47 protein-coding genes and 2 tRNA genes (2 of these 49 running past the window's edge) are annotated in these 57,671 nt (G+C 44.2%); 14 read left to right on the forward strand and 35 right to left on the reverse strand.

Translation table 11 applies throughout. The features are described from left to right. The 8 genes from MWL85_RS06050 to MWL85_RS06085 all read right to left on the reverse strand — a co-directional run. Window positions 1–1,178: the 5' portion of a glycoside hydrolase family 57 protein gene (locus tag MWL85_RS06050; protein ID WP_244400065.1), read on the reverse strand. Its footprint begins 121 nt before the window's first position; only the first 1,178 of its 1,299 coding nucleotides appear in the window; its start codon is at window positions 1,176–1,178; its stop codon lies beyond the left edge, outside the window. A 34-nt stretch (window positions 1,179–1,212) separates the two neighbouring features. Then, on the reverse strand, window positions 1,213–2,472 hold the full coding sequence (locus tag MWL85_RS06055) for a glycosyltransferase family 4 protein (protein ID WP_244401860.1): 1,260 nt from the start codon (window positions 2,470–2,472) through the stop codon (window positions 1,213–1,215). A 10-nt stretch (window positions 2,473–2,482) separates the two neighbouring features. Next, on the reverse strand, window positions 2,483–4,528 hold the full coding sequence (locus MWL85_RS06060; protein ID WP_244400066.1) for a glycogen debranching enzyme N-terminal domain-containing protein: 2,046 nt from the start codon (window positions 4,526–4,528) through the stop codon (window positions 2,483–2,485). A 206-nt stretch (window positions 4,529–4,734) separates the two neighbouring features. Next, window positions 4,735–6,549 (reverse strand): DUF6850 family outer membrane beta-barrel protein, encoded by a 1,815-nt coding sequence (locus MWL85_RS06065; RefSeq protein ID WP_244400067.1) that lies wholly within the window; start codon window positions 6,547–6,549, stop codon window positions 4,735–4,737. Window positions 6,550–6,629: 80 nt separating this feature from the next. Beyond that, complete coding sequence (locus tag MWL85_RS06070; RefSeq protein ID WP_244400068.1) at window positions 6,630–9,413, reverse strand: TonB-dependent receptor domain-containing protein; 2,784 nt, start codon at window positions 9,411–9,413, stop codon at window positions 6,630–6,632. Between the two features lie 10 nt (window positions 9,414–9,423). Continuing rightward, on the reverse strand, window positions 9,424–9,870 hold the full coding sequence (locus tag MWL85_RS06075; RefSeq protein ID WP_244400069.1) for a hypothetical protein: 447 nt from the start codon (window positions 9,868–9,870) through the stop codon (window positions 9,424–9,426). Between the two features lie 101 nt (window positions 9,871–9,971). After that, on the reverse strand, window positions 9,972–10,937 hold the full coding sequence (locus MWL85_RS06080) for a lamin tail domain-containing protein (RefSeq protein WP_244400070.1): 966 nt from the start codon (window positions 10,935–10,937) through the stop codon (window positions 9,972–9,974). Window positions 10,938–10,953: 16 nt separating this feature from the next. Next, the gene (locus MWL85_RS06085; RefSeq protein ID WP_244400071.1) at window positions 10,954–12,456 is read right to left on the reverse strand and encodes a leucine-rich repeat protein; all 1,503 of its coding nucleotides are present in this window, start codon (window positions 12,454–12,456) and stop codon (window positions 10,954–10,956) included. A gap of 171 nt (window positions 12,457–12,627) precedes the next feature. Here MWL85_RS06085 and MWL85_RS06090 point away from each other — a divergent pair, with 171 nt between their 5' ends. Further along, the gene (locus tag MWL85_RS06090; protein WP_244400072.1) at window positions 12,628–14,262 is read left to right on the forward strand and encodes a leucine-rich repeat protein; all 1,635 of its coding nucleotides are present in this window, start codon (window positions 12,628–12,630) and stop codon (window positions 14,260–14,262) included. Window positions 14,263–14,958: 696 nt separating this feature from the next. Beyond that, window positions 14,959–15,885 (forward strand): YitT family protein, encoded by a 927-nt coding sequence (locus MWL85_RS06095; RefSeq protein ID WP_244400073.1) that lies wholly within the window; start codon window positions 14,959–14,961, stop codon window positions 15,883–15,885. A gap of 180 nt (window positions 15,886–16,065) precedes the next feature. Here MWL85_RS06095 and MWL85_RS06100 read toward each other — a convergent pair whose 3' ends face one another. From MWL85_RS06100 to MWL85_RS06130, 7 genes are all read right to left on the reverse strand, one after another. Then, entirely contained in the window at window positions 16,066–17,223 is a 1,158-nt protein-coding gene (locus tag MWL85_RS06100) for a DUF4876 domain-containing protein (RefSeq protein WP_018028101.1), read from the reverse strand. Window positions 17,224–17,244: 21 nt separating this feature from the next. Next, window positions 17,245–18,849: a DUF6850 family outer membrane beta-barrel protein gene (locus MWL85_RS06105; RefSeq protein ID WP_021903630.1), complete on the reverse strand. Its 1,605-nt coding sequence runs from the start codon at window positions 18,847–18,849 to the stop codon at window positions 17,245–17,247. A 12-nt stretch (window positions 18,850–18,861) separates the two neighbouring features. After that, window positions 18,862–19,173 (reverse strand): hypothetical protein, encoded by a 312-nt coding sequence (locus MWL85_RS06110; RefSeq protein WP_155799424.1) that lies wholly within the window; start codon window positions 19,171–19,173, stop codon window positions 18,862–18,864. 103 nt (window positions 19,174–19,276) lie between these two features. Beyond that, entirely contained in the window at window positions 19,277–22,120 is a 2,844-nt protein-coding gene (locus MWL85_RS06115) for a carboxypeptidase regulatory-like domain-containing protein (protein WP_021903629.1), read from the reverse strand. Window positions 22,121–22,811: 691 nt separating this feature from the next. After that, window positions 22,812–23,567, reverse strand: a complete 756-nt coding sequence (locus tag MWL85_RS06120) for a succinate dehydrogenase/fumarate reductase iron-sulfur subunit (RefSeq protein ID WP_018028097.1) — start codon at window positions 23,565–23,567, stop codon at window positions 22,812–22,814. 30 nt (window positions 23,568–23,597) lie between these two features. Further along, complete coding sequence (locus MWL85_RS06125; RefSeq protein ID WP_244400074.1) at window positions 23,598–25,538, reverse strand: fumarate reductase/succinate dehydrogenase flavoprotein subunit; 1,941 nt, start codon at window positions 25,536–25,538, stop codon at window positions 23,598–23,600. A 23-nt stretch (window positions 25,539–25,561) separates the two neighbouring features. Then, on the reverse strand, window positions 25,562–26,266 hold the full coding sequence (locus tag MWL85_RS06130) for a succinate dehydrogenase cytochrome b subunit (protein WP_244400075.1): 705 nt from the start codon (window positions 26,264–26,266) through the stop codon (window positions 25,562–25,564). A 273-nt stretch (window positions 26,267–26,539) separates the two neighbouring features. Here MWL85_RS06130 and MWL85_RS06135 point away from each other — a divergent pair, with 273 nt between their 5' ends. From MWL85_RS06135 to MWL85_RS06155, 5 genes are all read left to right on the forward strand, one after another. Continuing rightward, a complete protein-coding gene (locus tag MWL85_RS06135) occupies window positions 26,540–27,595 on the forward strand; it encodes an aminotransferase class I/II-fold pyridoxal phosphate-dependent enzyme (protein ID WP_244400076.1) in 1,056 nt (351 codons plus the stop codon). Further along, entirely contained in the window at window positions 27,592–29,883 is a 2,292-nt protein-coding gene (locus tag MWL85_RS06140; RefSeq protein WP_244400077.1) for a family 20 glycosylhydrolase, read from the forward strand. Before MWL85_RS06135 ends, MWL85_RS06140 begins: the two co-directional genes overlap by 4 nt. A gap of 187 nt (window positions 29,884–30,070) precedes the next feature. Then, on the forward strand, window positions 30,071–32,659 hold the full coding sequence (gene clpB / locus MWL85_RS06145) for an ATP-dependent chaperone ClpB (RefSeq protein WP_244400078.1): 2,589 nt from the start codon (window positions 30,071–30,073) through the stop codon (window positions 32,657–32,659). Between the two features lie 64 nt (window positions 32,660–32,723). Further along, window positions 32,724–32,794 (forward strand) — tRNA-Gln (locus tag MWL85_RS06150). 256 nt (window positions 32,795–33,050) lie between these two features. Next, a complete protein-coding gene (locus MWL85_RS06155; protein ID WP_244400079.1) occupies window positions 33,051–33,563 on the forward strand; it encodes a hypothetical protein in 513 nt (170 codons plus the stop codon). Window positions 33,564–33,566: 3 nt separating this feature from the next. On the opposite strand, the gene MWL85_RS06160 is transcribed toward MWL85_RS06155, so the two are convergent. After that, window positions 33,567–33,650 (reverse strand) — tRNA-OTHER (locus tag MWL85_RS06160). A gap of 226 nt (window positions 33,651–33,876) precedes the next feature. Between MWL85_RS06160 and MWL85_RS06165 the strand changes: the two genes are divergently transcribed. Then, window positions 33,877–34,200, forward strand: coding sequence for a phage virion morphogenesis family protein (locus MWL85_RS06165; protein WP_244400080.1), 324 nt, complete (start codon window positions 33,877–33,879; stop codon window positions 34,198–34,200). Between the two features lie 299 nt (window positions 34,201–34,499). Here MWL85_RS06165 and MWL85_RS06170 read toward each other — a convergent pair whose 3' ends face one another. Continuing rightward, window positions 34,500–35,333, reverse strand: a complete 834-nt coding sequence (locus MWL85_RS06170) for a uroporphyrinogen-III synthase (protein ID WP_244400081.1) — start codon at window positions 35,331–35,333, stop codon at window positions 34,500–34,502. Window positions 35,334–36,206: 873 nt separating this feature from the next. On the opposite strand from MWL85_RS06170, the gene MWL85_RS06175 reads away from it, so the two are divergent. From MWL85_RS06175 to MWL85_RS06185, 3 genes are read left to right on the forward strand one after another with little or no spacing between them, the layout of a single operon-like run. Further along, on the forward strand, window positions 36,207–36,818 hold the full coding sequence (locus MWL85_RS06175) for a MarC family protein (protein WP_018028912.1): 612 nt from the start codon (window positions 36,207–36,209) through the stop codon (window positions 36,816–36,818). Next, complete coding sequence (gene recF, locus MWL85_RS06180; RefSeq protein WP_018028913.1) at window positions 36,815–37,945, forward strand: DNA replication/repair protein RecF; 1,131 nt, start codon at window positions 36,815–36,817, stop codon at window positions 37,943–37,945. Before MWL85_RS06175 ends, recF begins: the two co-directional genes overlap by 4 nt. Then, complete coding sequence (locus tag MWL85_RS06185) at window positions 37,942–38,247, forward strand: hypothetical protein (protein ID WP_018028914.1); 306 nt, start codon at window positions 37,942–37,944, stop codon at window positions 38,245–38,247. Before recF ends, MWL85_RS06185 begins: the two co-directional genes overlap by 4 nt. A 5-nt stretch (window positions 38,248–38,252) precedes the next feature. Here MWL85_RS06185 and MWL85_RS06190 read toward each other — a convergent pair whose 3' ends face one another. The 8 genes from MWL85_RS06190 to MWL85_RS06225 form a co-directional block, all read right to left on the reverse strand. Then, on the reverse strand, window positions 38,253–38,816 hold the full coding sequence (locus MWL85_RS06190) for a 5-formyltetrahydrofolate cyclo-ligase (protein WP_040576071.1): 564 nt from the start codon (window positions 38,814–38,816) through the stop codon (window positions 38,253–38,255). Beyond that, entirely contained in the window at window positions 38,785–40,473 is a 1,689-nt protein-coding gene (locus MWL85_RS06195) for a S41 family peptidase (RefSeq protein ID WP_018028916.1), read from the reverse strand. The genes MWL85_RS06190 and MWL85_RS06195 overlap by 32 nt, the downstream gene beginning before the upstream one ends. Before the next feature lie 4 nt (window positions 40,474–40,477). Beyond that, window positions 40,478–40,912: a deoxycytidylate deaminase gene (locus MWL85_RS06200; RefSeq protein WP_018028917.1), complete on the reverse strand. Its 435-nt coding sequence runs from the start codon at window positions 40,910–40,912 to the stop codon at window positions 40,478–40,480. A gap of 8 nt (window positions 40,913–40,920) precedes the next feature. Continuing rightward, a complete protein-coding gene (gene argS / locus MWL85_RS06205) occupies window positions 40,921–42,711 on the reverse strand; it encodes an arginine--tRNA ligase (RefSeq protein ID WP_018028918.1) in 1,791 nt (596 codons plus the stop codon). A gap of 4 nt (window positions 42,712–42,715) precedes the next feature. Continuing rightward, window positions 42,716–43,066 (reverse strand): aspartate 1-decarboxylase, encoded by a 351-nt coding sequence (panD, locus tag MWL85_RS06210; protein ID WP_018028919.1) that lies wholly within the window; start codon window positions 43,064–43,066, stop codon window positions 42,716–42,718. A 200-nt stretch (window positions 43,067–43,266) separates the two neighbouring features. Beyond that, window positions 43,267–44,835 carry a ribonuclease Y gene (gene rny, locus MWL85_RS06215; RefSeq protein WP_026161803.1) on the reverse strand — a complete coding sequence of 523 codons (1,569 nt, stop codon included), beginning with the start codon at window positions 44,833–44,835 and terminating at the stop codon, window positions 43,267–43,269. Between the two features lie 95 nt (window positions 44,836–44,930). Beyond that, window positions 44,931–45,242, reverse strand: coding sequence for a cell division protein ZapA (locus MWL85_RS06220; RefSeq protein ID WP_018028921.1), 312 nt, complete (start codon window positions 45,240–45,242; stop codon window positions 44,931–44,933). Window positions 45,243–45,289: 47 nt separating this feature from the next. Then, window positions 45,290–45,592 (reverse strand): hypothetical protein, encoded by a 303-nt coding sequence (locus MWL85_RS06225; protein ID WP_018028922.1) that lies wholly within the window; start codon window positions 45,590–45,592, stop codon window positions 45,290–45,292. A gap of 238 nt (window positions 45,593–45,830) precedes the next feature. Between MWL85_RS06225 and MWL85_RS06230 the strand changes: the two genes are divergently transcribed. From MWL85_RS06230 to obgE, 3 genes are read left to right on the forward strand one after another with little or no spacing between them, the layout of a single operon-like run. After that, complete coding sequence (locus tag MWL85_RS06230; RefSeq protein WP_244400082.1) at window positions 45,831–46,373, forward strand: phosphoribosyltransferase; 543 nt, start codon at window positions 45,831–45,833, stop codon at window positions 46,371–46,373. A 34-nt stretch (window positions 46,374–46,407) separates the two neighbouring features. Beyond that, entirely contained in the window at window positions 46,408–46,998 is a 591-nt protein-coding gene (locus tag MWL85_RS06235) for an adenylate kinase (protein WP_018028924.1), read from the forward strand. Window positions 46,999–47,010: 12 nt separating this feature from the next. Then, a complete protein-coding gene (obgE, locus tag MWL85_RS06240; RefSeq protein WP_018028925.1) occupies window positions 47,011–48,162 on the forward strand; it encodes a GTPase ObgE in 1,152 nt (383 codons plus the stop codon). A 69-nt stretch (window positions 48,163–48,231) separates the two neighbouring features. On the opposite strand, the gene MWL85_RS06245 is transcribed toward obgE, so the two are convergent. The 10 genes from MWL85_RS06245 to MWL85_RS06290 form a co-directional block, all read right to left on the reverse strand. Then, window positions 48,232–49,167 (reverse strand): hypothetical protein, encoded by a 936-nt coding sequence (locus MWL85_RS06245; protein ID WP_021902746.1) that lies wholly within the window; start codon window positions 49,165–49,167, stop codon window positions 48,232–48,234. Window positions 49,168–49,174: 7 nt separating this feature from the next. Then, window positions 49,175–49,771 carry a hypothetical protein gene (locus MWL85_RS06250; RefSeq protein ID WP_021902747.1) on the reverse strand — a complete coding sequence of 199 codons (597 nt, stop codon included), beginning with the start codon at window positions 49,769–49,771 and terminating at the stop codon, window positions 49,175–49,177. 3 nt (window positions 49,772–49,774) lie between these two features. After that, the gene (locus tag MWL85_RS06255) at window positions 49,775–51,256 is read right to left on the reverse strand and encodes a thiol-activated cytolysin family protein (protein ID WP_394802115.1); all 1,482 of its coding nucleotides are present in this window, start codon (window positions 51,254–51,256) and stop codon (window positions 49,775–49,777) included. Window positions 51,257–51,344: 88 nt separating this feature from the next. Then, on the reverse strand, window positions 51,345–52,391 hold the full coding sequence (locus MWL85_RS06260; protein ID WP_244400084.1) for a thiol-activated cytolysin family protein: 1,047 nt from the start codon (window positions 52,389–52,391) through the stop codon (window positions 51,345–51,347). A 156-nt stretch (window positions 52,392–52,547) separates the two neighbouring features. Then, window positions 52,548–53,306 (reverse strand): ABC transporter ATP-binding protein, encoded by a 759-nt coding sequence (locus tag MWL85_RS06265; protein WP_244400085.1) that lies wholly within the window; start codon window positions 53,304–53,306, stop codon window positions 52,548–52,550. Further along, the gene (locus tag MWL85_RS06270) at window positions 53,303–54,301 is read right to left on the reverse strand and encodes a FecCD family ABC transporter permease (protein WP_244400086.1); all 999 of its coding nucleotides are present in this window, start codon (window positions 54,299–54,301) and stop codon (window positions 53,303–53,305) included. The genes MWL85_RS06265 and MWL85_RS06270 overlap by 4 nt, the downstream gene beginning before the upstream one ends. Then, window positions 54,301–55,443, reverse strand: a complete 1,143-nt coding sequence (locus tag MWL85_RS06275) for an ABC transporter substrate-binding protein (protein WP_244400087.1) — start codon at window positions 55,441–55,443, stop codon at window positions 54,301–54,303. The genes MWL85_RS06270 and MWL85_RS06275 overlap by 1 nt, the downstream gene beginning before the upstream one ends. Before the next feature lie 56 nt (window positions 55,444–55,499). Next, on the reverse strand, window positions 55,500–56,216 hold the full coding sequence (pssA, locus tag MWL85_RS06280) for a CDP-diacylglycerol--serine O-phosphatidyltransferase (protein WP_244400088.1): 717 nt from the start codon (window positions 56,214–56,216) through the stop codon (window positions 55,500–55,502). A gap of 18 nt (window positions 56,217–56,234) precedes the next feature. Then, entirely contained in the window at window positions 56,235–56,915 is a 681-nt protein-coding gene (locus MWL85_RS06285; protein ID WP_026161804.1) for a phosphatidylserine decarboxylase family protein, read from the reverse strand. 60 nt (window positions 56,916–56,975) lie between these two features. Then, window positions 56,976–57,671 carry the 3' portion of a DUF5020 family protein gene (locus tag MWL85_RS06290; protein WP_244400089.1) on the reverse strand. It continues 45 nt past the right edge of the window, so only the last 696 of its 741 coding nucleotides appear in the window; its start codon lies beyond the right edge, outside the window — the gene reads right to left on this strand; it ends in the stop codon at window positions 56,976–56,978.

Genomic DNA, 57,671 nt, shown 5'->3' on the forward strand with positions numbered 1-57,671 from the left:
GGATACTCGGCCTCCACACGTAGCAAGAAGTCACTAAGGACATTCATATAGTTACTAAATGCACTATAGGCACTCTCATAGGGAGTATACCTCCAAGCATCTTCATTTTGAGTAGACATATAAAGGAAGTGGTCAGAGCTTTGGAGGTAGTGCCAATCTTGTATCAGTCGGCGATCGCGTGACAAGCGAGTGCGCTCTGCCCACTTCTCTAGTTTGCTAAACGCCTCCTTTTGTAGGTCATTGCCCAACCAGCTAAGCGTATTCTTCTCCTCTTCTGACCAGGAAATTGGCTCTGGTATATCAAGAAGATCCTTTGAATTGAGCTGCTCCATAGCTGCTGATGGAGTAGTAAACTCCATTCCAGCCTTAACAATATACTTAGGAAGTGCTCTGAAGAAGTCAAAGATACCCGTCTGTGCAGGCTGCCCTACACCAAGGACATCCAAACTCATATCAATAGTGATTAGCTGGTCATCCTCAGGAGTTTCAGAAAGCCACTTAGCATACTTATCTGCCGTTAGTGGAAACTCACTCCAATCATAACGGTTGAAGTTTTTAGCGATATCATCGGTAAAACGAGCATTGCGAAGCTGTAGCTTAAGGTGTGGCTCAAGGCTACTAGCATAGAGATGATTGGGACTCTTCCAACCTAATACATGCTTCGCACCCTCAGTAATCACCCCTTTGAAGCCTAACTCCTTGAGAGAAATAGCGATGCTATCATCAAATATGAGGTCACTATTTCTAAATACCTTCGGCTTCACTCCAAACATACTATTGAGCTTATTGGCATGAGCTTTCACCTGTGTCTTAAACTCCGCCTTCTCCTCATAAAGTGACGCAATACTATGGGCATAAGTCTCGCCAAGAAGTTCCACACTTCCCGTACCAACCAACTCCACAAGCACATCGATCAGCTCTGGTGCATAGAGCTCAATCTGCTCTAATACCACGCCTGAAATAGCTAAAGCAAAGCGGTACTCCCCTTTCGTTTCCCTCACTAAGTCAAGGAACAACTTCAAAGCTGGGAGATAGGACTCCCTAGCACACTTCGTAAAGATCTCCTCGTTTTGGAAATCATCAAAGTAGTAATGATCATTACCAATGTCAAAGAAACGATAGCGCTTTAGCCTAAATGGCTGATGCAATTGAAAGACAAAACAAACCTTTTTCTTCATAATGAGTCTTTTTCCTTATTCCTTCGTCAATCCTCTATGACAATAGCTGATCATAGATCGCACGAATCTTTATTCCTACATCTTCCCACTTGATACTATTCACCTCCTTCAGCCCCTCCTCGGATAGGAAGTGATGCATTGCGGGGTACGATACTAAGGCATACATAGCATCTGCCAAAGCATCCACATCCCAGTAATCTACCTTTACAGCATAGTCGAGGATTTCAGCACACCCCGACTGCTTGCTAATGATACTTGGCACACCACACTGCATCGCCTCCAATGGAGAGATTCCAAAGGGCTCCGATACAGAAGGCATCACATAGACATCACTCGCCTTATAGATTTCATATACCTCCTTACCCTTCATAAATCCAGTGAAGTGAAAACGGTCACTGATACCACGCTTGGCCACCAAACGTATCATCTGATCCATCATATCCCCACTTCCAGCCATTATAAAGCGTACATTCTTCGTGTGCTGAAGTACCTTACAAGCAGCCTCCACAAAAAACTCAGGCCCCTTCTGCATAGTGATACGACCGAGGAAGGTAATCACCTTATCCTTTACTCCACGTTTATCAGGGATCGCCAATATCTCGGGATCAAGAGGAGTAACCGCATTATGCACCGCAGTCACCTTATTAGGGTTCTGATGGTATTTCTCAATCACTGTGCGTCGAGTCGCTTCACTCACACACATAATATGATCAGCATGGTCAAAGCCATTTTTCTCCGTACTATAAACTTGAGGATTGACATTGCCCCTACTCCTATCAAAGTCCGTTGCATGCACATGTACCACTAGTGGCTTTCCTGATACCTGCTTGGCATGAATACCAGCAGAGTAAGTTAGCCAATCATGAGCGTGAATAATATCGAAGCTTTCAGTCCGAGCAATCACCCCAGCAACAATAGAGTAGTTATTGATCTCCTCAAAAAGGTTATCGGGATACTTCCCGGAAAACTCAATACAGCCTAAGTCATTAGTTAGCATATAGGAGAAGTCGGCGTAAATGTGGTCTCTCAGCCGATAATACTCTTCCGGATCCATCACATTTCCGATGCGATCCTTGACATAGTCGTAATTCACATCACGATAGACAATAGGCACTTGAGAAGCCCCTATAATCTTCATAAACGACTTATCCTCATCACCCCAAGGTTTAGGGATAACAAAAGTTACCTCCATATCCTGTTGCTTACACAGTCCCTTGGTAAGGCCATAGCTTGCCGTACCAAGTCCTCCTAAGATATGAGGTGGAAACTCCCACCCAAACATCAATGCTTTCATACTCTTCACATTAATTTTGGTCGTGATTATTTTCAATCGGCTCATCACCCTCTTCAGGTGATCCTTTGTGGTGTGAAGTCATACTCAGTCGTAAGTCAAATATATCATCTGACTTGTACTCTTCAAACTCTTTCAACCTATTTTGGATTCTCAGAATGGCCGTTGCACTCAGCATAAAGGAAATACCACTTCTAGCGGTATAAGGTGGCGTACCGTCATAAACCTCAGAGATACTGCCTATGCCGTGTAGCTTCATCTCATCTTCAAAAGGAATCAAAAGGCGATCCACAAAAGAGATGCCCACACGCCTAAAGAGCTTGAGATATCCACTCAAATAATAGTAGATCAACCAACTCCATACACCCCCCTGAAGGTAAGAATAGGCACGCTCCGCAAGATTACCAGCACAGTAGCCTCGGTAAAAACCGCTCATTGGAGATAGTGTACGTAGCCCTTTGGAAGTCAAAAGTTCTTTCGTAACAATATCCAGAATACTTCTCTGTAGCTTGCGAGATAAAGGCGAATAACTCAACCCCACAGCCAATATCTGGTTTGGACGCACACTCCAATCTTTTTCACGACCTTCTACAACATAGTCAAATAGATAGTCATGCTCATTGACAAAGACGCGGATAAAGCTTTCTGCCACCCTATCTATATAATCGTCCTCCTTATAATCGTCAATGCCAAATAGAGCTCTATTAAAACATAGAGCATTGTACCATAGGGCATTAAACTCCACAATATATCCCTGCCGATCCACCACTGGATAACCATCAATGGTAGCATCCATCCAAGTGATTGGTTTATCGCCACTCTCAGGCATCGCATAGAGTAGACCATTATCCATCACCTTAATAAGTGGATGCTTATTCGCCCGAATAAAGCCAAGTGCTTTCTTCACCACAGCTCCGTACTCTTCACGCGTCTTCTCCATGCCCACCCAGCGAGAGTAGTCCTGCACGCAATTGATAAGCCATAATAAGGCATCCGGCTGGTCTAGGCCCTTGATTACTTGATCCTTCTCCCCCTTCTGATAATAATTATCAAGAGCAGCCAGCGTATTGTCCATCACCGCTTTATATCGCTCCGGTTTTCCTATACCAAAGCTTGCCGCTGTAAGTCCTATCATCTGGTCTCTATGTCGCACATCAAACCAAGGTAGGCCGGCAAGTAGATAGCTTTTGCCCGGTTCAGGCTCATAGTAGTATTGATCCACCGTCTTCTTGAGACAATTGAGGAAACTATCCCTTGGTATAAGTGTCGCTTCACACTGCTCAAACTCCTCTTTCAATCTATCTGGGTCACAAACCTGATCAGAAATTGAAAGATAAATCGCCTCTCCCTTTTTTATTTCACATTCAAAGAGGCCAGGAACCGGCAAGTCCTCAATACAATTATGAGCTCGCTCAGCCTCTTTATCATAATAATGATGCTTATTCCAATGCGGAGTATGAGTATATTGAGTGGGCTTTGAAAACTGCAGATATAGTCTTGGACACCCTTCATAGAGACATAGAGAGATACCATTGGGCTCCTCATCATAGTCCCAGCAGATATGATTATTCTCGTAAGTCAGCTCCTTAACCTTACGGAATGCCAATAGGGGCTTAAAGCGAAGGGTCGTTTTTGAGTGTGCGTCCAGTAGCTGATACCTCACGATCAACTGATTCTTTTCTTCAGAGAGCAAAAAGGTTTTGGAAAGTATCACACCCCCTACCCTATAAATAGTTGTGACGGCTCTCTCCACATCATACTCCCTAATATACTTATGTCCATTGGGGCTAAAGACCCCTCCGGCATACTTATGGACGGCAAGATTAAACTCCGCACCATGCTGAATCACAGTCTCATCCATGGATGATAATAAGACCCAACGGTTGGCAACAGAATCTTCATGAGAGGGTACCACAAGCATACCATGATACTTACGGGTATTGCAGCCCAAGATAGAAGAGCAGTAGTAGGCTCCCCCTTTATTGGCACATAGGATTTCCCTCTGCAATGACTCGTCTAGATTGGTAAGACTTGAACGGTCAAACTTTAGGTAACTCATTATTATTACTTTGCTTCTATATGGTTATTCTTAAGCTTCTGAACTATTCCCAAATTTACACTTTTATTTTGATAACAACAAACCAAAGTTTAGGAGACAGATTCAACTTCCAAGGCAAGGCTGGTTACTACCAAGCAACTACGGAACACAAACTTGAATTACATACTAATTTACTAACGACTAATTATTAGCTACCTAGTGAGGAACTAGAAATTGAGGTAGCAAGATAGTTGTAATGATTGATAGCGATTGTGTTGCTCTGGATTGGGGTGGATAATGGACTCTTTTGCCCGGACTTCCGCCTCCGTTATTTCGTTTTTCCGAAGAGGTGTTTCGTAGTCGGGATAAAGTACAGGTGGTTCATAACCATAGATAACATCGCTTACTCTTTTGCCCCACTGCAGACGATACTCAGCAAGCAGACCTATTGAGAGTGAATTCTTAAAAGCGATCTCCCCTTGGTAACGTAATGAGAACCCTCTTTCAAACCGACTCCTAAATGCGTATGGACTGAAGGCAAACTGATAGTCATAAATCGTATGCGGCACATTGTAGATATTTCCTACTGGTCCTCGGTCATGGTAAGTGAGGTTACACTGACTTCGCCACTTACCTAGACACCCTCTATACTCAACTCCTGCATGATATATAAGGTTGTCGTTAAAAACTATCATACGGCTACTACGTATCATCTCCTCACTTAACGGGACTCTCTCCATATCTGGGTAGCGTGTCACAACTCCCTTAGGTGGATGAATATGAAAAAGCTCCTCATAGTAATCGTCTTCAAATCCAGTATAGAGGGCGACAAAGTGATGTGACGCTATAGGGTATCCTATTTTGAGGGAAGCTACAAGCTTCTGTCTCATATCAGAGTATCTATTTCGCCTATTAACCTCATAGTAATGCTGTGCTGGTTGATCATTTACTACCTCAGGGAAAGCATAGATAACCTCTTGACCGTACCGCTTCTCTAGGTCTGCGATAAAAGCAAGGGAGAACTGTATCTTCTGCCACAAGCTACCTTGTACCTCAGCCACCACTTGTCCCATATGGGTATAGAGGTGAAAGTATTCTGCAAGGTTATCCATTGCTACCATCAACCCCTCCTTATCCTCCTCCGTGTGCATATGCCGGTAGCTATGAGAGAGACCGAAGTAATAGGTCCAATCTCCGAGAGAGTGATTGAGTCGCTTGAGGTGGAAGGCACTAGAGAGTGTATTAGCGATATACCTACGACTGTACTTAAGCTGTGAAGTCCTGAGCGTCCATTGCCCCAGACCATAGTGGGTACCACTAGAGAATCCTCCAAGCTGATCATAGTCCAGCTGTTTGACAAATTGTGTCGTACGCCCTACTCCAATGCTCACGCCCCACAAGTGCTGAAGAGCTAGACCGATCAGTCCGAGAGAGGCGTTGATATCTCCTTCGTTTGCCTTGAGACGCGGGTCAGTTTTCTCAAAGACATTGGTGCCATCAAAGTCTACTGCCACACCCAGATTAACCTTTCCAAGTGGGAGCGAATAGGCTCCATGAAAGGAGTAATTATCACTATGACGAGTGTCTGCCTTAGGCATATTGGCAAAGAGATAAGGGTAGTAGTCCTCTGTATTGATAAGACTGGTCCAGCGAATACCATTACGCTGTGAGCGTAAGTACCGAAAACCAAGAGCTAAAGTTCCCGACTCGCCGAGTGCAATCTGCTGATGGACAGAGCCACACCAAGTCTTATCATTTGTCCCCTCGTAAAATAAAAAGTCACCTTCCCTGTCAGCCATAGAATAACTGACACGTGCCATCCCTCTGGGCAGTGTGATGGTCTCGCCAGCGTAGGCAAATGGGTGAAAGAGGGATACAGAGTCGCCATACACTGTGCCGAATGACGGATTGGTGGCTAGGAGGTGGTAAAGGGAGGTATACTCAATGTCGCTACTCATATAAGTGGAGCTCAGCCCTCTCTCTCTCATAGTAAAGCGATTGAGCCGAAAGGAGAGATTCTCTTGTGCTACGCCTTCAGTCATAAAAGCGAACACGATACATATATATAAGGTACCAGTATAAAGCAGTCTCATATTTTATTATTGTAGAAGTAAAACAAGTTTTAGAATTTCACCCTTACCTCTGCACCAAATACGGGTGCTTCCGTACGACGGTGCCAAAACTTATGCTCATCCAGAAATCTTTGTGTAAGACTGACCATCGCATTGGCATAAAATGAGATGGTAAGGTGCTGGTCAAAAAGTTCTTTGGACACCTTGGTGTTAAACATAAATGCCAGTGGCTCCTTGGTCGTGAGGACGTACTTGGTCCAGACCTTCTCTGCCATCAGCATCTTAAGAAGGGGTTCAGTCTCCTCTTTTTGCTTTACAATCTCCTCACTATAAGGGTGGATGTCTCCATTGATATCCATATACTGGCTTGGGATATGTGAAAAGGTGTTGTCGTACCACTGGTTTTGTAGCCACACAATCTGCAGCATGTTGGTCATCAAGAAGCCATGCTTAGGTATCCGAGTGTGTATGTAGATATTGGTATTAAGGCGGTCGTATATCTGCCACTGGACACCCTTGTCATAAAGCCCGACATAAGGAATCATACTACCTCCTATCATCATTTTAGGACGCAACCACACGGGAGCCCCATATCCGTAGTGGGTGCGGTAATAGGCTCCATTGATCTCTATATCACTTTTGAGCCAAGTGACATTGGGAAAACGCAACTGATACTCTATGCCATACTTTTGAAACCCAGCCGCATTGACGGGGATACTCTTTGAGGTAAAGGCTCGCACCGTCTTGGTGGTCTCGGGACTCTGAGGTGTGGCTACTTTCCCTATATCATAGCTGATAGGTGCGTAGTGCTCAAAGACCTGCACCGCATCTAGCATCCGCTCAGTAAATATCGACAGCGTAAGGGTGAAGGCATTTTCACTATGATTCCAGCCAGCCTCAAACTTATTGTTACGGTCGGGACGCAACTCGGGATTACGGTTATTAACGATGATGGTATGATACATAGGGGGCGAGCCCTTACCTATAGGGTATTCACGATAAATCGGTGCGGGGTAGAGGTAGTCTAGCGTAGGCAGTTTAGACTGACGGCCATAGCTTACCCAGAAAACATCTTGGATAAAGCCCCGGTGGCTATGCTCTGACGAAAGCGAAAAAGAAAGATTTACCCTAGGATCCACCAAAAAGAGCTTATCAAGGAGGTAAGAGCGAGGGATATTGAGAGGCTTTGTACCCCGTATACCAGCCGTAAGGGTCACTTCAGCCTTGGGAGTCAGTGTATAACTAATGCGATCCTCTATATAGCAACCAAGGCTTGAGAGGTAAGGTATAAGGTTATTGGGGAATGGGCGAATCGTATTTTGCGAATCGGGGAATGGAGGGCGGTAGGGGTCCTTCAGCACTAGACCACGCCCCTTATTCTTGTTGTACTCATAGTCTAGTCCATAACTGAGATTGTGCGTTCCACCGAGTAGGCTAATGTCTGACGTTTCACCATCTAGTCGGAAGAATAATCGGTGCGGTAAGTTTTCATTGATATACTCCGACATATAAATCCTATCCTTTAGGATTACTGCTGGGTGAGGACCAGGCGCATAGTGTGGCTGAATCATACCAGTCCTCATAGCTATAGCACGCTTATAGTGCCAGAACGAGTCTTCTATACGCTCCAAAGAGAGAGCCAGCGTAAGCTTCGTGATAAAGGGATTGCTCCCAAATACTATCCCAGTCCGTCCCATGAGAGCGTGTCGGTCGTAAGTACTCTTGTACTGCTCGATTACTGACTCATCGTTATGCCCTATTCGCTCCTCCTTATTCCCGTTAAGACTATGGGTATAATCGTACTTTGCAAATAAGTCCATATCTGCCCCTAGAAGCTTAAACTTATTACTGTACGTAAGCATACTCGTCACGCGGTCATAAGCACTAAAGAAGGTATAGACGGGATCTGCTTGGTAGCGGGTAAAGTCCATACCAGCGTAGAGAGTACCCCCTTTCTTCCCTAGCGAAAAGCCCTTACCGACATAAATCATCTTGGTGGAGAGATTAATAAGCCCTCGAGCCGTTATCGGAGAGCGCCCACGCTTGGAGGTTACCTCAATAACGCCACTACTTAGATTACCATACTTTGCCGAAGCTATGCCTCTTATTATCTTGACTGTCTCTATATGGTCTGTAGAGAAGTTACGCAGGTCCACGCCTACATTAGCGGGTAAAAAAGCATACTTGCCATTGACATACTCGTCCTTAATGTGAGCGACTTGAAAGCGACTGGCATCATTGGAGAGCGTAATACCATCTGATACGATGACAGTCCCTAGTGAAGTTGCCTTATCTCCTCCTCCCACCTGTCGGTTTTGTTTAAGACTTACTCTTTGCATATTTACATTTGCTACGGTCAGCTCACCTGGGAGGAGGGTCATAACGTTTTGTAGCGAGATGGGTTGAAGGTACTCGATCGCCTTCTGATCTATCACTATGTTACTTGTCCCCTTTGCCACCCTTCCGTAAATCGTTACTTCTGGCAACTCGTGGGAGCTTCTATAAAGGCGAATGGTGACCTTGCTAGGGTGTCCTGCTGCGACAGACACCGTGGTACTTCTTGTCTCATAACCCATATAACGGGCGGTTAGGGTATATTTACCCTTATGCAAATGAGGCGTACAGAAGTAACCATCGGCATCTGTCATCATTGAGAGCCCAAGCTCCTCAATGCGAATAACACTAAATGGCAAAGTAGCGTGGTCAGCAGCATCAACTACCGTCCCGCACACTTGCACCCTCTCAGACTTTCCCTGAGCAAAGATAAAAGTAGACAGGAATAGGTTGAAGACTAATCCTAAAAATATATTGAAGAGGATTCTATGATAAGTCATACCAGCAGCTTTATTTGAGATTCACAATCAGTTCATATTTATAAACTCCTTGAGAGATGGTCCAAGATGAAATTCTTGCATAATCGCTAGAAAAATCGCTGCCGAAACTGAATGTTACAAGTCCTAAGCCATCAATATATTTCGTGAGATCTTGCATCATTGGAGAATACATACGGGCTATGGGGAGTCTGAAGTGAGCATCAAGATTTTCATCTACCTGAGCAGTATAGATTTCAGATGTCTCATATTCTTGGATAATTATCTCCATTCCCACAAAGTTGCTTTTGTTGATATACTCCAAACTTTCATGAAGCTTGAGAGATACAGTGACATCGGCATATAAATCAAACTGTTTACTTGTACAGGCTATCGTGAAAGTAGAGAGTAGGTATATACCTATTATGCTTAATAAATATTTATATGACATTTGATTATCCCGAAGTCTTATATCAGACATACAAAATATAGTATCCTATTGGTGGTTCCTCATTGTGATTAGAGCAAACCACCGATAGTAATCATCTAGATATAGTCATAGGTGAATTATAGTTCGCCGTATCAGTATACAGCCTTAAAATCATCTTTAGGGCTTTGAGTATTCTTTAAGTTCACTCCAGATCCTATCCTCTTTACCTTTATTCCCTTACAGAGTATAGCGTCATTAAACTCATCGTACTTTAATGGCATAACAAAATAAGCATAATTAGGGACGACCGTAGTTGGGAATAGGTTATGTACTTGTGGAGCACCTGTCTTGGGGCGTGCTTGGAAAGCATCAATGATCCATTTGGCTGGTATCTTCACACCAGACAGGTTAAGACGAGGCTCGTTGGGGGCTTTGGGGTGAGGTAGTCCGTACTCAACACGCCGACTAATATATTCTTTAATGTTGCTCTCACTTGCACTTCCGTCACGGTTGTACTGAATAAGGAAGATACCTGCAGAGCCATCAAGCTGAGTATGCCATGCTTGGAAGTGGCTGAAGTAATCCATATCAGGTTTCCCTGTATCTTCTGTGACAGAAGGAGAGCCATCATTAGGCTGGATAAACACCTCAAAGCGTGCATCTCTATTGTCATAACGCCCACGTCTATTCCTGAAATCCTCCGCCCAGCGAGCCACCTTGAGACTCTCACCTGGCTTTATCTTAGTGTTTCCCCTTCCACTAGGGAATGTATAAACTTGAGAGGCATACACATACTCAAAATTTTGATACTTATAATAGCGACGTGCAGTAGTGAAGTCGGTTGTGATACCAATAGATAACCCAGCGACATCAATGGTTTGATCGGAGACGTTAGTTATCGTGATGTACTCCTCTGGTGCCATTGGATGAGAGATGTTGAATAACAACTCGTCCAAGAGAATCAGACCCTTAAGATCTCCTGAAAGGCTACGCAACTCAGCCAAGTCAGTTTGGCTTGTTTGGTCAGACACGTTGTCTGGCATTAAGTTGCTTTGGCAAGAAGTTGCCAGTGTCAAGGCTCCTATGAGCCACATTGCGAGTTTAAAAATACTCTTCATGTTGCAGAAAATTAAATTAAACATTAGTTAATGAAGATGGGGACCTCCCATCATATAGTTCTGTATTTTGAAACGCATCGGGAGCTATAGTCACGCCATACTCCTTTTTTGTTTCTTCAATTGATTGTATATTCCATTTTCTTAACTGTCCACCTATGTATAGGGCACCAGTTATATCAGCAAATGCTTTTGATGCGATTGTCTTCAAACTGAAGCGTTCCCTATAACCGTAACCCGTTGGGTCAGTTTCATCAGCTTTTGAGTCAACAGAAAAAAATAGTGAATACAAGAGGTACATGTTTACTGACGTGTTATGTGAAATAAAGGTTGCATTCTGGAAAGCACCCTCATCTATTATTTTAAGAGAGGGGGGAAAATCCAGAGAAGAGGGGTCATGGCCTCTCTCGTCTATCACTGGTTCAAACACCACTCTGCTAAATGCATACTTTCCTATCCTTTGGAGTTGTAGCGGAGAAAACCAAAAATTATAAAACTGCCCTTTACTAAGCTTATTTTCTGCCGTGATTGAATAGCACCCATAATTTAGTACCAAACCACGGAGTCCCGATTTATAGAAGGCATAGTCCGAAATCTCCAGCACTCCGTGAGGAATACTATCTAAGAGAGCAAGAGATGAAGTCTCAGCAAAACCACCTAAGTACTTAAGTTTCTGCCCTTCCTTAAAGTCTATTTTCGTCAACTTCTGACAGCGACGAAATGCGTGTAACCCTATACGCTCATTATCTCGTGCTAAGCGTACCTTGGTAACATCGTTATCAGCAAATGCATAAGTATCTATAAGGGTGACACTTTGGGGCAAAAAGAGTTCTCCCGAGAAAAGTGCAGGCTCGGCAAGTGCGGAGCGACAAAACATATAAGGCCCTATGACCTTGTCCTCAACATTGTACTCATAACTCTTTCCTTCATAACTCCCCTTAATAGGGCTACCTCCCGATACAATATTGGCACCACGTAGATTCAATCCCTTAGGCAGAGCTACCTTTAGCTGGCGTAGTGTATTGATATCATCACCATTAAGGTTACCCAGTAACTCAAGCCCTTCATACGGTTTGTCTGCCTTAGCTAGATATTCAGCAAGCATACCAGCCTTCGGCACACCCACTTTGAGGATACCCTCATCTGTTAGGGTGACTCCCTCAAAAGGACGCACCTCTATCTCTACTGTATCAGAGAGCTTAGAGGCCCTGTCCGTAACCGTTACTGTGACCTTGCCAGCTCCCTCAGCAACAACCTCCCCCGTATACTTATCTATAGGTAGTACTTCGGGATTGCTACTTGTCCACTCAAGTAGGTAGTACATATCTCTATCTGGGGTTACCGTCACTTCTAGCTTGTGCCTTTCACCTACTATTATCGTATGTGGTGGCTCAGAAAGACTAAGCTGAGTAATATTTGTTCCCACTTCATACAGCTCTGCATCACGTGAGCATGCCACTAGCACCAAGGCTAATATGAGAGATAATCTAGAGAGGGATTTCAAAGGTAAATATGAGCACATATTATTGAACTAATACTTTCTTTTATAGTAATTCTTCACTTCTTATTCTTGACCACAAAGTTAATCAGATAAATTATTTAATAAATACCCATCATTGGGTATTTATTATTCAAAAAAAGTAACGATAATTGTCCAACCATAAATACATATAATTTAAAAGTAATCATAAGTATGAAGATGACATCATTCAAGACGCACTTATTAGTGCTTGTAATGCTACTAGTCATAGTAGCTGGCTGTCGCAAAAACCATGACAATCGCACCCCTGAGGTGGCGGTTACCTCTATTAAGATAACTAAGCCTCAAAGCGAAGCTATCAAAATAGGTGAGACTCTCCAGCTCACAGCCGAGATACTACCTACTACCGCTACCAACAAAGAAATAACTTGGAGCAGTAGCAAGCCTGATGTAGCTACTGTAACATCTGCTGGGGTAGTGAAAGGAATTAAAGTCGGAGCAACTGAAATCATCGCTACTGCAGGGAGCAAGAGCGACAAAGTCACGTTACAGATTCTCTACCCTAATAAAGTTGAGAATGGAGTTGTGGATTTCTTTAATGCTAACCCTGGGGCACTCGGCTCAGACCTCAAAGCTCTTGTAGGGGACAAGACATTTAACACCATAAGAGTACACGGTGATATTACAGGTAGAGATGTGGCTGCCATATCCTGCCTTGAAGGTCTTATAGAGGTAGACCTCGGAGATACCAATGTGGTTCCAGATATGGGGATAGATAATACAAAACTTCAAACTGAGCATCGGATTAGGGGGTGGGACAAAGATGTATTCGGAGAAATTCACAACGGAGATAAGAAAGGAGCTTGGTATAACGAGAGTGCCGATCCAACAACTTTTCCATCTGCATTTATTCGTGACAAGATACAAGAGAAGGGGATGGGCGGTGAGAAAGACAAGTCCTCCCTCAAGCGATTTGTATTTCCTCGTACCGTTAAGGAGATTAAGAGTCACTCCTTATTCTCATTTAGAAGTTCGGAGCTTAGCAATCTTGAGGAGGTCGTCCTGCCAGATAATCTTGAGCGACTTTCTGGAGAGTACATATTTAAGAACTGTGGCAAACTCTCCAAGATTACGTTTCCGAAAACACTTACCATCATCGGCTCTGGTCCATATACAACAGAACTATTTATGAATCAAGAGACGTGGCAGATGGAGCCAAGACCCGTTCCTGAATATTATAGGTCAGAAGCATTTTATGGTTGTGAGCAATTGTCAGACATCCTCACAAGGCTACCTGCAGACATAAAGGTTATTGGTAGGGGAGCCTTTCTTGATATAGTGCCAAGCACTTTGGACTTCAGCCGCTTTAACAACCTGAAAGTCATCTCCGAATCCTTATTCTTGAGTACTGAGGATTATGACATAGACATAAAGACCCCTATAGTACTTACACTTCCTAAAGGAGTTAAAGAAATTAGACATACAGCTTTTAAGGGGCATCATATAAAGAAGGTTGTTTTACCTGAAACAGTAACATATATCAGCGGTGGAGCATTTACTGCCCCAGAAACGACTGGCATGACTATCGAATTCACCAGCAAACAACCACCTAAATTTGCTGTATTAAACTTCATTGACGAACCTGTATGGGATTACTATTTCGGGAGTATTTCCAATAAAGATAACGTAACGTTGATTGTGCCTAAAGGTCAGAAGAGCTTGTACGAAGCAATACAGATAGGCATAGCTCAGGACTGGGATTACGAGAAAAACAAAGAGGTTACTGTCAAGAAGTACCTCCCTGATGTAGTTGGTAAGATAGTGGAGAAAGGCTCAGAAGGGGAATAATAATGTTGTGATTGAATAACGCCCTATTTCTCCAAAAACATCTCATATTTAAGTTTAGGATTTAGATTTTAGGACAATTACCTGAAATCTAAATCCTATTTTTTCAACTTTTCCCTCCCCTACTTATAGCACGAGTTAGACAAACTCTAAAAGAAATACCCCGACATAGTCTTCTCAACTCTGTTTTTCTTCTGGATTATATAAAGAAAAGAGAATCTAATCAGTTAAATCATCCTAATAAGCTACTCCTCAAAAAAGGGTCTACAAACTAGCTTTTGGAAATATGCATATTAGCCGCCAGAAATATGCATATTAGCGATCGGAAATATGCATATTTCCGGCGGCTAATATGCATATTTACTTTCTAACATTTTATACCTCTGTTAATCAATAAGTTACCAACGGCACTTCCAGAGTATCAGGAAATTTACCCCCGAAAATGCATTAACATATATTCACCACACTATACAGAATATATAAAACCGAAACTTGAGTAAAGAAAGATACTAGAAACTTTTTTTCTTTCTTACTAGAAAACGTTTTTTTTCTTACTAGAAAATATCTCCCCTACTTATGTTTCGGACTTAGAGATTCAGAGACAGAGCTATCCAGCACATTAGGCAAAATCACCTAAAATAGGTATTTTTGTAGCATCTATAATTAAGCACCAAACTGCACTGAACAGAGATAGACAACATGGGAAAAATCGCTCCAAAGCCATACGTCCAGCAGCGATGGCACGCAAGATTGCAAAAGAGCAAGCCACTCACCGATGCACTCTACATCTTGATTGGCTCCCTCCTCCAAGCAATAGCATACTCCGTATTTATTGCCCCTGCCAATATTATTCCAGGCGGGGTTTATGGCATCACCATTGCCCTCAATCATCTTACCAAGGGACTATTTTCATTTGCCCCTGATGGATTACCTATTGGTACCACAGCACTTTTCTTCAATGTGCCCTTACTCCTCCTTGCTCTTAAAAAGCTTGGGCTCTCATCTGCTGGCAAAACAGTTGCCACCTTTCTCCTCATCTCCTCCTTCACTGACCTGATTGGTCAGATGGTCAAAAATGTTGGATTGATAGGAGATGATAGAATACTCTCTGCCTTTTATGGCGGAGCCATTCTGGGCGTGGGGGTTTATCTGATATTCAAAGCCGAAAGCACTAGTGCTGGCACAGATGTCCTGAGTAGAGTGATTGCGAAAGGGAGCAATTACAAGCTCAGTGATACCATCATCGTAATAGATTCAATAGTAGTGATATTTGGACTTATCGCATTTGGTGACCTCACAGTACCTCTCTACTCTTGGTTAACCATTATCATATATGGTCAGATCGTTAACTTCCTTCAGCCTGAAAACCCCAAGAAAGCAGTGTTTATCGTCTCCTCTAAAACCGAAGAGATTAGAGATCTATTACTCAACGATCTAGAGATTAGAGGCACTATCATTCAGGGCAAAGGAATGTACAAAGGCGAGGCTCGAGAAATGATATTCACAATTGTGGAGCGTAAGAAGCTACCTAAGCTCAAAGATAGCGTCAAGGGCATTGATATCTCAGCTTTCATCTCCACAATGGATGCCAGTCACGACACCGTTAACGCTCCCTCCAAACCTTAATCAACAGACCATTTGAGAAAGCCCGAAAAGCACGTGAGCTATCTAGCGGAAAAGAGACAGCAACGGAATAGTAATCATCGGCGGGACACACCGCGAGCAGACTAAATAAAAATAGTTTCGGATCCAGGCAAAACCATATCCGAAACTATTTTATCTCTTCCAAAAGTATTTCAAATGTTGTTACTTTGCAAGCTCAAAATCCAGAGTTGAATTATTGGAATCCTGATAAACTTTTTCATCTTTTACGCCCTGTCGCATCTTTCGTTTTAGGATAGTTCCCGCCTTAGGCATCTCATCTATAGCAGAAGACCAACCTGTATAACCCTTGTCAAGGTCAGAACTAATAGCATTCTTAACATCGCCGTCACCATCCTGAGGAAGACTTAATACAACAGCATCAAAAATGCAGTTATTGGGCAACGTAAAGAAAGTCTTAGGTGTCTTATCTGTCGGAGATGGATTGGTGTGGGTAAACTTCTTACCAAATGCCTCTTTAGTCAATTTGGTGCGTGCTAGAGCCAATACTCTCGTACCATTATCTGAGAAAAAACCACGCTCATTAGCAACCTCCTCACTATCCACAAACTTTACCAGCTTGTCCGTATTCAAAACCATAACACTTCCTGGCTCGATTGGGTATTGCTTTCCACTACCCGGAAGTAAGTATGCTCTATGAATAGGGAGCGAAGACCTTACAACGCTAGAAAAAGAAGGGGCATAGCCTTTGAGCGTTTGGTAAGCTCCCTCTACCACAAGCAAACTATCAGCATAGAGAGTTTCATGTGAATTGTTGGCAACGATCAAGTATTGTCCCACCCCATTATTTTCAGTGGCCTTAAATCCAATCTCTGCAATCACAAAAGAGGAGGTACTGCGGGTATTCTTGATGCTCGGTTCATAACTTAGAGAGCATTGATTCTTAAACTTACTCTCTTTGTAGTATCTAACTGCCACCCCACGCTGCTCATACAGTCTGGTGGAAATGCGTCTAAGCCCTTGCTCTCCCTTATCCTTAAATGAAAATGAGGCTTTGCAAGAAATATCATAAATTCCCTCTTGCACATTGGGTACAACTATAGGCTCTGACCCGTCATACTGCTCTACAGTAACCTCATATGAAAGGTGCGGAAGCATTACATGCTGTAGCTTTACAGTAACAGCAACCGGCATAAATTCAGCTTCTTCAACCTCATATTTTGCAGGTAATTTCAAGCTGACCTCTACAGATGTCTCCTTGATTTCCTTCACTCCCAACTCCTTCTTGCAACCGGATGCAAGGCAGAGAAGCATGATGAAAAAAGGAAGAAGCATCGCTTTATAATCTTGTTTTAACTTCATGGCATTAAATAATTATAGCGTTCAAAAAGACAACCCAAAAGACACAACTGCCGTATGGGCTTTATACCTTACTTGATTCGTCGTATAAAGATAGTTGGCGCTAATGGTAAAGACAAGTGGGGAAGTATCATCCTGCCCAAACTCAACAGCATAGGTTGGCGTTACGTTCAATTTAAGTTTATTGGATTGGAGGAATGCAAAGGTATGATCAAGATACTCACTAATGTATTCATCAGGATTTGGTTTTTGCAAATCTTTTCGTTTGGTGTACCGATCTCTATCGTAGTCAAATGAACCGTCAATATTGGCATTATAGTCAGCACCCACATTAATGGTCAGTAGAGACTTGTCCCAACGCTTACTGATAGTGCCGGATACAATGCCACCAATGCGTGCCAAGTGGACCTTATCATCCGGGTAAATATTAGCAATATACTCCTCTGAAGCATAGGCGGATAGGTCGGTCTGAAACTTAATGCCATGGTTCCAATACTGCTCTTGGCTCACCGTCACCTTATCCTCCCACTTCTGTTGATAAAAAATGGGCTGTGTCTCGAGGACTAAGAGCTCTCCGGAGCCATCATCGCCAATGATATTATCAAATCCCTTCTTATGTGAGTAAGCGTAGTGGTTGGCCACTCCCCATGAGAATTGCCGGCTACGCTCCTGAAGGTATCCGATGGAAGCGGTAATTGTTTTTTGAATATAGCTATTCGTTGGAGCATGGTTATTCTCAGTGATTACCCGCTCTAGCTGATGCTTCATATACCCAAGTGAGCCATAAATACCTGACCTGCCTTTGGGAACAAACTCGATGGTAGCACCATAGCCACTCTTGCGATAATACAAAGAGCCATTAGCCCCACTAAAGCGTTTCGTAATTTCACCAAGCCCTTTCATACTCATCTCATGCACACCGCCCAATTCGTTGGCGAACTCAACTTTATAGCTGCGTTGCTTATAGACATCATACCGCCCACTTACAGAGACAAAATACTCATCTGAAATAAGCTGAGATAAGCCCACCGTACTCCGAAAGTCTGAAACGACATTACGGGGACGGGGGTCAGTGTCTCTAAACTCATGTAGAGCTCTGTAAGAGGCTTGCACACCTATAGACCCACCCCTCCAGGTATTTTGGTTAAGACCTCCGGAAAAAAAGTAGACTTCAGACTTCACATTTCCTCCTACTGTATCAGCAGTAAAGTAAGGATAAATCTCCGGTAAGTCCGAACTGGACATCCACTTGATACTTTTATTAACTCCTTTTTGATAGTAGGCACGACCCCACAGCTGTTGAGAGGAATTCCTTTGAAAGCTGGTTGCATCTATACGTACATGGTTATATCCTCTTCCATATTGATACAGGCCTGAGTCATCATTATTGTGGGCATTGTAAGAGACCACAATGGATGATAATGAACTGTCGCAACGCTTGACGGCTAATGAAGGGTTGAGGTCAAAAGGAGAGATAAAACGGAATGGGAGCATCTGCCGCTCTTCGTAATGGTCAATCACTTTGTGGGCAGAATGATTCTGTGCACTAACTGAGTATGGGCTCATTAGAAAAGCAACTATAACAAAGGCATATCCAACTATCCTTGATATATATTTTTTTGTATTCATAAGTGTATCTCTTTATCTCATGTAGAAGAAAGTAAGTTGTACCTTCTGCTTATCTTGTAGCAAGTATAGATCGTTTTTGGAACCACGAATCCACCGCACTCGCTTTTCACCGGTAACGGTATTCTCTTCTGTCACACTTTGGCTATCCATGTATATTCTTTGGTAATAACCTTTTTGTAGCGTTATTGTGAAAGGAAATTCCGTAACCTTTTGCTTAATCACTTCTTTAGTGTTAAGGTTAGTAGTTTCTAAGACCAGGTCCTTGAGATCTACCAGTTTACAATCCGGATTAGGTAGGCTGGCCTCTATCGTTAACTCACACATAATGTTAACGTCATCGGTCTTCAGTTCACAACCACTCAATAGGACTGTGTATAATGGAAACAACAATAACGCAAAAATTGCTCTTTTATTTTTCATAAACTGATCAAAACTTAATGTTCAACTCCATTCCAAAATAGGGATACCTATTTCTCCGGTGGAGATACCCTTCATGATAGTAGTCCGGACTATAGTCAAAGAGACGATTCACAAAGAGTGCCACCCTTAGCTTTTCATCAAAAAAGTACTTGGTTGCTTTCACATTAAAGTGTGTGCATATCGGCACCGTATACTTTTCAAATAAAGGCTTCAACTCTCCACGGAAGAGGTGTTGCAAATAAGTATCTTTCTTTGACTCTTCGGTATAGGGGTGCTCTACCAAGTCGAGGTCTACATAGTAGTCAGGCCGATCAGACTTAGGGAGAAATTCAGAGGAGGCATACCAGTTAGTTTGTATCGAGAGAGAAAGGTTAAACTTATACTTCCTCAGATACGTATCAAAGCGGAAATCGGTATTGAGCATCTCACTTGTCAAGCCCTCCTCGTCCTTATATAGACCATAGTACGGGAATACCAATTGCTTACCCAGCTGCACATCGGGCTGGACATACAGCGGTGCACTATTTCTATATATAGTCTTAAACCATGCTCCAGAGAATGTCAGACGAGTATGGATCTTGTCGTACCTTGGAGTACTGAACACCCATTCTACTCCCTCCTTTTTGGTCTGGCTACCATTCCTAGTATATGGGATAAGTGCAAAGTCCTTATACTCCTTATACTTCATCTTGGAGAGATCAGGTGGTGCCGTTAGGTTTCTCCAGTCGATACTGTATATATCATACCTTTTGAAAGAGAGGGTTGTCAGCTCACCCACTCGTCTGAAGCCATTAGGCATATCTTCCCGGAAATAGGTAGCGGTGAAGTAATATTGATCATAGTCCAGATCCATTCTCACCTCCCATTTCTTGTTTATCGCCGGCTCAAGTTGTGTAGAATTAGGTTGGAAGATATAAGTCTTAGCATTGACTATCCAGCTATCTCTATTAGGAAATCCACCGGTATTGAGTTGAATAAAGTCCCAATAGAGTTTCTCCGGATTCAGTTGTTGCATGACGGGGAAAACACGAAGTGTTCCATACCCTCCGACAAAGTGAATCCCCAGCTTTTTATCTCCTATCTGTATAGGAGCCACATCGTACTTTGCATTGACACGCAAGTCTGTGTAGAAGTGACCGCTCATTGTAAAAGACTTGTCAAGCCCAAGTAATGTAGATGTAGTCACCCCGGCCTGCAAGGAAAGCACATGGTCGTTGACGTTAATGCTCATGTTGTCTTCCAAAAAGAAAGTGAGCCTATTCAGTGCCGGTATGTCACTAAACCTCCTGGGGCGTTGGGAAGGGTCTCTAAATACAGGGCGCTCGGGGTCAAAGATCGTTCCTTCCCCAAAGTTCTTACTGTAGTTCCATTCCGAGCCCCAAATAGCCCGATTATGTACCTTTCCTAACCAGAATAGGCTTTCTCCCTTCAGCTTAGTGTAGGCATAAAAAGGCTGATCATCTACACGGTGCTTAGCGATAAAGAACCCACCGGGGTAAAATCCCCAATTGTACTCACCCTCTTTCATGGAGTAGACAAAAGGCTTATTATCATGTTGCACCCCTCGCACTATCTTCATGACATCATTGACATAGCTGACTGCCATATCTAAGCTCATCCCTGCAAATAATCCCTTCTTATTCGGCGTAAACCTTAAGGAGTGATTCGTAGAGAGACGATGATAATTCACGCGATAGGAGTCCTGCTGGCTGTAGGATTGATCCGGATCCACCTTCTCGCCATCTAATGAACCGGTATAGTCCAAGTTTGCAAGCCAACTAAGGCTTCCGGAATCAAAGTGCCAAAGCTTCGTAGAGCGTATAGATCCTGTGATCCTCTGATAGGAGGTCTGACGGAACCTTGGATCAGCACTAGAAGCAAGAATGCTGAGGCCCATACTCAGATTATAATCCTTGCCAATATCATTGGTGCCTTTACCGATATAGGTAAGGTAGCTCCTCATATCACCCTTAAATCTCGCCTCCAAGTCATTCAGCGTACGCTTGCGCTTGATATTGATAAGCCCCGTACTTAGGTTAGCATGCTCCACAGAGGGAATGCCTCTGATGATTTCCACACTCTCAATCTCATCTGTACCTATGGTACGCAGGTCAACCCCTTCTGTATTAAAGATACTATTGACAGCACCATTATTACTAGAGCCAAGACCGGAGAGGGTCATCATATTGGCATTATTAGCAATTGGCATACCATCGACAATAAATGCAGTACCAAGCGAGGCCGTAGCATAGTTGAGCTGGTTCACCCGAGGCATCATACGCCCTCCGGTGTCGAATGGGAAGTGAGCCTCTCTCAAGCGTATAGGCTGCGGCGTCATCACATACGGATCCACAGCTACACCTCCAGGGAGCAGTTCCAAAACATCTGCAAAGCTAGAAGCCTGAATGTGCTTCATTGCCTCCTGATCAATCTTCGAGCCACTCGTCATACCCTTCGTCTCCTTAGCGGTCACAACAACCAACTCACTCAGTTGCTCATCCGAAGGTGCCAAACCAACCACCAGCCCATTGCTCTTAGCTGGTAGCTTCACACGGTTTTGCTCAAAGGGGGTATAGCCAATAAAGGTCACTCGCATCCTATAGACACCTTCAGGCAATTTTCCGAAGTAAATATTCCCCTGAGAGTCTGCCACATTGCGGTATATTTTACCATTCTCAAGGGTCAGCGTAGCCAGTGCTCCTTGCAGAGGAGACTGCGTACTTCTGTCCGTGACAGTAATTGTAAATAACTTAACGACAGATTGTGCTTGTACCGCACTCACGGTCAGTAGTAGACCACTGAGTATTGCCGATATCGTTAAGTACAACTTTTTAGTAATAAAGTTCTTCATTTCTCACCTTTTCATATACGTATTGCTTCATGTGTAACTCTGTTTGCAAAGTTATGAAAGTATATATTGCACCTCAATACCTATTTTTGATTAAAATAAATATATTTTCATACCTAAAAATAGGGATTAAATTTAATAAACCTCTTCAATGAGTATGTTGCACGAAGTGTTATTCTCGCACATTTGCTAAAAATGCCTCATCCGATATTCTGCTTGATAGAGTCGACTGTGACACCTTGAGACTACTGCGTCAGCCTGTATACACCAATCATCTTGCGGGATGAAATCCGCAAGATATGGGCGACGGAGTCTTTTTCCTCTTTGAAAATTTGAAAGAGAACTGGAAATCCATTATAATTGAGCGAATTATTCACTAAACGCTTAATTACACAATGTGGTTTCCTGAAAAAGGTTGACTCGGTTAATAGATTATTAGAAAATGAAGAAGCCTCTATAAGAGGAGCACTTGTTATGAGATAAGTACTAGAAATCCTCTGTAAAAGCTCATATTTGGAGCTTTTACAGAGGAGAATAATCAAACAACAAGGCAGTTTCTCAAGCCAGATAAGACAAAAATCAGCAAAAAGTCAATCCAAAATGTCTAAACTTGAATGTGCAACAGCCTCAACGTTGAAAGCCCCTCCAAGAGATTCTCGGAGGGGCTTTCATATCATAAAGGCTATATCAAGGATCAATCCTTAAACTTAGCCTTGATAAACTCTCTATTGAGGCGAGCAATGTTGGATACCGAAACACCCTTTGGACACTCCAGCTCACACGCACGGGTATTGGTACAGTTACCAAAGCCCAGCTCATCCATCTTTGCCACCATAGCCTTGGCACGCCTAGCTGCCTCAGGACGACCCTGTGGCAACAATGCGAACTGGCTCACCTTAGCACTCACGAAGAGCATAGCCGAACCATTCTTACATGCAGCTACACAAGCTCCACAACCAATACAAGAAGCGGCATCAATCGCCATCTCTGCTACGTCGTGAGAGATTGGAATAGAATTGGCATCTGGGGCACTACCTGTATTGACGCTGACAAATCCTCCAGCTTGTTGGATCTTATCAAATGAAGTTCTATCCACCATCAAGTCGCGAATCACTGGGAATCCAGCAGAACGCCATGGCTCAATAGTAATGGTATCACCATCATTGAACTTACGCATGTGCAGCTGGCAAGTAGTCACAAGAGAGTCAGGTCCGTGTGGGTGCCCATCAATATATAGTGAGCACATACCACAAATACCCTCACGACAGTCGTGATCAAATACCACTGGCTCCTCACCCTTGTGAATCAGCTGGTTATTCAATATATCAAGCATCTCCAAGAAGGAGCTACCCTGAGATACATTATTTAGTTCGTAGGTCTCAAAGTGCCCTTTCTCCTTAGCACTCCTCTGTCTCCAGACTCTGACCTTTATATTAATGTCTTTATCCATAGTTTTGTGTCTAATCTTACGAAAGGGTTATTAAGACTTATAGTTTCTCTGCGCTCTCACTACGAACTCATAGTCAAGAGGTTCCTTATACATCACTGGTGCTTTGTCCTCACCTTGGTACTCCCAGCAAGAAACGTAAGCGAAGTTCTCATCGTCACGAAGAGCTTCACCCTCCTCAGTCTGGTACTCTAGGCGGAAGTGACCACCACAAGACTCCTTACGGTCAAGAGCGTCATGAGCCATTAGCTCACCGATCTCAATGAAGTCAGCAAGGCGAAGTGCCTTCTCCAACTCTACATTGAGGTCAATAGCCTGACCAGGGATAAATAGATCGGACCAGAACTCCTTTTTCACTTCAGCAATCAGCTCTAGGCCCTTCTTTAGCCCAGCCTCATCACGACCCATACCTACATAATCCCACATGATGTGACCCAGCTTCTTGTGAAGGTCATCCACAGATTGCTTACCCTTAATATTCATCAACTTGTGGATTCGGTCAGTTACCTCCTTCTCAGCAGCATCGAACTCTGGTAGGTCTGTGCTGAAACGTGGCACTTGAATCTGATCCGATAGGTAATTTTGGATCGTATAAGGAAGTACAAAGTAACCATCAGCTAGCCCCTGCATCAATGCAGAAGCACCCAGACGATTGGCACCGTGGTCTGAAAAGTTGGCCTCTCCAATCGCAAATAGGCCTGGGATAGTTGTCTGTAGCTCATAATCTACCCATAGGCCACCCATTGTATAGTGGATAGCTGGGAAGATCATCATAGGGGTCTTGTATGGATCATCATTAGTGATCTTCTCATACATCTGGAATAGGTTACCATACCTCTCCTCAACTACCTTTAGCCCAAGACGCTGGATAGGCTCAGCAAAGTCTAGGTAAACTGCATTACCAGTCCCTACGCCATAGCCAGCATCACAACGCTCCTTAGCCGCACGCGATGCCACATCACGAGGCACCAAGTTACCAAAGGCTGGATACCTACGCTCCAGGTAGTAGTCTCTATCCTCTTCCTTTATCTCAGTTGGTCGTAGCTTACCTGCACGGATAGCCTCGGCGTCCTCCTTCTTCTTAGGCACCCAAATACGTCCATCATTACGTAGCGACTCCGACATCAGCGTTAGCTTACTTTGGAAGTCACCATGCTGTGGGATACAGGTTGGGTGAATTTGAGCCATACAAGGGTTACCAAATGCGGCTCCCTTCTTGTAGCACTGCCAAGCGGCCGAACCATTACACTCCATAGCATTGGAGCTAAGGAAGAAGGTATTGCCATAACCACCAGTTGCAATCACCACAGCGTGTGCAGAGAAACGCTCTAGCTTTCCAGTAACCAAGTCACGAACGATGATACCTCTTGCACGACCATCCACCATTACTAGATTAACCATCTCATGGCGAGTATGGAGGTTGACCTTACCTAGGCCCACCATACGGGAAAGTGCTGAGTAAGCTCCTAGCAATAGTTGCTGACCCGTAATACCTCTTGAATAGAAAGTACGTGATACCTGAGCACCACCAAAGGAACGGTTGGCCAATGTACCACCATACTCACGAGCGAAAGGCACACCCTGCGCTACACATTGGTCAATAATTGCATTGGACACCTCTGCTAGACGATATACATTGGCCTCTCTTGCACGGTAGTCACCACCTTTAATTGTATCATAGAATAGACGGTACACAGAGTCACCATCATTCTGATAGTTCTTCGCTGCATTGATACCACCTTGAGCTGCGATAGAGTGTGCACGGCGAGGGGAGTCTTGAATACAGAAGTTCTCCACATGGAAGCCCATCTCAGCCAACGAAGCAGCTGCCGACGCACCTGCCAGCCCAGTACCTACAACTATGATATCCAATCTACGCTTATTGGCCGGATTCACCAGCTTCTGATTAGCCTTATAAGTATTCCATTTTTCCGCTAAAGGACCCTTTGGAATTTTGGCATCTAACTTTATCATATTAATATTAATGTCTAAAGATTTTACAATGCGGCATGCTGCCCAAGCGTCCAAATATTGCCTACGCTAGGCCATACGCCAATAGACTGTAGGTAAAAAGCGATTGCTGTGAATGCAAACATAAGACAGATGATGGTAGCGAAAACGACACCTATCACATGAAGCCTCTTGTACCAAATAGCATTGCTCCAGCCTAGGGTTTGGAACGAACTCCAGAAACCGTGAGTGAGGTGGAACCAAATAGCCACAAACCAAACAAGGTACATTACCACATACCAAATGTTAGAGAAGTAATACTGGATCAGCTCAAAGCCATTCGCTGGCTCATGACCCATCCACTCCTGCAGCTGCATCTTATTCCAAAAGTGAGTTAGGTGTAAAGCAATGCCGATAACGATGATCAGACCAAGCACGAACATATTCTTCGCTGCCCATTGGACATCGCTCCTGCCAGTCTTATCATATCGGTCATTACCACGTGCCTTACGATTTTGAAGTGTCAGAATACAAGCATACACAATATGGATAATGACACCTAGTGCCAGCACTGGCACCATAAACTGCACGACAGCATTCGTGCCTAGAAACTCAGTGATAAGGTCATAGCCCGATTTTGAAAATACTGCCACCAAGTTCATCGTTCCATGAAATAGGAGGAAGAAGATCAAAAATAGACCCGACACACTCATCACCACCTTTCTACCAATAGATGATTTTGTTAACCACATAATCAGAGTTAATTAAAAGTAGGTATTAGTTGTGAAAATTACTAGGTACAAAGATAAACTTAAAAAAGTAGACTACCAAGGAAAACCGCTATCAATTACGATTTATTTCCACAATACATTAATTATCCCCTTTTTTTCGCCTACTTTGGTGCCTTGGATAAGGGGCAGTAACTCTTAATATGGTGGAAAATGATTAAGTTTGTAAAGTAATTGGATAGTCAGGTTCCAAGTTATTTTATTGATAGATCGTTATAAGTACATATAATAAGGATTATGCAGAAGAAAGATAAGGAAGTACAGAAGAGAGATAGTCAGGTATACGACTTTGGCTCTATTTCATGGAAAGGTGCCGAGCTGGGCAATCTCAAGGAACATTTAGTAGAGAATATCCATCTTGTGGAGGAGTATCCCGAGCGCGAGGCGGAGTCGATCGTGCGATTGCTCTCTCGCCGCCTTGAGGTAAAAGAGGACCAAGTAATTGTCACCGATGGCGCTACCGGAGCACTTCACTTAGTGGCGAGTATCTCAAAAGGTGCTACCTCACTTATCTTACCTCCTACCAATCAGGAGTTCCGCCATGCACTTGAGCGTGCCGAGCACATCATCAAGGAAGCACACGACGTCAAAGATCTTGGCAAGCTAGACCTCGCGGGCATTGATTACCTTTGGATATGCAACCCCAACAACCCCGATGGGCGCTTTTTTAGCCGCAGAGCCATACTTTCACTACTCCGTGAACACCCTGAGGTCAATGTAGTTATAGACCTCTCAATGGCTAGCTACGTGGTGGAGGATAATATCAAAGCTAGCGATATAAAGAAATACCCCAACCTCATTGTGGTGAGCTCCTTTTCAAGAGCTTATAATATCCCAGGCATGCGGGTAGGATATGCAGTCTCAACTGCAGATAAGATGAAGCACTTCAAGCAGAATTACACCCCACGCTGTGTAGGCTCCTTGGCACTTGAAGCAACTCGTTTTATACTACTTCACCCTGCGCAGTTTACCATCCCTATCCGCAAGTGGTTAAGGGACTCAATGCAACTTGCCGAAAAGCTGGATAGCATCTACGGTATTGAAGTTATTTATGGCTCCACTCCCTACTTTATGATTAGACTAAATGTTGGCACCGTGAGCGAATTATCCGCATTCCTTTGGGAGAAGTACGATATTAAAATAGCTACCAGGGAAGATGACCTCGACCTTCAGGAAAACGAAGTGAGACTCTGTGGCTACATTGGAGATAGAAATAACGAACCTCTCATCGAGGGCATTCAAGAGTATGTCACTAGATTTACTGAGACAGAGGGAGAGGAGGTAGAAAGATGAATACACCCTTTAGGTTCCTTTACCTTGGACTATTGATTTCTCTTCTAAGCCTCACCGCTTGTAATCAAGCAACTACCCATGAGCTAGAAGAGCAGCCTGCGCTGATCCCCCTACCCAACCAGATAGAGTGGCTCAGCAATAAAGCTTACACATTTGGCAACCATAACACCCTATCCATACCTAAGGAGGTGGAAAATAGGGACTTACTAGCTGAGCAACTCAATGCAACTCTTCAAGAGCATGGTCTCCCCACCCTAGCCTTAACCATCAATGATGAGGGGGCATCGGTTGCTATTTCAATAGACAACCAACTAGAGGACAACACCTATCGATTGGAGAGCAACTTCACCTATGGCGTTACCATTACAGCAGGGAGCCCTGAGGCGGTAGGCTATGCCATCCAAACGCTCCGACAGCTAGTGACAGATGAGGGAATTGCCGAGGTGGAAATCCAAGACGCTCCTCGATTGGACTACCGAGGCGTAATGCTTGATGTCAGCCGCCATTATATGAGTATAGACTTCATCAAGCAACTACTTGATGAGATGCAATACTACAAATTCAATCGCTTTCACTGGCACCTTGTAGATGCCGGCGGTTGGAGAATAGAGATCAAGAATTACCCCGAACTTACCGAGAAAACAGCCTATCGCACTGAGAGTGATTGGCAGAAGTGGTGGATTGAGAAGGATCGCCGCTACTGCAGTAAGGATACCCCTGGAGCCTATGGTGGCTATTACACTCAAGAGGAGGCAAGAGAGATTGTGGCCTACGCGGCAGAGCGTGGTATCACAGTGATCCCTGAAATCGAGATCCCTGGACACAGCGAAGAGGTACTTGCTGCTTTTCCACAGCTTAGCTGTAGTGGTAAAGCCCTACCCTACGAGAGCGACTTCTGCATAGGTAATGAGGAGAGCTACACCTTCTTGGAAGTAGTTCTGAGTGAGATCATGGATATATTCCCCTCTGAATACATCCATATAGGTGGTGACGAAGCAGGCAAACAGGCATGGGGCACTTGTAGCCGTTGCAAGAAGATGATGCGTGAGATGGGCTATAAGCATATTGACCAGCTCCAAAGCCATATAATACATGCCATGGAAGAGTATCTGAATGACAATGGTCGGCAGATCATTGGCTGGGATGAAATTCTAGAAGGTGGCTTGGCACCTAATGCCACTGTGATGAGCTGGAGAGGTGAAGCAGGTGGCATCGAGGCAACCAAAGCAAAGCACAAAGTGATTATGACCCCTAATTCACATCTCTACCTAGATTACTATCAGGAAGACCCAACGCAATCGGAGAAGAAGCAGATTGGAGGATATCTCCCATTGGAGAAGGTATATAGCTACGACCCACTCCCCAAGGAGCTCACAACGGAAGAACAGTCCTATATATATGGAGTGCAAGCCAATCTTTGGACTGAGTATGTGATGGATGAAAACCATGCTGCCTATATGCTATTCCCGAGAATACTAGCACTCTCGGAGGTGGCGTGGACAGATCCTGAGTACAAGAGCTGGGAAAGCTTCCGAAAAAGGGTCAATACCCATGTTCCGCAACTAATAAAGAGAGGAATTAATAGCTACCCACTCTCTACCTACCTCAATATCTCACATACCATAGACTATGACAAGAGAGCCTTTGAGGTGCAGATGACTACGGAGCTATATCCCTACGAGATTCACTACCGGACGGATGGTCAAGTACCTACTACTGAAGACCCTACTTACACAGAAGGTGAGACCATCACACTCCGTGATAGTGCCACACTGGTTGCAGGCGTGTTCAGAGATGGCAAGCTACTTGGCAAGCATACTACACAGCGATTTGACTACCATAAGGGTATTGGGCACACAGTGAAATGGCTTACCCCACTCGGCGGTGGCTATCCCGCGGGTGGTGTAGAGACCGCCCTACTCGATGGACTTCGTGGCAGTATCACCTATATGGATGGCAGATGGCTAGGCAATGTTGCTTCTCAGAGTACCATAGGTGTCATTGACCTTGGCGAGCCAACCGAGATCAATTCTGTCAGCACTAAGTGTATGCACGATATTGACCCGTGGGTACACATGCCAGAGTGGGTGGAGCTCTCTACCTCTATGGATGGCAAGCAGTACGAAGTGGTGGATAGGGTTATGTCACAGACCGACCCAAAAGATACTCGCCTGCGCTTTGAGACCTTTAGATTTACCCCAAATACCACAGCACGCTACCTCAAGATAGAGTACCACTTGCCTATCAAAGATAAGTTCTTATTCACCGATGAGATTGTCATTTGGTAACGATACTGACTTACATCTCTGACAAATTTTGAGCGAGAGTGGTAGGAATTGACCTACCACTCTCTTTTTTGTCACAGCCTACAGACAATAGTATCATTGGTCTATTACAAATTGTCCGCCAGCCACCATTGGCTGGCATTTTGTATAATACTATATATAAAAACGATAACAAATAGCATAAGAATATATGAATTGGGAAAAATATACAATTAAATCGCAAGAGATAATTCAAGCGGCAGTACAGAGTGCCAAAGAACTAGGTCAGCAGGCGATTGAGCCACTACACCTACTACAGGCACTGCTCAATGGCGGTGGTCATTTGATAGAGAAGAGTATCCCCGAGGCTAGTGGTGATATACGCCAGTTGCATGCCTCTACTGAGGAAGCCGTGAAAAAGCTTCCACGTGTTGAGGGTGGCGAGCCTTATCTATCTAACGATACCGTCAAACTACTACAGAGTGCTGAAAAGATATCTGGTGAGATGGGCGATAAGTTTGTCGCTATAGAGCACCTACTTTTGGCACTATTACAAGAGGAGAATACCGCTAGCCGATTACTAAAAGCTAGTGGGGTAAATGAAAAGAGATTAAAGGAAAGCATTATGAATATAAGAAACGGAGCAAAAGCAGATAACCCTAGTGCCGACAATACCTACGACGCACTTGGTCAGTATGCCATCAACCTTTGCGAACAAGCGAGGAGTGGCAAGCTTGACCCAGTTATAGGGCGTGATGATGAGATCCGCCGTGTGTTGCAGATATTGAGTAGGCGAACTAAAAACAATCCTATCCTGATAGGTGAACCAGGAGTAGGAAAGACCGCTATTGCCGAAGGGTTGGCAAGGCGTATCGTGCGTGGTGACGTACCAGAGAACCTTAAGAGCAAGCAGATATTTTCACTCGATATGGGTGCTCTAGTGGCAGGAGCTAAGTACAAGGGTGAGTTTGAGGAGCGCTTGAAGAGCGTCGTGAATGAAGTTAAAAAGTCGGAGGGCGAGGTGATCTTATTCATCGATGAGATCCACACCCTAGTAGGTGCCGGTGGTGGTGAAGGAGCTATGGATGCTGCCAATATCCTGAAGCCTGCACTGTCGAGAGGTGAGATCCGCACGATCGGTGCAACCACCCTTGATGAATATCGTAAGTATTTTGAAAAGGATAAGGCACTAGAGCGACGTTTCCAGATAGTCACTGTGGACGAACCAGATGAGCTCTCTACCATCAGCATATTACGTGGATTAAAGGAGCGGTACGAAAATCACCACAAGGTACGTATTCTTGATGATGCTATCATCGCAGCTGTGAGACTTTCGAGTAGATACATTACAGATCGATTCTTACCCGATAAGGCAATTGACCTTATGGATGAAGCTGCAGCTCGATTAAGGATGCAAGTGGATTCACTCCCCGAGGAGCTCGATGAGTGCCTTCGTAAGATCAAACAGTTAGAGATTGAGCGTGAGGCGATCAAGATGGAGGGCAATACCGACAAAGTGTCGCAGCTTGATAAGGAGATAGCCACTCTCAAGGAGGAGCAATCGACCCTTACCAGTAAGTGGGAGCGTGAAAAGAGCCAAATGGATACTATCCAGCAGAATAAAGCGAAGATAGAGGACCTCAAATTTGAGGCAGAGCAAGCTGAACGTGATGGAAATTACGAGCGCGTGGCGATGATCAGATATGGTGAGATTCAAGAGCTCCAAAAGGGCATTGATACAGCAGAGCAAAAACTCCACGAGATTCAAGGTGATTCAGCCCTCATCAAGGAGGTCGTTGATGCCGAGGATATCGCAGAGGTAGTCTCTAAGTGGACCAATATCCCGGTCTCCAAGATGATGACTTCGGAGCGTACCAAGCTACTACACCTAGAGGAGGAGATGCACAAGAGAGTAGTAGGACAGGATGAAGCGATTGAAGCAATTGCTAATGCGGTAAGACGAAGCCGTGCAGGATTGCAAGATGCGCAGAAGCCTATCGGTTCTTTCCTATTCCTCGGTACCACAGGTGTAGGTAAAACGGAGGTAGCAAGGGCACTGGCAGAGTTTCTATTCGATGATCAGGATATGATGACGCGCATTGATATGAGTGAGTACCAAGAGAAGCACTCCGCCTCACGTCTGGTAGGAGCACCTCCAGGATACGTAGGCTATGAAGAGGGTGGACAGCTCACCGAAGCTATTAGGCGTAAGCCCTACTCAGTAGTGCTTTTTGATGAGATTGAAAAGGCTCACCCCGATGTCTTCAATGTGCTATTGCAGGTACTCGATGATGGACGACTTACGGACAATAAAGGCCGTACCGTCAACTTTAAGAATACCATCATCATCATGACCTCTAATATGGGTTCGGATATTATCCAGCACAACTTTGAAAAGTTGACCGCAGATAATGCCCACGAAATAGAAGAGACGACGGAGAAGCAGGTATTGTCACTCCTAAAGGAGCGAATAAGACCAGAGTTTCTCAATCGTATTGATGAGACCATTGTATTCCACCCATTGAATAAGGAGCAGATAGCCGAGGTAGTACGTATACAGCTGGATAGGGTGATTATGTCACTTGCCGATAATGGCATCACGCTCACCTATACCGATAGGGCGGTAGAGCACATTGCAGAGCTTGGTTTTGACCCACAATACGGTGCTCGACCAGTAAAGAGAGTGATCCAAAAAGAGGTGATGAACCCACTATCTATCGCAGTCTTAGAGGAGAAAATCCAAAAGGATAAGGCGATACAACTTGATTATGTAGACAATGAGATGAAATTCATAAATTAATCATTGGCTAATTAATATTTTTGTGGTATCTTTGCCACCGAAAGGGTAGAGATACCACAGACACTGTCGCGTGGTGTAATGGTAACACAAAAGATTCTGGTCCTTTAATTCGGGGTTCGAGTCCCTGCGCGACAGCAAAGGCGAGAAGTCAATTGACTTCTCGCCTTTTTCATTTACGGCATATACCACTCCGCTTGATTGGAATTGCAAGTGCCGTGTCAGCCCTACCGACAAAGCCCCAACCGCTCTGCCTGATGGTTCACTCAAGGATGAGCCTAAGGATGGGCTGGCGAATAACCCTGGTAAGAGTGGCAGTCTCTTTGACCTCCACAAGCACCCCTACACAAAGGGACAAGGGCTACCCACCTGCCCCGAATGTCGCAGGCAAGGCTTGGTAATTGGAGCTAAGCTGGCAGACGACACTAGCAAGCTATGCCCTATGCACCAGCTGGCGAGGACAGTCAGTAGAGATAAAGAGAAAAAAGTAACCTATAAGGAGCTTTGCAAACGGCTATTGGTAACTCGTAGAGCTGAAAACTTTGAGACGTATTTGAATATCAATCAACCTCTCAAGATTGAAGGGAAAACTTATAGTGAAGTAAGAACCGTAGACAAGCAACTACTGCACGCCACTAGAGACACCAAAGTAGCTTTGGGCAAAACGTTACCACTAGAGGAACTACTACAGAGATATAAACAAGACCTCCTCTCTTTTGATGAATGGCGAATAGATAAAACCAACTCCTCAATTGTGACTGGAGTCAAATATAGAGATGGTGCAAAAGCCCTAAAATACGTGTTTAGACTACAAAGGGATAGAGAGAGCAAGGAATACTTCCTTGATTTTATCACGATCGGAGTTGTGTTAGAAAAGGAAGTGTTGCAGTACAAGAAAATAAAATGAGACTTAAGCAGGAGGGACTCGAACCCGTCGATATAGGCGGGGAATTAATCCCCTAACCTATCGCTACCAACTGCGATCATCTGCTTAGGTCTCACTGCAAAGATAACTAACAAATAAGATATAACCAAATAAGATATAACCAAATGGATATCACTCAATTTGCCAAAATGTTTCCTCAAAAGATGGCGGAGGTAAGGAAGTACGTGGAGGGAGAGGGCGTCAAGATAGATATGGGCGGATAGCCCTTGATCACTTTGATGAGAACTTTGAGAAGGGGGGCTTCGTGGATAGTGTCCTCAACCCTTGGAAAGAGGTGGAGCGTCGCAAACCCGATTCGCCATGGTTTGGTCACTCGGGGCAGACGGGAAAGCGAAGCCCAGAGCGTATGAATGCACCCATCCTGCACGGAGAGACTCGTGAGCTACGCCGTGCCACTCGTATGGAGATACTATCCAATGGTGTCCACATCATCAATAGCACCCCCTATGCAGCAGTGCATCAATTTGGCGGTAAGGCTAAGATCTACGGCAAGAAGCCTTTCACCATGCCCAAACGTCCTTTTATCGGTCGCTCCAAGGCACTGACCCAAAAGATACAGAACAAGATTTTACAACGACTTAAGGAGCTAGTAAAGTGATAAAATATTTGGTACACAAAACATTTCTGTTTGGTACGTAAAGTATTTCTATTTGATACGTAAAACATTTCTGTTTGGTACACAAAGTTTTTCACCCCCTTATTTCATATACAAAACAACTCATTAGCAACCGAAAATGAAAGCTATCTATGAGAATGTTGCACGAAGTACCATTCTCTATCTAAAAAAGACCAACAACTGGTTAGACTTTCTTAATACCAGCAAGTCAAGTCTTTTTCAATAACAAGCAGCTTCAGAAGTATAGTCTGACAACGATTAAGGGCAATACGAACAAGAGATTACTTAGCTGCAACGATGAGAGACAAGGCACGCAATATGGTTGCGACTAAATCCTCCTCGTGAGGTGTGGGTGACTCACAGATCACATCAAACCCATTTTCCTTGAGCACTTTAGAGGTGACAGGACCTATACTTGCTGCAGCAGGTAGCAACTCTGAGGACTCTTTCCAAGCACGTACTCCGCTAGGGCTGTAGAATAGAACCAATCGGGGAGCCTCAGTTAACTGAGAGAGCTCCCCTCTAAGCTGGGGATGAGGAATCACACGATAGCTCTCCACGCGTGTAAAGATCGCGCCTAGGGATTCAAGTCGCTTTTGAATTCCTCGACCAGCGATGTCACAGGTGGGCTGGATAAAGTGAAAGTCGGTGATGGGTCTATCTAAGCTTCCAAAATAGTTGGCTAGCTCCTCAGCCATCCCCTTGGTGGTCTCTATACTACTTACTAGGTGGCACTCGGCACCATGAGCCTCTATTGTCCGCTGAGTCCCTATACCAAGAGCCACTACAAAGGCATCTTGGGGCAATGACTGCTTAGCAAAGAAATACTCTACTCCCCGAGGAGAGGTAAATAGAAATACTGGTTTCCTATCTCCAACAGAGGGGATGACAAAGTCCTCGGCTTCGGTTTCAATCACTGGTAAGGATTGAAAGTCAACAGCATCAGTCGCAGCACGCAGCTGTTCTAAAAGCGTCTCACAACGCTCCGCCTCACGCCCTAAGATGACCAAAGGTCTTTGCCCATTCTTTTGGTTGGTTTCTTGTGCAAATAGGGTAAATGATGATGCCAATACAATGGCCAATAGTAGGGATAAGGGAAAAGTAGATTGTCTCATGTTTCTTATATCTAAATAATAAATATCTGTCAGGCTATATGCCCTCAAATTGCGAATAATAATTTCTCCAGACGATACTACTAGAGCATCGCCGTGCAATGTACTAAAACTTTAAGACTTACAAGCAAGTTCCATATCTCTAATCAAGGGTTACGCATTAGGTGTATATTTATAAGTTAATGACTCTATAAAATAGGAGAAAGTAGTGACTCAAAAAGTCAATTATAACAAACTGATAATCAATACCATATAAAAGCAAAAACTGAGATGCAACTAAGCGATCGGCGAGTTGCAACTAAGCAAATGCCGAGATGCAACAAAGCAAATGCTTAGTTGCAACTAAACTTTTGACCACTTAGCTGTTGTCTTTTTTAGGCTGTTGCACGAAGACCAACTACCCTTTATTTGTGGTATGGATTTGTGCGCGGATGATAATTATGCACTCCATGTAATAGTCTGCTTATCCATTGATACCTTGATGAGACTGTTGCACGAAGGCGATCTGCGGCATTGCCTTCGGGATTCGGGCTCGGTCACGTACGTGAGTACGCTCCCAGCGCCCTAGTTGGGCCTTGGTGTCTTACGGCACCTTGCCCTCACCCTCAGCCCTTGCATCTCATCCTTCGTGCAAAGTCTCAGCGCATTTGATTCAAATGTGCGAGAATGGCAATTTGTGCAACATTCTCTTGATAGATACCAATCACGAGACTATTCTAATGCGTAACCTCTATATCTCTAATCTGCTATTAACTCCTTTAGGAACTAAAGAGGTGCTCTACCACGACTTTCTGAATACATTATGATAGATATGTGGGTAGAAATGGGTAAATTTGTACTTTGATTAGGTATCTTAAATAATTGAGTAGTAAACGTATGAACTGGATAAGCGAAACTTTTCAAGCCATTGACTTGAATCAAATTGGTAGTGTATTTATAGCTCTGTTTGCAGTGATAGATATTATTGGGGCTATCCCTATCATTATGAATCTCAAGCAAGCAGGGCAGAAGATTGAGCCTTTTAAGACGGTTCTATTCTCTGCGATCATCCTGATTGGTTTTCTATTTTTTGGAGAGTGGTTGCTTAGTTTCTTGAGTATCAATATTCAGAGCTTTGCCGCTGCGGGAGCTATTATCCTATTTTTACTCGCCTTCGAGATGATATTTGGGTATGAGATATTTCGCAATGATGCCCCAGGGGGATCCAACACACTTGTGCCGCTGGTATTTCCGCTCATTGCTGGAGCGGCCTCTTTTACCACACTGCTATCATTTAGAGCCTCGTATGCTCTAGTGAATATCATCATTGCTACACTCCTCAACCTTGTTGTGGTTTATTTCGTTCTTAAGCGTCTTGACGTGGTAGAGCGACTGATCGGGCAAGGTGGTATATTCGTACTCCGCAAGTTCTTTGGCGTGATACTGATGGCGATGTCGGTTAAGTTTTTCACAGAGAACATCTCTTATTTGGTAGGAGTGATTAAATGATTATCAAAAGGCTTTCCCTTACCAATTACAAGAATATCAAAGCAGCTACCTTACAGTTTTCTGACAAGCTCAACTGTATTGTAGGAGGCAATGGTATGGGGAAAACCAATCTACTTGATAGCATCTATATCCTCTCCTTTACCCGCTCGTATCAGTACCTTCCCGACTCCCTAATCATTCACCACGACGAGGAGATGGCGATCGTTTCGGGGGAATACCATCGGGAAGATGGACAGGAGGAGAGTCTCGTTTTGGGGCTCAGCCGTGGGAAGAGTAAAAAACTCAGGCGTAATAAAAAGGAGTACAGCCAGATGTCGGACCATATTGGGCTATTTCCTGCGGTGATGATAGCACCAGGTGATATGGATCTGATAAGAGGTGGCAGTGCCGAACGAAGGAGTTTTATGGACCAAATACTTTGCCAGGAATCTAGGGTCTATCTCTCGGCAGCCAAAGGGTATAAAAACCTATTAGAGCAGAGAAACAGTTTGCTCAAACAACAAATGGGCTTAGATCTATCTCTGATTGAGGTGCTCAACCAACAGATGGCACCTCTTGCTGAGAAGATAACCGCTTTTCGCAATGAATGGATTGGTAGAATCTCACCATTATTTCACAACTATTACAGCACCATCACTAAGGACAAGGAGTGTGTAAAGCTGACGTATGCCACCTCAATAGGAGTGCAAGAGCCTAAGGCAGAGGACTTTCTAACGGCATGGCAAAGCAATCTCCAAGAGGATCTCGCCTGTGGCTATACTAGAGTAGGGCCTCACCGTGATGATTTAATTATGTTGATAGATGACTTTTTGATTCGCAAGATAGGGTCACAAGGTCAGAATAAGAGTTATATGGTGGCTCTCAAGTTGGCTCAGTACAGTCTACTCTGCCAGCTACATCCAGATAACCTACCTATTCTACTCCTAGATGATATCTTTGACAAACTTGATAAGGATCGTGTTGAAAAAATAGTGGAGTTGGTGAGTGACACACGCTTTGGCCAAATTTTTCTGAGCGATACCAACCGTAAGTACTTAGACCAGATACTAGAGAATCTACCTATAGAAGCCTACACGATATTCCAAGCGAACGGTGGCAATTTTCTAGACATCACTCCAAAGCGATGAGGTTTTATAAGACAAAATCTATCCGTGATATTATAGAGGGGTATCGGGAGAAGGAAAGCGGGTTACTGGCTACGATTGAGCTACAAAAGGAGCTTTATGAGCTGTGGAGGGGTCTGTCGGACAAAAGGCTTAATAGCATTAAGGTGACTTTTAAGGTACAAAAAGGGGAGAGGCTAAGTATCATCTGCCCCTCCCCTACTACGCTTAGTTATGTCCGTCAACGTCGCTCTTATATAGTGCAATCACTGATGGATTTTATGTCTGAAAACAATATCCCCCACCTAGAGATTAGGCTCAAATAGCCCGCTTAAAACCAATAGGTCTTTTCCTCAGTCACCAGAGCATCCATACGCTCATCAAAAGGCTCCATCGGAAGTGGCTCTTCCATCACTTGTAGCTGATAAGCGATTGCAATCTTCTTTCTAATCACCTCGTGATGTAGCTCAAAGTAGCGATCATAATAACCTTTGCCACGACCTACTCTACCGCCACAAGCATCAAATGCCACGCCAGGTACTATCATCACCTCAGGTACTAACGCTTTAGAGATGTCATCTTTAGGCTCTAGTATACCATAACCCGACAACTGGTAGTCTTGAGTATTTTGGAGCTTGTAAAAACGGATGGTCTGCTCATCTTCCACACGAGGTACCAGGAGCGTATGCCGACCTTGCTTACCGAGCATTTGGATCAGATAAGAGGTCTCTACTTCATCTGGCATACTGAGGAACAAGGCCACATTAGTTGCCTTTTCCTCTTTGAGCAATTCGAATGCTCGCTCAGCTATCTTCATAGAGATAGTAGTTCGTTCCTCAGGCGAGAGTTGTTTTTTCCTTTGTCTAATTATCGTCCGAATCTCCTTCTTCTCCATCTGTACTGTCGCTCATTTCGATTAAACTTGTAGTTGGTGAAGGTAGAGCAAGTGGGGAATAAATCCCCTGTGAGAATAGCTCTGACGCTTGCTTCACCATTGAGTCACTATAGCACCTCACTCGCCAGGCCTCTTTCTGACCATAAAGATAGTCTACAATAAGAGGATACAATATGTTATTGAGTGGTGTCTCTGCCTGAGAGATAAGGAAACTCCTCCGAGGTAACCCCTTGGACTGTGCAAAGGTAGCTAACTGCCAAACTAGTCCTTGATTATCCAAAAAACTATAGATATTCTGCGTATCCTCAAGACGCTTTAGTAGGTCGCGATGACGATCGGCATAGATAAAGGCAAACTGATGGAGATACCCTCTATTGAGCACCTCAGCATAGTAGCTATTCATACCGATGGTATCTCGCGCCACAAATCTATCTGGCATAATACCTCCACCGCCATACACCTCACGGCCGGCCTTAGTATGATAAACTAAATCACGCTTTATCTTGATGCTATCGGCAGAGAACATCTCACCCCCCAGCACTCTATCAATCCAGTCATGAGCATACTCCTCATCTCCACCGAGCTGGTACTCTCTTTGAATAGAACGTCCAGAGGCAGTATGATATCTAGCAATAGTAAGGTGAACGGAACTGCCATCGTAATACTCAAAAGGCTTCTGCACGAGCCCCTTACCAAAGCTACGACGACCTATTATGATCCCTGCATCATTATCTTGGATAGATCCACTGACAATCTCTGAGGACGAGGCAGACAACTCATTAATAAGCACATAGATTGGGAAGTCTATCAAAGTACCTGTCCCATCGCTATATATATCACTTCGCTTTTGATGAGCTCCATCGGTATAGATAATTAAACTATTACGCGGTAGAACTTCATTGGCCATTCTAAGAGCAGCTTGCATCAAGCCACCGGGATTATCTCTAAGATCTAGAATCAACCCCTTGGCACCCTCATTTCGCAACTTAGCAACTGCCTGCATAAAGTCATCGTAAGTCGACATACCAAACGTACTTACACGGACAAAGCCAAGAGAGTCATTAACCATAAGAGCAGCGTCAACCGTATTGGTATTGACCACTCCCCTCTTCACCTTTACCTCAGAAAGCACGTCGGTATTATATGGGCGTATACCAAGGGTTACGATACTTCCATCACGCCCTTTCAATAGAGAGCGTACTGAGTCAGGAGTAAGCGATTGACCAGTAATATCTCGGCCATCTACCGTGACAATTCTATCCCCAGCCTTCAAACCCGCGATATCTGACGGTCCATTGGGAATGGTCTGTATTACTACAGCGGTATCAATGATGGTATTGAAAGTGATGCCGATACCATAAAAGTAGCCATCAAGAGATTCCTGCTCGGCCTCTCTTTGCTCCGCGGTAAGATAGGTAGAGTGCGGATCTAGCTGACCAATGAGCATCGGGATAAGATCCGAGACCAACTCATCAGGATCTACGCTATCCACGTAGTTTTCAGTAATCATCTGCAGCGTCGCCTTGAGCTTATCCATAGGCGTCACGGCACGTATTAAGGGGTTATTTGACCTTACCTTTAGGCCAATAAAAAAACCTCCTACTAAGAATAGTAAAAGCGATAGGCACACCAATGCCACCTTGACCCACTTCTTCATACAATCACTTCTTTTTGAGAGGCAAACACTCCACCTCTATACCTGCTTTTCGTAAAAGGTCTACACCCTCAGTAAGTCGATACTCCTCTGAATAAACCACCCGCTTAATACCAGCTTGGATAATGAGCTTGGAGCACTCCAAGCAAGGAGCGTGTGTCACATAAACCGTGGCACCGCGGCTATTATTATTGCTTGCCGCGACCTTAGTAATCGCATTGGCCTCGGCATGCAGGACATATGGGTAGGTTTTATTATCCTCATCCTCACAGCAGTTTTCAAAACCCGAAGGTGTCCCATTATACCCATCAGAGATAATCATCTTATCCTTAACCACAAGGGCACCTACCTGTAAGCGCTTACAATACGAGTTTTCTGCCCATATCTCCGCCATTCTTAGATAGCGAAGGTCTACTTCACGCTCCTTTTCACTTCCCGACATAGCTCTTATTACATCTTTTCAGGCATCTCTATACCTAGTAGCCCTACGGCATTCTTCAATACTTCACTTGTAAGATAGGAGAGCAACAACCTTTGATGCCTAATAGCATCATCAGGCTCATTGAGAATGGAGTGATCGTGATAAAACTGGTTGAATTGCTTACCCAGGTCATAAGCATAGCTGGCAATTAGACTTGGGTTAAGCTCCGCACCCGCCTGCTTTACTACCTCACCAAATTCATTGAGTCGCTTCACCAGCTCCACCTCTTTAGGCAAGAGCTCTGCCACCTGTTGTGTAGCATGAAAATCCATACCCTCTGCCTTACGCATGATGCTCTGAATACGAGCATAAGTATACTGTATGAATGGACCAGTATTACCATTGAAGTCAATGGACTCCTTAGGATCGAAGAGCATATTCTTACGTGGCTCTACCTTCAGCAAGAAATACTTCAAAGCACCAAGGCCCACCTTGCGAGCCATCTCCTGTCGCTCCTCCTCCGACATATCAACTGCCCGTCCTTGACCTTCAGATGCCTCTAAAGCGGTATCAATCATCCGATCCATTAGGTCATCTGCATCCACTACAGTACCTTCACGGCTTTTCATCTTGCCATCTGGAAGCTCCACCATTCCATAGGAGAAGTGCTTCAAGTCCTTTCCAAAGGAATAGCCTAACTTATCAAGAATGATAGAAAGCACCTGGAAGTGATAGTCCTGCTCGTTACCTACCACGTAGATCATTTGGTCAATAGGATAGTCTTGATACCTTAGCTTGGCAGTTCCAATGTCTTGAGTGATGTAGACAGAGGTACCATCCGCACGCAAGAGTATCTTCCGGTCGTAGCCCTCTGGTGTAAGGTCAGCCCAAACCGATCCATCAGGATCTTTCACAAAAAGCCCCTCATCGAGACCCCTTAGCACCTCCCGCTTACCGACTAGATAGGTATCACTCTCATAATAGATCTTATCAAAGTCTACCCCTAGCCTGCGATAGGTTTCATCAAAGCCGTCATACACCCAGGTATTCATACTCTTCCAAAGGGTACGCACCTTCTCATCACCTGCCTCCCATTTCTTGAGCATTGCTCTAGCCTCCTGCATAAGGGTGCTCTCTCGCTCCGCTTCTTCAGGGGTAAGCCCCTTTGCTTCAAGCTCCTTTAGCTCTGCTTTATAGTGCTTATCAAATAGCACATAGTAATTACCTACTAGGTGGTCGCCCTTCAAATGAGAGCTTTCTGGCGTCTCACCATTGCCCCACTTCTGCCATGCCAACATAGACTTGCAGATATGGATTCCCCGGTCATTGACAATATTTGTCTTCACCACCCGCTTGCCATTGGCCTCCAATATCTTTGAGATGCTATAACCAAGCAGATTATTTCGGATATGCCCAAGATGAAGTGGCTTATTGGTGTTTGGCGATGAATACTCCACCATGTAAAGAGGTGAATCATTAGTGACCTCCTCAAAGCCATAGTTCTTCACCTTTTTCATCTCCTCTATCTGGCTAGCGAAGAGAGCGGGTTGAAGCTCAATATTCAAAAAACCTTTCACAACGTTATATCCCTTGCAGATAGTGCCGAACTTCTCCACAAGTGCATTGCCCACTTCAGTAGCAGTTGCCTCAGGAGCTTTCTTACTCTGACGCAGGTAAGGAAATACTACAAAGGTATAATCACCCTCAAACTCCTTTCTTGTCGGAGCTACCGACACAGAGCTCTCAGATACCCCATAAAGGGAATTAAGTACGTCGCAAAGTGCATTACTCAGCTTTGTTTCTATACTTGTATACTTCATCTTATTATATCAGTTTATTCGTTTCTGTATCAGGGAAAATTACCACAGGCTTATACGAGGCTGCCTCTTCCTCCGTCATCAATGCATAAGATATTATCAGTGCAATATCTCCAGGCTGAAAATGGCGAGCAGCAGCTCCATTAAGGCATATCACGCCGCTTCCTCTTTCGCCTTCTATTACATAAGTCTCTATTCGAGCCCCATTATTGTTGTTGACCACCTGTACCTTTTCATTAGGCAAAAGGTGGGCCGCCTCCATCAGGTCAAGATCTACCGTAATGCTACCAACGTAATTGAGATTGGCATCCGTCACTCTCACACGGTGGATCTTGGATTTCATCATATTTAATAGCATATTGTTTCTGCGTCTAAATGTAGTTGTCGCTATATTCACACAAAGATAACCAAATATAGCTATATATTGACTAGCAATTGCACTGAAAGTTTTGCCTGTCCAATATAATGGGTCATTAAATCAAGTAATCAAAGAAAAGGGCTGTGTCAATAAGCTTTGACACAGCCCTAAGTATATAGGAAAACTAGTTTTTACTAGTATCACTTTGCAAAGGCAACTGCCCTTGTCTCGCGTATCACAGTAATCTTCACTTGTCCTGGATAGGTCATCTCATCTTGAATTCTCTGAGCGATCTCTCCCGATAGCTGCTGTACCTGCCCATCATCCATCTTATCCGCTCCTACAATCACACGAAGCTCACGACCAGCTTGGATAGCATAAGTCTTTATTACACCTGGATAAGATAGCGCCAATTTCTCAAGGTCATTGAGACGCTTTACATACGCTTCGGCAATCTCACGCCTTGCTCCTGGTCTTGCACCACTAATAGCATCACAAGCCTGCACAATAGGAGCAATCAGTGTCTCCATCTCAACCTCTTCGTGGTGCGAACCGACGGCATTACATACATCAGGCTTCTCCTTGTACTTCTCACAAAGCTTCATACCCAAGATAGCGTGAGGTAGCTCAGGCTCCTCATCGCTCACCTTGCCAATATCATGCAACAGGCCAGCACGCATTGCCTTCTTCGGATTCAGTCCAATTTCACTAGCCATCACGGCACAAAGATTGGCAGTCTCTCTAGCGTGCTGAAGTAGATTCTGGCCATAGCTAGAGCGATACTTCATCTTACCAACAAGACGAACCAACTCGGGGTGCATACCATGGATGCCGAGGTCAATCATCGTACGCTTACCAGTCTCGATAATCTCATCCTCAATCTGGCTCTTTACCTTGGCAGCCACCTCTTCAATACGTGCTGGGTGGATACGCCCGTCCTGAACAAGCTGATAAAGAGTCAAGCGAGCAATCTCTCGACGAACAGGGTCAAAGCAACTCAATACAATCGCCTCAGGAGTATCATCTACAATTACCTCCACCCCTGTGGCGGCTTCAAGAGCACGTATATTACGCCCCTCTCTCCCGATGATACGGCCCTTCATCTCATCATTTTCGATATGGAAAACCGTCACGGCATTCTCAATCGCAGTCTCAGTGGCAATACGCTGAATACTCTTTACCACCAGCTTTTTAGCCTCCTGATTAGCAGTCATCCGAGCCTCCTCTACAATCTCATTGACATAGGCAGCGGCACTTGCACGAGCTTCATCACGAATACTCTCTACCAACTGAGCCTTGGCATCCTCTGCGGAAAGACCACAGATCTGCTCCAGCTTCTTTTCCGCCTCTAGCTTCATCTTGGAGAGCTCCTCTTGCTGCTGCTCTGTGGCTAGTATCTGTTGTTGCAACTGTGTCTCTAGCTTCGCCACCTCAGATGCTTTCGCATTCAGATCACTCTGCTGCTTATTGAGTTGTTGCTCTCTATTTTTTAGTTTAGTATCTTGGCTTTGAATACGAGCATCAGCGCTCTGCACCTTGCTCTTCCACGCCGATATCTCCTGCTCTAGCTCAGTGCGTTTCTGTAGAGCCTGCTCCTTCACCTCCAAGAGCCGATCCTTACGGAGTATCTCTATATCTTCCTTAGCCTGTTCAATATAGCTATTCTTCTCCTCCTTAGCTCGTTCTGTGAGCGTCTTCCAAATGTTTTTCCAAAGGATTACACCGCCAATAGCCAATACGGCAAGTGCAATCACCACTGCGATGATTATCTGCATTTTATTCCACTACTAATATATCCACAAAACCTGCTTTTATGCCTTTCGAATTGTGGCAGTAGGTAACAACACTTATCGCTCCGCACAAGCTAGATAGACTCCTCTAGGGAGCTATTGAGACGATTCAGACGCTCCTCAAGCTTTAGCTCACTTTGCTCCTTTCGAAGCCGCTGAAGCTCATTAGCAATATCTAGTGCTACATAACTCAGGAGCTGTTCTCTAGCAACGTGTGGCATCTCAACCCGATAGCGCTCAATGACAGCATTCACCTCATCAGCCGCTCTCCTTAGAGACTGCTCATACTCGGGCGACCTTGGTATGGAGAGGGTCATCCTAACACCTCCAACACGGAGATTAATATCCCAAACGCTAGTGGTATTATGCTCGACCTTATCGCCCATATAGCATTTATATTTTGCCCCTAAGGGCATTGTTACCTATCCTACAATTACTCAATCCGACCATCCAGCAGAGTAATACATTCGTCTATCACCTTAGTGATATCATCCAGCTCTTTTCCCAAGCCTTCCAAAGCTTTTCTTCCTTCAGAGGATGGAGTAGTGACCACTGTAGCGATAGACAGACTTTGCTCCAGTCTTCTAATTTTCTCCTCTTGAGCTTTCTGCTTAGCCAGTAAAGCATCACACTCCTGGCGTTTCATTTCAAGTGCATTTCGCATCTCACCATACTTCCGTATCAGTGTAGCGACCCGTAACTCCAGCTCAATAAGCTGGTCGTAAGCACTGCTCATGCGTATTTCAGAACTCTCAAATGAAGTGAACAATCAAATATCTGTGCAACTCTTAGCAAATCTACATAAAATAAATAGTTGTAGCAAGAAGTACCCCCAATATTTTTAGCTATCAATGCGAATTCAGTGAAAATTAAATATCCACTGTACATTTTATTTCTCAATCGACCTAATAGTAGCTATAATTTGGTTACATTTGCACTTTGATATGTTATGTATTTGCTAAATATATATTGAGATGAAAGAGAGTGTTGAGGTAGGCGGATTACAATTCACCCCCTACCTATCAGAGGAAGAGTTACAACCTGAGGTGGCACGAATGGCTCAGGAGATCATGAGAGATCACGGGGCATCCAACCCGCTGTTTGTCTCCATCCTCAATGGTGCATTTATGTTTACCGCTGAGCTGGCTCGTCAACTCGATTGTGAGTTCGACATTGCCTTTGCCAAATACTCCTCATATGCGGGGCTCTGCTCAACGGGCACCCTCAATGAGATCATGAAGCCAAATATCTCTGTAGAGGGAAGGGTGGTCATCATCCTTGAAGATCTAGTAGATACTGGCTTCACCGTCACCGAGTTGCGAAAGCTCTATATGGAGCGAGGGGCAAAAGAAGTACACGTAGCTGCCATGCTCTCCAAGCCTGGTGCACTAGCTGATTGTGCTCTACCGGCTGAGTATGTGGGTCGTGAGATTCCTAATGATTTCATCGTTGGTTGTGGTCTAGACTACAATGGTGGAGGGCGTATGCTAAGAGACATCTACGTCCTCAAGAAATAAACTAAATATCTTCATTTAAATCAATCAAAGCATTATGCTAAACTTGTTATTATTCGGTCCTCCAGGCTCTGGAAAAGGCACTCAAAGTGAGTTGCTAGCCGAGCACTATGGGCTAGAACACATTTCCACCGGCGACCTACTCCGGGAAGAGGTGGCAAAGGGTACGGAATTGAGCCAGGATATTGAAGCTCTAATATCAGTGGGGAAGTTGGTGCCCGACCACTTGATACTTGACTTGCTTTTCAAGCACATCAACCAAATGGATGGCAAAAAGGGACTAATCCTTGATGGCTTCCCTCGCACTTACCATCAGGCAGAGGAATTAGTAAAGGAATTCAATGCCCGCCAATGGCCAATTCCACTCCTTGTCGCACTGGATGTAGAGGAGGAGGAACTACTAGAGCGACTACTGGAGCGCGGCAAGGTTTCTGGTCGAAGTGATGATCATGAAGAAACCATTCGCGGTAGATTCAAAGTTTACCACGAGCAATCAGAGCCTGTGATCCAGTTTTTCAAAGAGAGTCATAGCCCTATGATTGAGATAGAAGGTGTAGGAGCTATTGATGAGGTAACTGCAAATCTGGTCAGAGGGATAGACCAATTCATTAAAGAGTCAAACAATTAAGCTTATAATACAATGGCCGAATCCAACTTCGTGGACTATGTAAAGCTCGTCTGCCGATCAGGCAGAGGAGGTGCTGGGTCTTCACACTTCCGACGCGAGAAGTTTGTTCCCAAAGGAGGCCCCGATGGTGGAAATGGCGGACGTGGTGGCCATGTATACATTCGGGGTAACCGAAATTACTGGACACTAATCCACCTACGGTACGACCGACATATCTTTGCCACTGATGGTGCACATGGCGGCGCCAAAAATAGTACCGGCAAGGATGGCAAGGACGTCTATATAGATGTGCCACTGGGTACTGTGGTTTATGATGCCGATACGGGTGACTATATCTGCGAGGTACGCGAACACGATGAGGTGATCATGCTACTAGAGGGCGGAATGGGTGGACTAGGCAACACCAACTTTGCCACTGCCACCAACCAAGCCCCTCGCTATGCACAGCCAGGGCAACCAAGTAGGGAAATGACCGTAGTGATGCAGCTCAAGATGCTGGCCGATGTAGGATTGGTAGGCTTCCCCAATGCGGGCAAGTCCACCCTACTATCCATCGTCTCTGCTGCTAAGCCAAAGATTGCCGACTACCCATTTACCACTCTTGAGCCCAATCTCGGGATTGTCAATTATCGTGATGGCCGCTCCTTTGTGATGGCCGATATCCCCGGTATTATCGAAGGTGCTTCAGAGGGAAGAGGACTAGGTCTTCGCTTCCTAAGGCATATTGAGCGCAACTCCGTGCTCCTATTCATCATCCCCGCCGACACTGCAGATATCGCAAAGGAGTACCAGATCCTGCTTAATGAGCTTCAGCAATACAATCCCGAACTGATGGCAAAGAATAAGATCCTAGGCATCTCCAAAGCCGACCTTATCGATGAGGAGCTTCAAGAGCTGCTGATGCCAACACTTCCTGAAGGGGTTGAGCATGTCTTTTTCTCCGCAGTCACTGGCAAAGGGGTTCAAGAGCTAAAGGACCTCATCTGGCACAGCATCACGGTCAATAACTTCCACGATGTTAGCCCCTTGGTACAGCAGAATATGCACCTTACACTCTCGGGCATAGACTTTGATGAGGACACCCTCTACTACAAAGAGGAAACCGACGAAGAGGTTGATGACAATGCTGGCGGTCGGATGCTAGACGAAGACCCTTGGCACTAATGACACATGTCTATATTATGCATAGGGCGGTAGAGTTTCTACCGCCCTATTTTTGTGTGAATACTCAAACTATAACTTTGGCAAATCCTCACTAAAATCATTCAAAAACGTTGTCCGATGCTCATCAAATCTAAACAATGTCATATAGACTGGAACTCCATAATCCTCCTTTGTAATAGGGGTATCGCAATACTTCATTATAATGTCAATAGGATTAATATGAGGAGAGTGATTTAGGACTTTTGCTTTTCCACTATTATTCACACGAATTTCTGAAGTATAGAGAAGAGCTTTTGATTTATTATCAAGCTTATCAAAGCCGTGTTTAATTGCCCCCTCAAGTGCTAACTTAACCTCTAGCTCCTCTTGATTACTACAAACCACAAACATAGCGTCACGACCATAGATCACACGCTCTACAACTCCTAACTGATCATTCCATTCAACAGGATCATTGTCACTGTTTTCATACACAAAGTACAATCCAGCGAAATCATAAAACCATCTTCGAATCTCGTAATAATATATGGACTTATGAGCGGGCAATAATTGATTTATCGCAAAAAACTGCTTTAGATCCACTATCTGACCATATGTATAATGGATAAAGTTGAAGTTTTTTCTTTCCCTACCACCAGCTAAAAATCGCATAGTTGTATGCTTGCTTTGGCTACCATATTTTTCACCTATATATTTCTGATAGCTTTGCATATCCTCCTTATTCGCAAGTAGGTTCTTTTCCACAATATCTCCAAAGATTGGACCTCCTATGGTCACCATTGGAGGGCGAGGATTTGGCACCATACGTGGCACTCTTTTATTGAGATCATTTAGTTCAATTAGACCCCCAACAAAAATATTCTCTGGGTCTAGTATTTTAATAAACCATTCACCATCATAGCTAGCATTAACCACTGCCCCCTCACTTCTTTGAGGTATCAAAGTAATAGCTCCCAAAGTGCAAACGACATACGTAATGAGCTTTCTAAACCTAATTCTTTTCATAGCTATATTAATTACCTGAGGTCTCTTTCTTGAATGAAACAATAATATGAGTCCAATAAAACGAACCAGTCTCATACCTTGGAAGTTCGGACTCATCACGCATAGTGTAACTCGTTCCTTGAGCGAGAAACTGTCTATAGTTCTCCGTGTAAACGATATGGAAGAAAGTTACAGGCAACTCCAACTCACCATTCGCATTTATATTTACAGTGATAGGGATCTGACTCGTTTTGTCTTCAAAAACTTGTTGTAGCTGATTGGCATTTGAATTGACAACCTTCATCTTTTCTACAAGTCCGTAACGTTTGTCTATAAATAACGAGTCTTTGTCTATCGTTATTGAAGCAGGTATGCCGAATTCAGCACGTTCGCCCCACATCTCTTTGACGGCTTCCATTGTGTGGTCTTTCTCCTCCTTCTTACCGTCCTCTATCACAAAAGAAGCAACAACTCTCTCAAATGAGGGAACATAGGTACCAGAGAGAAGATCTTCTTCGATCTCAGGCGTTGGTGTTGGAGGAACTTTGTTATCTTTCTCTTTACACCCAAAGCATAATCCTAAGATTAAAGCTATGACTTGTAACGTTAACAACAATTTTTTCATAAGCTAAACATATCTAAAAAATGGACTTTTATGAAAGGTATGTGAAACTGATTTTTCATTAGCTTCCCATTGGTATTGGTAGATTGATTGCATTGGAGATAGTGGTGCTGGACCACTTTGAGAATATTGATAATAATCTGATCCGACATATATCATGGGTTTATAATCAACATTTCTTAGACACACTAACTCCTCGTTATCATCGCTATCAATTAATATTGCGGGCCAATTATTGTAATCGGGGTAGTAATGCTTCTCTGTATGACATCGTGTAACTCTAAATTCGATATCGGGTTTTGGAAAAGCCTTTTTCGTCTTTTCCCTATCTCTATAAAATGAAAGATAAATATCACTGGAAGAGGACGAATATAACCCCTTATCATCAGAATAGCCTCTTGATTCAGCACGATCAACACTTACAAATAAAGGTTCTATATAGATAGTATTCTCAATCTCAAGTTCCACAATTTCATGTGAATTTGCATAAGCAAAGGTACATGAAATTGGAACCCCATAAGCTTCTTCTGTAAAGCGAGATTTATATATCATTTCAAGGAATTCAGCATAGCCATTTATTGAATGAACAGTATAATTACTATCTCCACCGATCACTAAAAGCTTAAATTCGGTTTCATTAAAGAATTGCTCCTCTTCCCTCGTCAATTTTTCTTTTCCTGATTGAAAAATTCTACTGAACTCCTTAGAAATACACTTCTTAGCAAATATATAATCTTCATCGGTTTCAAATACAAGAATCCCCATCCTGCCATAGGTTACCGAATTCACATAAACAGGTTCGTAAGAAGAGCTACCTTTAACAGTTGTATCACTTAGAGGCTCAATATCCGTATTTACGGTAAAGGCAGATTGATAAAACTTCACATACATCCCAGTGCTCTTAACTATTCGATTTCTCAACTCGGTTGACTGTTCTTTCCTTGATGAAAAAAGCCCCCGAACATCTACATTGGCACCTAGTGCAGTTTTTATCTCATCAAAAAAAGTGAATCTAGCTTGATGAAACATAAACTTTTCGGACTGAGCGAAAGACCCATCTCTAACCATCTCCTTGACATAGTCATTCAGCTTGGAATAAGAAGGGTTCTCAATTACTTTAGAGGTGCTTTTAGCATATGTATGAGTTAAAGAAGAAGATACCGTAATTGGTCTTCTATTCGGGAGTATAATTGGCTTAAACTTTTGTTCATTAATACTATTTCCCTCAAGAATAGAACCAGGATAAATACAGCTCTGACCATATAGAATGATCGGATTAATCGTCTTAACCACCATCTTCTTATTAAAGAAGCTTTCGTCATCTGGATTAAGTGATCTTAGACCATTATTCACACTGCTTTTAAAATTATACTCATTTAACAAACGATTATATAACTCATCACCCATATATGTATATGAAGAATCTACGTGAATAACAGATGGATACTTCTCCAACCTGAGAGATTGTAATTCATTTTCCACACCCATAGATGTTTCTGTGCAAGAGAGAAAAGCTAAACTACAAACAAGTAGCATACCACTCACTCTAGTAATATTTATTATGCTCATAAAAATACTATAATTCTACTGTTGAGACAAATAAGGCGTTATCTTTAGCATATGCTCCAGAAAAGGAAATAGGCACACCATATACTTCGTTTGTGTAAACTCCTCCATTAATAATATAATCTTCAAAAGCATCAAATCCCCTAACAGTAGCTACTTGTCCATCTCCGAAGCCCCCAACGATACAAATTACAATATTTGCCTTGGAAAGAATCTCCTTATGCTGTACATCAAGATTCAATTCTCCATCGACAACTTTAGCCTTAAAGGCAGCTCTCACTGCCAACGATAGTTTGCTATAATCAACATCGGACTCCACCAAAATAATGCCTTTTCTCCCGTAATTTATTAGGTTAATATAAACTGGATTAACGCCAAGAAACTTTCTTTTGACCTCCTCATTTTTGAAAATATTACCATCTTCAGGAAAATCCATAATCACGTTAAAATAGGTTTGCCCGAAATCAATATACATAGCTGTATTATGCGAAAGAGCGACTTCGTCACTTTTACCTTCAATATGAAAAAAGCTACCTATCGCAACTTTTGCACCAAAGGCTATATTAAGTTCTTTATAGCTATATATTTGCTTAAATCTATACATAAATCGCTGCGATTGTTTACCTGAAAAGTTCTTCCCATTTGTCGCTTTAACTATAGTCTCTCTCAAGCTAGCGAGAGTGGGTTTAATAACATAAGTTTCTGCTGGGAAAGAAAACGATATACGTATTGAATCCTTACAATCTAAAGAGCTACCAACAGGTTTCAACAATCCATTCAAGATAGACTTTTCCTCAAGAACCGAGCCAAGAAAGATTGGAGTTTCAACTACTACAACAGGATAATAAAACTCATAAACTGAACGTAGTAAGTTCGGATTAGTGATCCTATGTTCTATGCCATTAACGAGCTCGTAAGCTTCGTCATACCACAGATTACTACCTACAGTCTGTTGGTTTAATACTTGAATATCATCCTCAGCTAAGTAGCTCCTTTGCGTGCAACTCAAGCAAAGAGGTATTAGAGCGATCATAGTGATTAGGTTTGTTGCTTTCATATAGACAGAGGTTAAAAATGATTAATAAAAAAACGACTCTACGGCAAAGGTAGCTATTTAATTTCAATAATACAAATTTAATAGCATTAACATTCACAGAAAGATGGCACTTAGCATTATTTCTACAAGAACGGTCCTTCATTCAAAGATTCATTTTTATAGGCGGATATGTACCGCTCCCGTCTGCGGGTCAAACTCAATTTGGTCCGAGCTAAAGAGTTGCTGGATTAAATGGCTCTCCTTCATCTCAGAAGTGGGAAGGGTAGTCAGTTGTTGATTGTGAATCAGCATAATTCGGTTGCAGAGCTGTAGAGCAACATCCAAATCATGAGTACTAAAGACGATCACCTTTTGTCGCTCCGAAGAGAGTCTCTTAAGAAGTAGCGCTAGATCGTACCGGTTAGGCAGGTCGAGAAAAGCTGTCGGCTCATCTAGCAGGATTACTGGCGTATCTTGGGCTAAAGCCCTTGCAATCATCACTCGTTGATTTTCCCCATCACTGATCTGGCTCACATACCTATGAGCAAGGTGGGAGATACCCACTAGTTCCAGCGACTCCTCCACCACCGCTCTATCATGATTAGAGAGGCGCCCCATTCTATTCGTGTAAGGACTTCTCCCCAAGCCCACCACCTCAAAAGCGGTCAGCTGAGGCGCTCTACTTCTTCGGGTGGTCACGACACTCATCAGCCTAGCTCGTTGCGACTCACTCAGCTGATGGATAGGTTGCCCACCCACTAGCACTGTCCCCGATAGCAGGGGGAGCAGACCAGCAAGATGTCTTAAAAGCGTACTCTTACCCGCACCATTTCTTCCCAATAATGCCACAAGGTCGCCACTCTCCAATAGTGCATTGGCACCCTCGACCAAAGGAGTTTGATACCCCACCGAGACCTCTTTCAGCTCTACCTTCATCGCTTGGATAATTGGCTAAAGACCACCTTTAGAATAATAGGAATACCCAATAAAGCCGTAACCGAGTTAATCGGTATCACTAGCCACTTAGCAATCATATCGCAGAGTAGCATAGCAATTCCACCCATAAGCATTGTAGCAGGGAGCAAAACCGCATGATCGGAAGTGCGAAAGATATAGCGTGTGGCATGAGGCATCGCCAGACCAATAAAACCAATCGGGCCGCAGTAAGTCGTCACCGTACCAGCCATCAACGTAGTAGCACCAAAAACCATCATACGTGTCCGCTTTCGATTCATGCCCATCGTTTGAGCATACTCGTCACCCAGCAATTGCAGATTGAGCGACTTGACAGAGAGGAAGGAAAGCATAAGCCCCACCACCATCACAGGAATCAATAACTGCAGATGGCTACGAGTAATACTTGAAAAAGAACCAAGACTCCAAAGCGTGTAGAGCTTGAGCTGCTCCGCACTCGAATAGTACTGGAGTATCTGAATGATAGAGGAGACAATATAGCTCAGCATCACGCCGACCACCAGCACCCCAAAGATATTGGCTATCTTACGGCTCAGCATCAAGATCAGAAAAAGCACCAAGAGTGCACCCAGCCATCCAGCACCTAGGACACCAAAGTCCAGTACCCACTGTGGCACCGCACTCCCTAGCAGTGGAACGCCCAGCATAAAGAGTGCCACACCAAGGCTCGTACCCGAACTAACCCCCAAGATATAGGGATCGGCAAGAGGGTTTTCAAACATCGTCTGCATCATCAACCCACAGACCGGTAGAGAAATCCCAACGATCAAAGCCACCAATACCCGCGTGAGCCTCACCTTGGTGATGATATACCCTACCCCTTCATTACCACCTCCTAGGAAAGCCTGTATCACCTCGCTAGGAGTACACAGCACATCCCCCACCAAAAGGTCGCCAATAAAGAATAGCAACAGTAGCAGGATAAGTACCACAAAGTAAGCCCCTCGCCTAGACATCACTCCACAGCTATATGACGGTAAAAGTAAAGAGTATGCTCCTGAAGCTCTGGATGAAAGATCTCTATTAAGTCTTTAAGGATCAGGTCGGGACGAACAATCCCCTCTTGATAATAGGCTGTACCACCAGCCTCAGAGATAATCGCATTATTATTGTAGAGATGATCCAATTGGATGGGGCGAATCTCCTTGGCATGCGTCCGCAATACCTCAGGGAGCTCTTTGTAGCTGGTTGCCATGCCAAGTCCAATCCAGTAATCAGCCTTAGAGAGTTTTTCCAACGCCTCCTCCATACCAATATGCGACACATCTCCAACCTCTTTCTCGCCAGTCTCAGGGATAGCCCCTGCATCTCTGATGAGCGAAGCGGTCACACTCTGCGTCGCAGGCAATACCCACACATCGTTGAATGGAGTATTGAGCATCACCCGAGGTCGCTCCTCCTCAGGCACATTGGCAGCAATAGCCAATGCCTCTTGATAGTTGTGCACTATCTGTTGGAAGCACGAGATCCCCTTCTCTCGTTGGTCAAGAATCTCGGCAAACATAATCACCCACTCACTCTTTCCCAAAGCTGAAGGTTCCAAATAAGCACCACTATATATATAAGGTATCCCCAGCTCCTCCAACTTATCGGTCATAAGTGTTTCGGCATCAGAGACTCCGTAGCAAAAGACCACATCCGGACGCAACCCCACAAGGGTTTCATACTGTATCTGCTCACCTAAGTCTACCACCCCATTCTTAGGGTCGGTAAGATAATCATTAATCAGATACTGCAGCCCACTAACACCCACCACTCTCCGCTCATAGCCGAGGTACTCCAGCATCCCCACATGCGTAGTTGATAGTGCTACCAATCGTTCTGCACCCGCCTTCACCACCTGACCGGTAAAACCTTCAGGTGCTTTCTCTCCATTTCGCTCCACATAAGTATCCATCACCACTCCACTAGCTCCCTGCCAAGGGTTGGTAATTCTGATGATCGTACTCTCCTGCCCTTCAATCGAATAGATAGTAAAGCCAGTAGCATATTCAGGAGTATACAGAGGGGTCAGCAGCTCCTCATAGCTCTTCGACTCCTTTCCACAAGCAAAGAGCAAGCAGGCAATCAGATAAATGGATAGATGTCTCAGTTTCATAGTTAAAGATATTTTTGGGAGTTGATGAAATAGTTCAGATAAAGTTCTGCGGATAGTTAAGGGATCATCTTCTTAAAGTGATCCCATAGATTAATCAGCAAATAAAGTCCTAGTGCCAATGCCAAGCCACTAAAGCTCCACAGGATCACCCCCACTATCGCCACAGCAACCACCACTCCTATACGAGTCAGGTGTCCAGCTCTACTCATGGTGGTAGAACCCTTAAGGGAAAACATAGGGATCTCCGATATCAATAGGTAGGAGAGGAGCAATACCACAATCCCATAGAGGGGGTAGACCTTGTACTTAATAGTCAGGGGCACGGTACTAATCACACCGGCATTCGTCAAAGTATAATAGGCGAGCCCAGCAAGGAAAAGTGCATTGGCTGGTGTAGGAAGCCCAATAAAAGAGACCGTCTGGCGCGTATCGTGATTAAACTTTGCCAGTCGATAGACCGAGGCAGGCACCACCACCAGAGCCAGCTCTGGTAGAGGGAAGTTGATCGCCTCAAGTGCCACCGTCATCATCATAGAAGGCGCCACCCCAAAGGAGATCACATCGCAAAGCGAGTCAATATCCTTGCCCAGAGGTGAGAAAGCTTGGAGCTTTCTCGCGGTAAAGCCATCAAAGAAGTCCATCACCGCCGCCAAAAGCATAAAGATAATTGCCGTAAATAAGTCGCCATACTTCAGGGCATAGTAGGTCGCCAAGGTGCCAAAAAAGGCATTGCCTAGGCTGATGAGATTGGGGATATGCTTACGAATCTTCATGATCTACTGATATACACATTAGCTTTGGCTCTGATCCACCTTAGGCAAGACCGCCATCAGCGTCTCATTACCCCAAACCACCTGACCGAGCTCCACTTTAATCTCACTCCCCAGTGGTAGGAAAAGATCCACCCGCGAACCGAACTTGATGAAGCCAAGTGGCTCATCCGTCTCGTATCGCTCACCCACCTCGGCATAAGTGATGATACGCCTTGCCACTGCACCAGCTATCTGACGCACCAGTACCTGCTGCCCATGCTCCGTCTGGATCAAAATGGTACTCCGCTCATTCTCCACACTACTCTTAGGTAGGTTAGCACTCATAAAGCGCCCATTATGGTGGTCAAGATAAGTCACCTTACCAGCAATTGGAAACCACTGAGCATGCACATTGAAGATGGTCATAAAGGTAGAAATCTGAATGCAATCGCACTTTAGGATTTCGGGCTCATAGACACGCTCTATCACCACAATCTTACCATCGGTAGCCGCCAGCACCGCACGAGGGTCAGTAGACTGCTGCTTACGCTTTGGGAATCGATAAAAGTTAAAGGAGAGCCCTAGCAAGATCACCACACAAACCAGCCAAATCCAAAAAGGCACCTTCGACTCTACAAGGATATAGAGGAACACCAATGAGAGTCCCAAGAGTACGGTAGCTCCCACCAAAAAGGCTAGCCCCTCCGTATGAACACGCAATAAGCGCTTTTCACGCTTCGACATAAACCAAATACTTATATAGGCACTATGCCCAATTGATTACTTAAAAGTCCACTTAAGACCCACGGTAGGAAGCACGTAAAACTTATCTGGGGCCAGCATACTGTAGGAGACCTTCACCTCTGTACCAAGGCTCAAATTAAAGTCATCGTGGACACCGACAAACTGATTGAGATTTACCCAAAACTGAGGCTCTGCAAGGAAATTTACCCCACTCTTCACCCCCTCAAGGTTTTGAGTGCTTAGGGTGCCAAAGCCACAGAGTGTAAAGACACGGTTCCAGCTGGTCCAGCTCCAAGTGGTATGGAGGGTCATATTGTGAGGCTTCGCCCACCCTTGGTCATAGCGATACGCCATATTGACTCCAAGGTAAGTCTGACGTGCCACATCGCTATACTTCCATGCCACACCACCGAGGTAAGAGTGGTTGAAAGCGGTCTCGCTTCCTCTTGCCAATCCCCCATTATACTGGGTAAGGATATAGATTGGTGCCTTCCAAAACTTCGTATAGCGGTGTATCTGAGTATAAGCATTTTGCAGGTTACCATCCCCCATATTCATGTCCACGAATAAGAAGTTGCTACCCCACTTATCCGAAGATAGATGCTGGATCGTCACCAAATTGGCTGGAAGATGCCCCTCCTTCAGCTCCTCATAAAAATACTTACCTACAATATGGTGATACTCCACCTGAGTCTGTGCCTTAGCTACAGAAAAGAGCGATAGAAAAAGTAC

Source organism: Porphyromonas somerae (genome assembly GCF_022845615.1).
Taxonomy (GTDB): domain Bacteria; phylum Bacteroidota; class Bacteroidia; order Bacteroidales; family Porphyromonadaceae; genus Porphyromonas_A; species Porphyromonas_A somerae.

Bases quoted from the DNA above. Each gene is read 5' to 3' on its own strand.
- MWL85_RS06055 (WP_244401860.1), bottom strand. From the start codon at position 2,472: ATGAAAGCATTGATGTTTGGGTGGGAGTTTCCACCTCATATCTTAGGA.
- MWL85_RS06060 (WP_244400066.1), bottom strand. From the start codon at position 4,528: ATGAGTTACCTAAAGTTTGACCGTTCAAGTCTTACCAATCTAGACGAG.
- MWL85_RS06065 (WP_244400067.1), bottom strand. From the start codon at position 6,549: ATGACTGAAGGCGTAGCACAAGAGAATCTCTCCTTTCGGCTCAATCGC.
- MWL85_RS06070 (WP_244400068.1), bottom strand. From the start codon at position 9,413: ATGACTTATCATAGAATCCTCTTCAATATATTTTTAGGATTAGTCTTC.
- MWL85_RS06075 (WP_244400069.1), bottom strand. From the start codon at position 9,870: ATGTCTGATATAAGACTTCGGGATAATCAAATGTCATATAAATATTTA.
- MWL85_RS06080 (WP_244400070.1), bottom strand. From the start codon at position 10,937: ATGAAGAGTATTTTTAAACTCGCAATGTGGCTCATAGGAGCCTTGACA.
- MWL85_RS06085 (WP_244400071.1), bottom strand. From the start codon at position 12,456: ATGTGCTCATATTTACCTTTGAAATCCCTCTCTAGATTATCTCTCATA.
- MWL85_RS06090 (WP_244400072.1), top strand. From the start codon at position 12,628: ATGAAGATGACATCATTCAAGACGCACTTATTAGTGCTTGTAATGCTA.
- MWL85_RS06095 (WP_244400073.1), top strand. From the start codon at position 14,959: ATGGGAAAAATCGCTCCAAAGCCATACGTCCAGCAGCGATGGCACGCA.
- MWL85_RS06100 (WP_018028101.1), bottom strand. From the start codon at position 17,223: ATGAAGTTAAAACAAGATTATAAAGCGATGCTTCTTCCTTTTTTCATC.
- MWL85_RS06105 (WP_021903630.1), bottom strand. From the start codon at position 18,849: ATGAATACAAAAAAATATATATCAAGGATAGTTGGATATGCCTTTGTT.
- MWL85_RS06110 (WP_155799424.1), bottom strand. From the start codon at position 19,173: ATGTGTGAGTTAACGATAGAGGCCAGCCTACCTAATCCGGATTGTAAA.
- MWL85_RS06115 (WP_021903629.1), bottom strand. From the start codon at position 22,120: ATGAAGAACTTTATTACTAAAAAGTTGTACTTAACGATATCGGCAATA.
- MWL85_RS06120 (WP_018028097.1), bottom strand. From the start codon at position 23,567: ATGGATAAAGACATTAATATAAAGGTCAGAGTCTGGAGACAGAGGAGT.
- MWL85_RS06125 (WP_244400074.1), bottom strand. From the start codon at position 25,538: ATGATAAAGTTAGATGCCAAAATTCCAAAGGGTCCTTTAGCGGAAAAA.
- MWL85_RS06130 (WP_244400075.1), bottom strand. From the start codon at position 26,266: ATGTGGTTAACAAAATCATCTATTGGTAGAAAGGTGGTGATGAGTGTG.
- MWL85_RS06135 (WP_244400076.1), top strand. From the start codon at position 26,540: ATGCAGAAGAAAGATAAGGAAGTACAGAAGAGAGATAGTCAGGTATAC.
- MWL85_RS06140 (WP_244400077.1), top strand. From the start codon at position 27,592: ATGAATACACCCTTTAGGTTCCTTTACCTTGGACTATTGATTTCTCTT.
- clpB (WP_244400078.1), top strand. From the start codon at position 30,071: ATGAATTGGGAAAAATATACAATTAAATCGCAAGAGATAATTCAAGCG.
- MWL85_RS06170 (WP_244400081.1), bottom strand. From the start codon at position 35,333: ATGAGACAATCTACTTTTCCCTTATCCCTACTATTGGCCATTGTATTG.
- MWL85_RS06175 (WP_018028912.1), top strand. From the start codon at position 36,207: ATGAACTGGATAAGCGAAACTTTTCAAGCCATTGACTTGAATCAAATT.
- recF (WP_018028913.1), top strand. From the start codon at position 36,815: ATGATTATCAAAAGGCTTTCCCTTACCAATTACAAGAATATCAAAGCA.
- MWL85_RS06185 (WP_018028914.1), top strand. From the start codon at position 37,942: ATGAGGTTTTATAAGACAAAATCTATCCGTGATATTATAGAGGGGTAT.
- MWL85_RS06190 (WP_040576071.1), bottom strand. From the start codon at position 38,816: ATGGAGAAGAAGGAGATTCGGACGATAATTAGACAAAGGAAAAAACAA.
- MWL85_RS06195 (WP_018028916.1), bottom strand. From the start codon at position 40,473: ATGAAGAAGTGGGTCAAGGTGGCATTGGTGTGCCTATCGCTTTTACTA.
- MWL85_RS06200 (WP_018028917.1), bottom strand. From the start codon at position 40,912: ATGTCGGGAAGTGAAAAGGAGCGTGAAGTAGACCTTCGCTATCTAAGA.
- argS (WP_018028918.1), bottom strand. From the start codon at position 42,711: ATGAAGTATACAAGTATAGAAACAAAGCTGAGTAATGCACTTTGCGAC.
- panD (WP_018028919.1), bottom strand. From the start codon at position 43,066: ATGCTATTAAATATGATGAAATCCAAGATCCACCGTGTGAGAGTGACG.
- MWL85_RS06220 (WP_018028921.1), bottom strand. From the start codon at position 45,242: ATGGGCGATAAGGTCGAGCATAATACCACTAGCGTTTGGGATATTAAT.
- MWL85_RS06225 (WP_018028922.1), bottom strand. From the start codon at position 45,592: ATGAGCAGTGCTTACGACCAGCTTATTGAGCTGGAGTTACGGGTCGCT.
- MWL85_RS06230 (WP_244400082.1), top strand. From the start codon at position 45,831: ATGAAAGAGAGTGTTGAGGTAGGCGGATTACAATTCACCCCCTACCTA.
- MWL85_RS06235 (WP_018028924.1), top strand. From the start codon at position 46,408: ATGCTAAACTTGTTATTATTCGGTCCTCCAGGCTCTGGAAAAGGCACT.
- obgE (WP_018028925.1), top strand. From the start codon at position 47,011: ATGGCCGAATCCAACTTCGTGGACTATGTAAAGCTCGTCTGCCGATCA.
- MWL85_RS06245 (WP_021902746.1), bottom strand. From the start codon at position 49,167: ATGAAAAGAATTAGGTTTAGAAAGCTCATTACGTATGTCGTTTGCACT.
- MWL85_RS06250 (WP_021902747.1), bottom strand. From the start codon at position 49,771: ATGAAAAAATTGTTGTTAACGTTACAAGTCATAGCTTTAATCTTAGGA.
- MWL85_RS06255 (WP_394802115.1), bottom strand. From the start codon at position 51,256: ATGGGTGTGGAAAATGAATTACAATCTCTCAGGTTGGAGAAGTATCCA.
- MWL85_RS06260 (WP_244400084.1), bottom strand. From the start codon at position 52,391: ATGAAAGCAACAAACCTAATCACTATGATCGCTCTAATACCTCTTTGC.
- MWL85_RS06265 (WP_244400085.1), bottom strand. From the start codon at position 53,306: ATGAAGGTAGAGCTGAAAGAGGTCTCGGTGGGGTATCAAACTCCTTTG.
- MWL85_RS06270 (WP_244400086.1), bottom strand. From the start codon at position 54,301: ATGTCTAGGCGAGGGGCTTACTTTGTGGTACTTATCCTGCTACTGTTG.
- MWL85_RS06275 (WP_244400087.1), bottom strand. From the start codon at position 55,443: ATGAAACTGAGACATCTATCCATTTATCTGATTGCCTGCTTGCTCTTT.
- pssA (WP_244400088.1), bottom strand. From the start codon at position 56,216: ATGAAGATTCGTAAGCATATCCCCAATCTCATCAGCCTAGGCAATGCC.